Here is a 57,164-nt window from a genome sequence, read left to right on the forward strand (position 1 = left end):
AATTCAGCATTCCACGTTCTTACAAACCATTGCTTGGAGCAGGCATCCTGGTAGGCCTTGGCCTGCTGCTTAGTGCCAGATTTCAGCAACCTGCACCATCCCCTCCCAATGTCGTCTTGTTTTTCATGGATGATCTGGGCTACGGGGATCTGTCATCGACAGGTGCGTTGGAATACACGACCCCGAACCTCGACCGTATGGCCACGGAAGGATCGCGGTTCACCAATTTTTTGGTGGCGCAGGCCATTTGCAGCGCGTCTCGGGCGGCGCTGATGACGGGTTGCTACCCCAACCGGGTTGGGATATCCGGTGCGCTTGGTCCCAATTCACCTATCGGGTTAAACCCCGATGAAGAGACGCTGGCTGAGTTGTTGAAGAGCCGGGGTTATGCGACCGGTATCTTTGGAAAATGGCATTTGGGGGACCGAAAGGAATTTTTGCCCCTCCAGCAAGGCTTCGATGAGTACTACGGCGTCCCGTATTCCCACGATATGTGGCCTCTGCATCCGACCGCCAAATTTCCTCCGCTATATTGGATTGAGGGGAATGAGAAGAAGCAGGAAATCAAGAATCTGGCCGATGCCGGGGAGATCACATCCACAGTTACTGCCAAGGCTATTTCGTTCATTCGGCGCAATAAAAGCAAGCCTTTCTTTTTGTACGTCCCCCACCCATTGCCCCACGTGCCTCTGGCAACTTCGGCTGCGTTTCGGGGCAAAAGCAAGCGGGGTATTTTCGGCGATGTGCTCACCGAATTGGACGCATCCATTGGGCAGGTGATGGATGAACTTAAAAAACAAGGTATTGACAGAAATACGTTGGTGATTTTTATCAGTGACAACGGTCCCTGGTATAACTACGGCGATCACGCCGGATCAACCGGTGGTTTGAGGGAAGGGAAAGCCACTACGTTTGAAGGAGGGAACCGGGTACCTTGCATTATCCGCTGGCCCGGCATGGTGCCTGCTGGCAGGGTTAGCAACAAGCTACTCACCACGATGGACATTTTGCCAACGGTAGCCCGATTGTGCGGAGCCAAGATGCCAAAAAAACGAATTGATGGAATTGAATGGGTGGACTTACTGAAGGGTGACGATACGCTGACACCGCGCGACCATTTCTATTACTATTTTAGAAAAAACAGCCTGGAAGCCATTCGGCAGGGCGACTGGAAACTGGTATTTGCCCATCCGGGTCGAACCTACGAAGGGTTTCTGCCGGGACAGGATGGTAAACCGGGTGCCACCGATGAAAAACATCAATTTCCAATGGCTCTTTACGACCTGCGACGCGATCCCGGCGAACGGTACAACGTAATAGAGCAACAACCCGAACTGGTGGCCGCTTTGAAGAAACTGGCCGATGAAGCCCGGTCTGATTTAGGAGATGACTTACAGAGTCTTACAGGAAAAAACCGTCGCGAACCCGGACGGAGTAACCAATAATTTTTGGATACAAGGCTCAATTGGTTGGACTACCTATCACGAGCAACTGATCGCAGAAGGCTGCAAACGACTTATTATGAACGCCATCAACTATTGGAACCTGCTGCATCTAACAGACAAAATACAGGCTTGCCCAAAGCTGGCAGCGTACGAGGAACTACTTGTGATGATCCTGCGCTCTAACACGCATACCTGGCATCATGTCAATCTACAACAGGGCTGCCTGTGCCACAGAGTACGATTTCTCTGAGGAGAGTCCAATGGCAGTGCTGTTTGATCTGGAATAGGCATCCCAAAGTGAGAAAAGGTCTTGATTTGGAAATTTGTAATCCTTTTCAGAATGTGCTATATGGTTTCCAGCCCGAGTGAATCAGCTACACTTGAGCCGTGACGGTTTCTGTACCTTTTTTTAATTATACCCATTGTTGGGCTAACTAGGAGGATTCTATAAAATCACTTTTCCTGTTCCAATTTCTTTTTTTTTAGGAGATAATAGACTGTGGAAACGATGGAATCATTACTCGAACTCGTCAGCGTGTAGGCTTGCACAAACTCATAGCCCATGGTGCTCATGAAGTTAAGAGCGTCAACAGCGGAATTGAACTGAACTGGCCTGTCGTTCTCATCCCTAACTTCGGTGTCTTTTGTGACCAACGCTTTATCTTCCTGACCAAAATCGATATCGATTGTCACTTTGGGAGACAGCAAAACAGGAGTGACTGCGATTATGGCGTGTTCTGATTTCAAATTTCTAATTGAAACGCCATTTACGCTCTGGGACCGGGCGGACAGATACCCCGTCAGCGCAAGGCATAGGAGGATCAGGGTTTTTCTCATGGACGATGTGGATGGATGATTTTTAGCGGCTCTCCGTTTTCGAGTAACATTCGTCAAAAGGACTTAGGGTGAAAAGTTATTGTAAAATCGTAACTAGCGCCTTCCGGTAGCGCTTCACGCTGGATTGGCTGATGCCAGTCAGGTTGACGATCTCGGCCACCGACAGGCCCTTCTGGGTGGCAGACTTCACCTTCTGGAAATTCTCCTGGTTCACGCCGGCGCGTCGGCCGATGTGTTTGCCCTGGGCCTTGGCCAGCAACTGGCCGGCGCGGGTCTTCTCCAGAATCATTTCGGGCTTCTTTTAGTAAATGGACAAAGAATGGCGCTAAGCACTTTACGATCTCAATGGGCGTAAGCCATTCTCCTCAAATTGATCGACTTTCTGAAAAGTGTAACGGCCTAACCGGTTAATATGTGCAAACCTGGCCGGAGACAGATGCCCAAAATCATTTTCATCCACTGTGTGCCCATCCTCCTGATGCTTTTTGAGGACTTCCTGAGTATACGCCGTGTTCCAAACCACAACCAAATTAGTCAGAACGTTCAAACAGCCGGCAGTCTCTTGCTGGGCATCCTCCTGTTTCCTCCGGAGATGGCCGTCGCCACCAAACCAAAGCCACGCACGAAGCGCGTGCAGCTGCTCCCCCTTGTTAAGCTGGGCATGGATGCGGCGGCGCAACGGTTTGCTTTGCAAATATCGCAGAATGAAGGTTGTTTTAACCAGTTTCCCGTACTCTTGCAAGAGTGCCGTCAAATGGTGTTGCCGCGGGTACCCCTGTAATTTGCTGATTAGCAGTGAGGATGTTACCCACCCGCTTTTTAGTGTGGCCGCAACTCGTAGCAGGTCATCCCATCTGGCACGGACGTATTCTGGTCGGAAGTTTGAAGTGAATTTAAGCGAGGGATACCGTAAGTCCATTCCCTTAATCCGGCAAAGCCGTTGGTTTGCCAGGTCGCGCAGCCTGGGAGAAAAGAGCAGCCCTAACAAATCGAACAAGGCGAAAACAATATCTGTATATCCGCCGGTGTCTGTTGTGTGCTCTACAATTTCAAGATCTGTCTCGTTACCCAGTATTTCATCCAGCACATAAGTCGCATCCCGGATTGTCGACGGTACAGATCTACTACCATACTGGGCATACTGGTCTGAGGTATGGGTAATGAGCGTATACCCCCTGCCGTAACCGTAATAACGCGGAATGGATTGTGCATTACGGATTTTGCCGCTTACCGGAAAGCGCTGCCCGTCAGAAGAAGACAACACCCCGCTGCCCCAATAGGAGGACAACCAAAGTTCATGTTGATAGTTAACCAGCCGGACCGTAGCCCGTTTGAGAGTCTCTTCCCTGATGTAATTGGTCGACACCCACCAAAGTGACTGATAGTCAAGACCTGTACTCTGGGCCATTTCGGCCAGGGGAATATTACATGCTCCCGCAAGAAGTGCTGCATACAACAATGCCTGGTGGTCTTTACTCTTGGATTCATTCTCCAAACCTGTCAGTTCACTGGAAAATCCTGTCCAATTGTCTACTTCGACCAGCAAATCAGTTAGCTCAACCCGCGGCAACAACCTGTCGACAGCTGCCCGAAGCGCTTTTAACGAATCAGGTACGTCATCCGCCTTTAACGGAGTTACTACCAGCTCACCCTCATCATCCAGACGAATATCACCGCCATCGGCCAGTATTCTTTCCATCAGCGGCAAGTGTGATTCCAGTTCCGAAATTTGCTCATCCAACCGGTAGGGTGTTGCATCCCTGTAGCCTAAATAGGTAAGCAATTCGGTACGATGCGCTTTCCAGTTGGCTTCCGGGATCAAATAAGTATCCGGACTCGCATATTTCCGGGAGTGATTCACATAGACATCTCCCGACCGGAGCCGGTCCCGCAGCCGGGCCAGAACACTTAACTCATAAGCGGGTCTGTCAATTTGCCCCTTTACAGGCTCAACGAAGGATTTCCAGGATGGCAGCATGAATTTCATAGGTATTTCATCAGGACTCTTTCGCTTTCTGCTCGTTTGCCAGTCGGCTACCAATTGAAGCGCCTGTTCAAAATCATCCCCTGCAAAGACATGCTCGAAGGTCAGGATATCCAAAAAACTGGCAGAAAAGGATTTAATGGATCGGTAGCGGTTAACAAGAAAGTGGTGAAAAGTCCTTGGCCCTTGTTTGGTCAGCCTTTGCATGATACTGATGGCTTCTACTAACTCGCTTCTGGATACGCTGGCATATATACTAGCTCTCAATTCGGCAGCCGGAATGTTGATCTCATCCACAATAGGTTCGGCAGCCTTTCCCAAAGTAACAAGTGCGCCATCCCTGGACTTGACTTGTTTCAGTTGGTACTCGGTCAGCTCCCGCGCTGATTGGCCACAGATATCCTCCCAGTACTCATCAAAAAGCCTCAGGGTATAATCCGTGATTGTAATGTATGCTTCCAGGCAAAAAGCAACCAGCATGGGGTAACGTTTTGTGCCGGACATTCGCATCACTGCCTGATTGGTCTTACTCCTGGCCAGGACTGCAAGCCGCTTTCGACGGTTGGGATGCAGACTGCTGGTATCCCATTGTTCGATACCGAGCTTGGCAAGATATTGCCGTTTATGCAGCATGAGTTTGATTTGGTTCGCCGTTGGACTAACCGGAGGTTTTGAAAGCCAGTTGTGTGGGGTTATCTTCAAGACTGTGTCAACGGTCAGAAGCTTGTCTAATTCCTCTTTGAAGGAATCGGTCAACAGTGTCGAAAGCCGGCGATAGGTTTCCTGATGCGCTAAATCAGCTAGGGAAACCACCAGCCGCTCCAGTTCGATAATGGCTGGCCTTAAAATTCCTTCTTTCCTTAGCCAGTCACATGCCAGAGATAATAGCACATGTTCGTTATCATGCTCTAAGGCTCGCTCCAAAAGCCAACGCTCCAGGGGTACCGTATCGATTAGGGGTTGCCACCTTCTTCGTTTTAGATACGAAAGGATCATGTATGAATGTTCCGAGATCGTTTTTTCCCGACTTCCATAATTGTTAAGGCATCGCGGATCGTCAATGGCCAGTTGTCCCGCAACATAATTGATCAGATTGTCCGGTACCTTCCGGTACCATTCCTGGGGCAAATGGTTCATCAACCTTATAACCGTCAACTGGAGGGCAAACCCTAGCCTGTTGTGATCACGCCGCATACCGGCTACCAGCAGATGATCTGTTGGGGATAGAAAACAATACCGGATTAAATCCTCCTGCGGTAGATCAGATGGAATGCTTTGATAACGTTCGCGTTCTTGATCAGAAAGAAATTCAGCGGGCATAGTTTTGATCCGGCGGAGTGGTGGCAAAAAAACGTTCGTTTACAGGTACAGCTCCTTACTTCTGGAAAAGAGGCGGAACCTGGTGAAAAAGTTGTATCCAAAACTTATCTACTTTATGAATGTACCGTATATTGCGAATTAATGAGTATCAGATACAAACTACAAAAATCAATGCGGGTAGGATACGCACGGGTCAGCACCCAGGAGCAAACATTAGATTCGCAGACCGATGCTTTACGTCAGGCAGGTTGCGAACGGATTTATGAAGACAGAATATCCGGAACGAAGTCCCGTAAACCGGAATTTGAATTGATGATGGGTTTCTTACGTAAGGGGGATACCATCGTAATCTGGAAGCTGGACCGGCTGGGGAGGTCGACACGTGGGCTTATTGAACTCGTTGAAGAACTTGGCAACAAAGGCATCCATCTGGTGTCTCTCAATGATCCTATCGATACTACTTCACCCGGAGGCTTGCTAGTGTTCCAAATATTCTGTGCGCTTGCTGAACATGAGCGCAATGTCATTGTGCAGCGTACCCGTGCCGGACTCGAGTCGGCTCGTGCCAGAGGGAGAAAAGGTGGTCGACCAAAGGGATTAGCTGTAAAATATCAGAAGATGGCTCCTTCGGTAAGGGATCTTTATGAACTAGGCCAGCAGTCTACAACCCAAATCATGAATTCCTTTCAGATTGGAAGTCGCAGGACATTGTACAAGATACTTCGTCACGCCGGGGTTAGCATCAGGCCGGTTGAGCGCTCAATACGTAAGGATGATTGAAATTCCCGGGCGGCGTTCCGCTTAGCGCTATTCTTTGGTCAGATACTAAAAGAATCCCATTTCGCGGTCGTACTCGGCCAGGGCGGCGAAGATGCCGATCACCAGCTTGCCCGAGGGCGTGGCCGAGTCGATGCCCAGGTCCAGGGCCTTGAAGACGATGCCGCGCTCGGAGAAGTTGCCGATCAGCTGGATCAGGTGGTCGCGGCTGCGGCCCAGGCGGTTGAAGCGGGAGACGACCACCGTGTCGCCGGGGCGGAGCAGGGCGAGCATTTCGTCCAGGGCTGGGCGCTGCACCGAAAGGCCGCTGATTTTTTCCTGGAAGATGCGGTCGCAGCCGAACTTCCCGAGCGCGTCGAGCTGGGTGTCGGTGTTCTGGTCGGCGGTCGAGACACGAGCGTAACCAAAGGTCTGGTTCATGGGACAGTCAGGTGAAAGAGCCATTAAGTCGGGTCCATAAAGGTACTCTTTCTTTTGAGCTGGCCCTACTTTTTGAACCTGGTTTCTGGTCGTGCAGCGATAGCGGCAGGTAGACTCAGCGACCGGTTCAGAAAGGTATGGATTGTTGAACCCCTGTTAGTCCCAAAGCGCCGCTATGCCGACGATGCCCGAAGGCCGTGGAAGTTTGCGTTGTATTGTGGAACTTCTATTTAATTAAATAATTTATTCCAACGACCTAACATGCTTACTACATAATTCGGTTGCAATATATATATGGGTGTACTCAATTCTAAGCCTCCTGGATCCGTAGGTTCTGGGAAAAGGATAAAGAAGCTGTTCATTGCCGAATTTGATTAGTGTCTATTATCATCTGTTTGAGTTAGAGAAGCACCTTGTTAACGCATGCCTATCCTGCGTAGGACACACGCTGACCATTAAGGTAAAGATCGAATCTGCCAGCCGTGGCCTGCTGCCAAGCCATTTTGTACTCGTCCTCGTCAATCTCCGCACATACTTCCCAGAGGGCGTCATACTACGTCTTGTGGCTCAACAGGTCAGATCCATTTCCATAAAATGAATGCCAGGAATGTCAGTGAGAAAAACAATCATTTCGTAACAGGGTGTTCGGTTGTCGTCGGACAGTTTGTAGTAATGCCAGGCATATTCTTTATTGTGGCGTTTGAAATAGTGAATCTTGCTCATGATTGCATTTAAAAGGAAAATAAAAGTAATGATTCTGCCGTAAATTTCAGCCGGGCCCGCCGTAAGCCTGACCAGCATCAAAAATGTATTAAGTGTGTTGTGGGAAACGTTGCACAAGTTTTCATCGCTCCCGTAATACCGTTTGACCCCGTTAAGCCCAGAAGCACTCAAAAAAGCTTCAATAGTCGTGATGCTGTAAAAAGAAGACTGCCAATGAAATTGCCACCATTATTGGCCTAGGGCGCAATGCTAACTGGAAGCAATAGGGCAAAAAAAGGGACTTTTAAGCGGTTATTAGTAAGGTAGGTGAAATCAAATGTTATGTATAAATTCCAATTTACTATATGCAGCAGCGGCTGACTGTCTAAATCGGTAGTTTCAATCTAAGAAGCTAGATAATGATAAATTAGAAATAATTTCCATTATTAAAACGCAATTATAACAGTATAAAATTGTTTCTGTTCAAATTTAATTAATATCTTTGACTTATAAAGCCGTCTAATTTTATGCCCAAACTAGATAGATCCGAATTCAAGCATAACGCCAAAGTATTCGAAAAGACATGCCTCTGGTGTGGGACTGTTTACTTCGCCAGTCGCTCCACGGCTAAATACTGTTCCTCCACCTGCCGAGGATACGCCAATCAGGCGAAAAACGGCGAAGAAACGGTACCCTACGAGGAAACCGATAAAATGATTTCGGCGCTTCTTTCGGAAAACGCCCATTTGAAAGGTTTGCTCCAACGCTATACTATTGAAAATGAAGAACTGCGTAGACTTATTGCTGAGGCACACAACCCTTTGTAGGGCCGCAATACTGCCCTGTTCACTACCCTACTCCTTCGGAAAATACCGGCGTTCGAACTCGCTGTATGAAAACGCCGCCGGGTTCAGATTCTGATTATCCAATAGCGTGATGTTAATATCGTATGCGGTTTTGTAGATTTGATCTGCGGGTACGCGTTGAAGGATGCGGTTAATTTGCAGGCTGGAAAGTTTTAACTTTGCCAGGATCTCTTTGGGTGGCACCTTTCCCGGTACTTCCACTGCCACGATCTGGGCTGCCGATTCACTCTCCGTTTCCGGAAATAGCTGTTGCTGTCCTGAGTCTATGTCGGGAGAAGGTTTTAGTGATGCACTCGTGGCAAAATAGAACCTTATTCCTTCTACTTTTCTGCCTTTCTTAACCAGGTCATAAGTAAAGGCCATATCACTGCTTTTCAATTCTTTCTTAGCAGCGTTGATCACTTTCAATTTGAAATCCTGAAATCTTTCGTATTTCTCCCGTAAATTAAGCATTTCCCGGAGTTCATCAATCTCGATGTAGCGCTGGCCAAAGGCCTGGTGCTGCTTTAGTAGCCAATAGAGCCGATAACTGTAAAAGCTCTTCAATCGGAATAACTGCTTTATCTCCGCCTGAGTGAAGTTACCGGCCAGGTTTAACAGGTAGGGTTTCAGTTTATTGTTAAACTGTGCCGTAATTGTTGCCTCCCCCTCCTGGTATGCAACCATCGCCATGAGCGGTAGCACGATAAACTTCTTTCGCATTCCCCCACTGTTCCCTTCCACCAAGGATTCGATCTGAATTACTTTCTTGCTCAGGCTGACACAGGAATCTTTGATAATTTGGTAAGTTTTACCACCCGAAGCCTTATCCATGAAATCGGTTAAATGGATCTGGCATTCGGAAAATTCGGTGTCGGCTTTGCTTAGACGCCCTAGTAGTGAAATGAAAAGTCTCATTTCGTAAGTTGACATATCAAACTTCGCATTGACCAGATGATTATGCTGAGTGGCCTTTTTGGTGATGTGCTTTTCCATTACGATAAATATTTATTCAATATAGCGACAAAAGAAGTATTTTTTCGTCATATCCTTGCATTAATTTAACCATATTGATATTCTCCGCAGTTTTAAGGCACCCCTCGGTGGACTTTAGTCGTCATATGCCGTTTTTGCCTTCCAACGGTGGACTTTTGTCGCTATATCCGGTTTTTGTCTTCAAGAAGTGGACTTTTATCGTCATATGGTGGACTTTTGTCGTGTCCAAAGTGGACTATCGTCGTTTTTTTGGTGGACTTTTGTCGTCCTGTAAGTGGACTTTTGTCGTGTCCAAAGTGGACTTTTGTCGTTCTTTGTGTTTATAATATGTTATTTATCAGCGATTTACCTTGACTGTAATAGAAAATAAAAAATAAAAAAAAAACGTAAAGGCGTTCTAAGATTAATAGTTAAAAATTAAGAAGGCAAAATAAACAGTCAGTGCGTCTCCTAGTTGAAAATAGAATATTGCTAATCAGGCCGTTATCCAATCTATAAATTTTGTTCAAAAATAATAGTTGAAGCTAGGGGCAGTGGACTTTTGTCGTCATATACGGTCCTTAGGTCTCTTTGAGTCCATAAAATGATACAATTATCAACCTGACGCCATATAGCAAGGATAATACAACGACAAAAGTCCACCAGGACCAGTGGACTTTTGTCGTCAAATGGCCTGTATAAAACAGAAACATGGATTTATTGTTATTTCAATCAACCATCATTATCGGTTGAGCAGCACATATTCAATCAACACGCAAATAATCATATTTATCTATGGTACAGGTATTTCAAAATGCTATCTTAATTGCATTTGGGACATCTGCTTTGACAGTCATTGGATTGCTGGGAAATGATGTCATCAGGTCATTATTCAAGAAACCTTCTTGAAGCCAACCACGACTATGTTCCCGTAAGAACGATTTTCTCAGCTGCAAGGGTTTCATAGGACCTTGCCGAACTTAAATTACCCTGACGGCTGACAGACCGCCAGGGCGTGAACACAAACCTCTTAAAATTTGTCATCACTACTCAAATATAGTGAATCAAGTGCTTTCGATCATTGTATTCAAAGTCCGATAAATAGATATTGAGATCTTTTCTAAATACTACATAATTCATAATCTTTTGACTTTTAGCAAAGTATCATTACCCAGCTGAAATTTTAGATGTCTTCCACCTGCTTTCTCATAAATCTCGATTTCCATCGTCTTGCCATCAGCCAAGGTACAGTTTGGGATAGCAATTACCTTTTCAAGGTTTTGTAATCCGTTCAGATGCGTAATACTCATGGGATAATCCATTAGAACCGAAATCTCATTGTCTTGAGCAGCCATTCTCTTAATATGGTTCTTGTCCCGAACAAAAACCTTGATAAAGTCTATTTGATAGGGCATCAGGCTCTTGTTTTTCATATTCAATTTCAAATACAGGACATTATTCTCATCCAAGAATATCCCTTTCAAAAGCACATTCATGTCGCTTTTACGCGCTCCTAACTGCCGGATAAAATCCTTTCTTACTAATACTTCGAGTGATGAGGCAATGAGCGACTGTTCCAAATAGCCTCCTTCCTCCATCAAGTAAGTGTTTGGAGAATTATTGGAACTCTGTCCAATACCAAGAGAATGGGTTGCTTGGTTGTCGGCAGCTATGTTGTTGGAAATGTTAATGTTGAAAACTTCGGGGTTATCATTATACCGAATCAGGAAGCTGAAAAGCCCACCGTCATCTGTGAACACCGTCATATTTGTTTCACCAGAAAAGCCTTTGGCATCAGATTTCACACGAAGCACATTCAGCAGTTTTTCCGGCACTGTAGCGATCACCACATCACTCCCCGCATCAAAATCCTGTATTTTAGACGGGAAAATGATATGTGTTGTCTTGCTGTATGAAAGCTCGATGGGATAGCTCCCCCGTACAGATGCCTTGGCAATTGGAAGAATAAAAGGATGCGGTTCAATCTCAATCGTTCTCAAATAGGTTGACGACATAGCACTGTTTGAAATAATTGAGTCATTCCCAGCAATCTGTGAAATGCCCCCCTGGCCAAACATTAAAATTGTCCAGAAAAGATTCAACGTCTTCCACATGACTCTGTTTCGCTTCATTCTAATTAGTTTTATTTTCATCATAAACTTCATCTTCGTTTAAATTTATTTCCGACGTTACCGTCCCGGATCGCAATAATATCTGGTAGTTGGGTCTTATTTGGGCTTTCGGTTGTTGGACTTTTTTGGTCAGGATATTCTTTCCGACATTGAGAGCCATTCCAACCCCTTGTGAAGCCAATTGGCCGCCAACCTGCTGTCCAACGGAACCGCCCACGATATAGCCTGGGCTGGCAAGCTGGGTAGAACCCTGGACAACAGAGTTATTTGTGCGCTGCTTCAGATTCATATCTGGGACGTACAATCCTTTACGTCCATCAAGGTCATACGCTTCCATTTTAACGTTATATATATAGTTATCCATCCGGATCGAACTAACGGTAATATATATACGATCACCATTAATCCTTGATATGCCATAAACAAGCGAGTTCTCAGGAAGAATGAGCGGCTCACCCTCAATCCCTATTACTGACTCTTCCTTCATTCTTATCGCCACTGAGGAGCCGTTAGTGATAGTAATCTCATTCCCATCACCGTGGACAACTGCACTAATTGACCTACTTGTTTTCGATGGTCGAGTATTTCTTACCTTTTGACCATTGAGTCCATAAAAGGAGTTGCCACCCTCGCGGCCATTGGTACCGATTATTGCTCCATGGTACGGTTCGACCTTGTGGATTGCGGTTGTCGTAGTAGAATTAGCACGTCAAGAAACAGGTGTTCTATCCTGGGTCACTAACGTGCCTGTACCCGGTTGCCCTTGCTGTTGTATCTGTTTGTCAAGAAGATCAAGAAGTTTTTCATTTGCCTGGATTCTCTGCCTTTCCTCGATACCCATTCTATCTTGTCCCGATTGTTCCTCTTGGCTGAGTAAGGGATTTCGGTATATGGCATCAATTGTAGTATTGACATTTCGATTGAGGCCTCGTTGTTGCGCGTGACTATTTTCCCAAACTCGATTCTTTTTTTGCTGACTACTTAGATTGACTTCATAGGATGCGACAGAGCCTCCTCTCTTTGATTTAGCCCCCATTTCTGCCGTAAGGTTATTTACGGCCTTGTCAGTGTTTGAAGCGATTCCTAAGGAATTGCCCGTCTCTCCATTCAGCATCTTGGAATTGATGTTGGAGTTGTCGTCAAAAGAGATACCCAAGCCATTGACATCGTTCATAGGAGTTTCCACTGAATAATTCCCGTACTTCTTAACTTTTTCCAAATCCTTCACCTTTGCGTCGGGGACTGTCATGGCCAACCCAAGGTCATCCTTCGTCCCTTCTTCGGGCTTTCCAATCCATCCTTGGATATTACCCATGATTCCCACCGCAACCAAGATGGGTACAGGAAGTAATAAAACAAAAAGGTGCTTGGAGGGCTTTGAAAGCTGCTTAGCCTTCTCAGCTTTTATTTGGGTGGTCTTATCCATTTTTTATTCAAATGAATGGAAACAATAAATCAACGAAGTAGTAAAAAGCCACCAGCCAGATGATGGCGAGCAAAAGAGACATGGTACGCACTCCAATCCTATGCTGAAGGGAATTCAGGGCATTACCAGTAGATCGTGTCTTGGCTTTGATCGCCTTCCTAATGCCTGCACCCAATTCATAACCTGAAAGCCTGAATTCGTTTTTTCCTTTTTTCACACGTTGTCTGATAGCTCCCATGGCAATTACCTTATGGTTTCCTCTTTAGCATCGCTACGCTGTGTAATCCGAAAATTCCTGAGCAAAAACCCCTGTGGATTTACTTCAGACCGGGTAACATCCACTAAGGACGCTTCCGAAGCCAATAACCGCGTACTTTTGTTCGTTGCTCGTTCCTGTATTACTTTGAAGACAGTTCGCACCCTATAAGGGTATTTCTTCATATCAAGCTCGACGTCTTCCACCACTATTTTTTGGTTGGTATTGGTTTGAATGAGCCTTTGGTAAAAAGAGTCCTCTTTCAGTCGTTCAAAGGTCATTTTCACGGACTCATCAGCTAAGAAAGAGGCTTTCACATAGTTCGCTTCAATAGAACGGGCATCAGGCGGGTTAGTAAAAAATAGTTCATGGAAACGAGTCACATGAAATATGGCTTCGGCCGGTCTGTTCTCCATAACATTAGCGCTGAATGCTTCAAGAGCAACTCCCCGGTTCACGACAAAAATTCTTTTCGAGGCATCGGCGGAATGCCTGTAGGCCATTATCACTGAAATGATACAAGTGAGCAGACAACCAATCACAACAGTCATGACTAGCACTCTAGCGCGCTGATGGCCTTTTTCCAAATCGAGCAATTCCTTCATTTACTTATTCTAAAAGGGTCTTTTGATTTTTTGTATCGTCGAATACCTGTAACGTTACCCCATGATTGTGGATGTAAGTCACGCTAGTTTTTGCGTTGAATTTCTTATAACACCAAACAACACAACCGATTGTCATCATCAATGAAAGTATCGAAATCACGATTGCCTCCAACTGAATTCTCATAAAGCTCTCGTAAATTGATTTTCTTTCCATTAGTTGCTCTGCTTTGAGTTATTTGAAAAACCACGAGACGGCCCCCTGGCAGCCGAGAAAAATCCCCCGACACGGGAAGGCCCCCCCCCCCACCACCACCCATTCGGTTAATTGCCGTGTCCTTGATTATAGAACCGATTGGGCCCGAAGTACCTAATACGGAAGTAGCCATTGTTCCGCTGGAAATACGCTTGCTTCCAAATCTGCCAGCGGAGTTAGTACTTGAAGCAATTTTGCCAGTTAGCCCCTGAATCATTCCTGATGATCCTCCCACTACCATAATCATGTTTGTGATGGATGGTATCTGCATGTAAAGCACCAGTAGGATGATCAGGACGCCAGTATATACCAGCCCAAACGCAAAAGGATCCTGAGAAGGTAAGGTGGTAGACATATCCCCAGAGGCCATCATCTCGTCCAGAAAACCCATGTTAAGCGTTACTGCGATATTCTGGTAAATGCCTGCAACCATTGGAAGAAGAGCGTAGTTCACGTATTTACCAAACCATTCCAAGACGTTGTTACTCAGACCATCGAAAATAGCGAAGGCAATAGCCAGAGGCGCTACTATTCTGAGTATTATTCGATAAACCGCCGAAATGAGGTATAGAATAATATAGGCAATGTCACCCAAGAGCGACAGCATGGATTGGGTGAAGTCATACAGGGCAGATTTGAAATCATCCGACATTTTGCCGACCGCGATGTTAAATGATTTGGTTACAGCCGCAAACATATCGTCACCCGGTTCACCAAACTCCATGGCGTAGGCATCGTCATTGTCCTCGATTTGCTTCCACTTTTTCTTTACAGCGTCTTCGCGTTTTTTTTGCAGCATGGCCACGCGATTCTTGACTGATTCGTTATCTGCCTGAGCCGCAACGGCTACCTTTTGAAAGGTCGTATCGATGAGTGTGGTAATCTGAGGAACAAGTCCGATCAGAATCATAAGGGCAAAGGGGCGTAACAGCGGAATGAAGTTGATACCTTCGTTTCTGATAATTTGACTGGATATCTTTGAGGCAATGTAAAACAGTCCGGCAATGCCCGCTATAGCCCGGGAAGCGTTCATAAGCTCGACGCCGATTCCACTATTGTACGTGTTCTCAGCAATTTCCTTGGCGTACATTGCATCGATGACCTTCAAAAGGTCGGTACTACCAAAGGCCAGGATGGATAGGATGCTCATTGTGGTTTTGGTTTAGTAGTAGATTGACCCTTGTATTTTTCGGCGATGGTGGCGTTGGCAGCATCCAGCTTTTCATTCATTTCTTTGGTATACTGATTCTTGAGTGGCGTCACCGTTTCCTGGATAATCTTGCTTCTCTGCAAATCAACTCTTTTTTCATAGGCATCCCAGAGAGGACCGCATATCTCCTCCATTTGGTACTCCCAGTCCTTAAGCGCTTTATCGAAGGCATTCTTGCCTTTGTCCTCATAATGGGTGGTGAAAGTCGCCCCACTTGTAGAATCATAGTGCATGGTAGTGGCAAAGAATGTATTCTGTGGTGTAAGCTGAGGAATCATAGGACAAGCACCCTCCCTCATTTTGATATTGAAGAATCCCGTTTTTGTTGTCTTGGGAATCTGTAAGCTGGCTAGGGATTCTGCTTCCAGTTCGGCTATCTGTACCTTTGTGTTGTACTCCTGGTAAAGCTGCTGCTGGATCATGGCGGATTCCTGCGCCATTTTCCGCTCAACATCAAAATCTACTTCCTCGTTGTCATATTCATTGCCATAGGTGTAGCCGGGGAATTCGTCCACACCCGAAAAGATACTTCCACCGTTATGGGTAACGTCAGCGGCAATATTGTACAAGCGAGCGGTAGCCGCTTTGTCTTCCACACCGAAAGACCTCCGTAGTGAGATATAGTTTATCCGTCCCACGTATCTGCGTATTTCACCGTTCAACCGTTTCAATTTGTCTGAAGCTTCATTGATTCCACGCAGTCGGGAACCGTCGTCCATAGTGGAGTTTTTCTGTTGCACAACTTCCGCCAGGTCGGTTGTGATGGCGGCTACCTCCTTGCCGAAAGCCACGAAGTCTTTTGATATGACGCTGTACTCGGTGGATAGAATGTGATTGTCAGCTGCCATGACCCGGCCGTAGTTGTTAATCAATGAAAGCGTGGTGCGGGCTTCTTTGGCAAGATCCATCCCCCTACCCACCTGTCGGACGAACTTGGAGATTTGCACCAGTTTTTTTACGTTTCCCACGAGCTGGCCAAAGGATGGTTCCTGGAAAAACTTGATGATGGTGGTTACGGTAGTGTGTATAGGATCATAGGTCACCATTTGGGCGAAACCTTTGTAAGCTCCTATCCATGAACAAAAGAGTAGAAAAGCGAGGTTTAGGCGGTATGTTTTCACAAAAAATGGGCTTTGAAGTTTGACTATATTCTGGTTTTAAATCCGATCGCCTTCGGGCCAAAGTGACACTGTGTCACTTTTGAAATTTGTCGTAGAGTTAGTCCATCGCAAAATGTTCCGCTCGCTCTCCTCTACTCCACGCCCGGATTGCCTTCTCGGTGTTTCCTTTGTAAGCAGTTTCTGCCAGTTTCTGGATTTGCTCGACCTCGCTTTTCTTGGTGGTGAAAGCCGCGTAGGCGGTCGGGGAAACTTCGATTCCGTACACCTTGGTCAAATCCTTGAGTATGACACAGGCTTCCCGATAGGGCGGTCGCTTGTGGTCGAGGGAGCGATTTACGCTCTGGACAATGGCGGATTGCTTGGGACTTAAGCCTAAAAGGCCCTCGATCTCGGAAAACCGATTTTCGTAATTCTTCTGATCCAGTAGCACCTTTACATCGGAATTATTGATAATGGCGTCTTTCACCACCTCGTTGCCCACCAGGTCGTCAAGTTCCTGGGTCACTACGATCAATGCCCCATCGTGTTTTCGGACTGTCTTGGAAGCCCATCTCAGGAAGTTGGCAAACTTCTCCTTTGCAAGCGCTTTCCATGCTTCCTCTATAATGAGTGCCTTAATCACACCTTTCACCGTGAATAACTTCCTAACGTAGGTGTTCATAATCATAATGGTCGTGACTGGGAACAGCACCGGGTGATCCTTTATGTTATCTAGTTCATAGATGACAAAGGGCAAATCCATGAGGTCTATATTAGCGCGTGAATTCAGGAGAAACCCATATTGCCCATCCCGATAGTAGGGTTTCAGGCAGTAGAGAAAGTTGGTCAAATCAAACTCCCGTCCCTCCCGTCCCCCGTTTGCAGAAAATATATCCGGGTAGGTTTGTTTTGTGAAATCATAAAAAGTGTCAAAACAGGGGAACATTCGGTTTGAGTGGTTCCTATTGTTACGGAGGATATGGTAGTAGTTGTGAACAATATCCCGAATCGTCGTAAGCTCGGCATTTGTCACCGTTTCATTATCCGATTTCCACAGTGACAAAAGGAGCTCGGCCAACGCATCTTCATCCTCTTCCTGAGGGCTTTCGTCTTTAAAGTAAAACGGATTAAAACTGATCGGGTTCTCCTTTTCGTAGGTTACGTACCTTCCGCCCATGACATCGCACAGTCTGCGGTAGCTGTGGCCAACATCCACAATGCTTACATGCATACCCGCTGTAAGTAGGTAATACACCATGTTATTGGTAAAGAAGGATTTCCCGGATCCCGAGGGCCCAACAATGAAAGTGTTTCGATTGGAGATAGATCCTTTTTTCAAGGGCTCATCAAATAGATCGACCATTTTGGGATTGCCAAAACGATCGGTCATTCTGATCCCAGACTTCGAAAAAGGAGCATCATTGTAGTTGGTCTCGATGGCCAGCAGACAGACAGCTTCCTCGATAAAGGAAGTAAGCAGATTGTCTATGCCCAGTTCTCCAATATTACCGGGAGTACAAGACCAGTAAAGCGTCGAAACATCGTGTCTGGCCAATCTGGGGACAATTCCGATATTACTAAGGGCAGACGCCGTGCTGGCGCGAAGAGCCTCCGCCGTTTCTCGATCCCTATCCCAGACCATGATACTGAAATGTGCTTTGACCGCTGTCCTTGCACTTTTTTCCATCTCGAGGAGATATTCGTCCTTGTACCCCATGGAAACCTGATTTCCCTTTTCCCATTCTGAAAATGAGGTGTGCCTTTTTATTTCCGAAACCAGTTTCCTTGAAAGGGCGTCCCGGTCTTCAATCAGGATGACCTGGTTATAGATATGATTGAAAGAAAGTCCCAATCCCAAAAACGCGCCCGTGCTTACCGGGATGCTGTACCGCTCGGATGAATACGGTTCGTAAATGACAGAATTAGTCACGACTGGCGGAAAAACGCCCAACTCAGAGATAACGTAAGTGAAGGCGGTTTTGCCACCGATTTGAATGGATCCGTCCACGGCCGTCTCCACCTCATGCAGACTCCTGTCATCGAAACTTAGACTCGTGTAGTTTTCCAACAAACCCGTTTTGCTGGCATCACCGACAATTTCTTCGATTTCCAATGGCCGTATGCTTGCTTTCCCGGAACCATTCAACAGATACTCGAACTGTTCACAGGAGTCTAAAAAGACTTCCCATGTCTCGGGTAACAGTACTTCTTTCGGCACCAGGTGCCTTTTCAGTAAAGAAGAGTGCTTGGAAGAACGAGATTTAATATCGCTACTTGGCCGGGTAATGAATATATAGGCCCTATGCTTAATGCAAGAGCGTTTGGCAAAATGCAGTTCATTATCAAAGGCTACAAAGTTCCCGTTCCTAATTGTGGGGCTTTTAAGATCTGCTTCGTAGGCCTGGGAAACATACCAATCCTGCTTATGCATGATATAGCCTACGGGCAGCGTTTTTATCGCGCTAACGTAGGCCTCCGTCAGAATGTCTATTTCACCGTCAGACGAGGTGAATATTTCAGGATGCACTACTTCAAAGGCCATTGTAAGATCGCAGTTGACTGAAATCATTATCCCCGTTTCCTTGTCTATTCTGAAAATGGGGTATATCTCCTCAAACCTTTTTACCCGATTGTTCATGATTTTCTCCCCTTTATGGTTATCTCCTGTTTGACTATTGATCTGATCAATCTGTACCGCACGATGTGTTTCGGCTGTAGGCTCCGCACGGGCAGCTTATCAAATCCCCATCGTCCGTGCGATTTATTGTAGCTCGTTGGGATGAGAAAGGAAGCCAACAAGCCCAAGCCTAGAAATACGATGTTTAAAAGAACTGGAACACCCAATATGTGAAGCAGCAGTGTAGTCATGATAAATCCTACCGCACCGCCAGCGGCGTAATAAAAATACCGCCCTCGCAATCCTTTGAACTCAATCTCATTGTCGATGCCTCGATAAATGGAGTACTTCTTCATATCTGACTAAGGTTTCAGCCTAAAATTGAATCGATTATCCAGCCCATCATAAAAAGGAACATCAGTGAGCCAAACCATTTCAACATATATTCGTAAATGTCATTTTCGCCCTTCTGGATTTTGCTGTACACCCTGATCAGGCAGAATAAGGCCATGGCTAGTCCCAGATATAATGCGTCCTGATGAGCTTCTGCCGCATAGCTCAATGCTACGAAATGGGGTGCTGAACCTGAACTCGCCCACGATCCACTATCATTGTAGATGAACGACTCGACGGCATACACCAGAGCAGAAGCCCCAGCTAACCCTATTAGCCATCTTAAGGCCGGTGCTTCGAAATCATCACCTCGTTGCATGCCTTGGTAGATTCTCATTCCTGCGACGAGACCCGATACGGCAATGATCGTCAGAGCAATAATTTTCGAGATTGTCCAGGCGGCGGTCAAATCCATAATTGTAGCCTTCTATTTTTCCATGAAACTCTTGACATTAGCATCGCCTTGCATGGGCTTCTGTGCGGAAGCAAGGCTCTGTAAAGTGTATCCAATGACAAAGAGTGCTATAATAGCCCCCAGCCACCGGAAGGCGTGACGCTTCACGTCGTCGTCACCATTCATGGCCCCAGTGTAAATCCTGAGTCCACCCAGCAACCCCATGATCCCGCAAACCGCAAAAACGAAATTGGAAAAAACGTCCAGATTGTTGGAAATGGGATCAGTGATGTAACGGTCAATGATGGAACCCTCGATGGCACCTTCTCCCCTACCTAAGTAATGCTGCGCCTGGCATAATAAGTTAAAAAATATGGTATTTAGGATCATGCGATAGATGATTTATTTGCTTAAAGGCTCTTCCGATTAGGTAAAAAATACAGCTTGTAATATGGCAGCGATCGACAGTAGGAATAAGACGGCCCCAACCCAACCAATGGCACTTTTCTGAACGTCCTGGTCTCCATTCTGCCATTTGGAATAAATCCTGAATCCCCCAAACAGCCCTACGAGAGCGGCTATGATGTAAATTAGGGTCGTAACGGGTTCAAAGTAAGCCTGAAGGTCGGCGGAAGCTTGCTGAATTGCCTGAGCACCGGCCTGAATACCAGGATTTTGGGCGAGAACCACTCCAAAAGAGAGAAGGATTGCTGGTACCGTAAGGATGTTTTTTTGCAATAGCTTGGTCATAAGATTATTGGTTTTGAATTGGTTGAAGGGGGTTCTTTTAAGCAGCTTGACTGTGTTTTACCATCGGGAATGCGTTGAAAATCACTTTTTCCCGGGTAGTAAGCAGGGTAGAGACAATCTCCTCGACCCTCTTTCCAGTCTCATGAACTAATTCATTGACTCTTTTATTGGCAGCCTTGCATTCTTCCACCAACTCGGGATATAGTTCAGCATCGTTTAGGGTAGTTACCCGGATAGTGGTGAGGTGAACAAGTTCCTCAGCGGTCAGATCGCCAACAATGTCATTACTTAATGTCAATTCAGCGGTTGAATCATCCATTCTGCACTCAATGGCGCTTTTCAGGGTAGGCCATTCATCATCCTCATCACTTTCTTCCTCCTCCGAGGCGGTAAGCGGAGACGCCTCTGGGCTATTTGCCTTATTATCCTTTGGACCAGAAGGTACCTCTGGATCTTCGAATAGCTCATAGTTCGATTCATTGCCGTAAAAAGTTGCCTCGTAATCATAGGTGGATCCACTCTCACCATCTTCATCCCCAGGATTGGTTAGTCGCACGATTGTAATCCTATCTTCCTCCCCGATATTTCGATCACCTTTTCTGAGGGATTCATACCCGGTTACCTCTGGACGGTTTTGCAGGTTCGCCTTCCCTCCGTTCAACATTCCTACGAAAAAAAGGTAAATGAAAGCGTAAGCGATAAAGGCAATGAATGAGAAAAGAATGTACGCGCCGTTACTTATTATCAATAGCATGAAAAACAGCAAGTTTAGTCATTTGAAACTCAATGGTACAAATACCTTTTGGGCGCTTTCTGGCAGTCTGATTGATGGGTCAACTGTATAATTCCTGCCTAGCAGTAGCCTGTCTTTTGCCGGTGCTAATTCTAAAAAAGCCCCTTGATCCTTTTGCACGATTTTGGCCGACTTGATGAGTGGTTCAAGCATTGGTAGATTCGGATAGCGCTCTAACACCAGTTGTGCCCGCTGGTATTCTGCTTTGGTGGTTTCCCTACTGTGGTGCAGTAGTAGGCCGACACCCAGAAGGACTACTGTAGTAAAGGCCCAGGCATGCTTGCCGAAACCGTAGGTAAACGCAACCCAAGGGTTTTCTGTCACGAGGGGTTTGATGGCTCCTTTTACTGCCTTTATCTCACTCATTATTTTGTCGGCTAGTTCTTTTTGACTTTCTATATTATGCTGTCCCTTCGCTTTCACTTCATTCAGTAAGGCAGCAGTCAGCGAGTCCATGGCCAAGCCGTACTTCTCCTGAAAGTGGCCGCTGATGCGGCGCAACTCATCGCTGGTAATTTGTTGTGGCGTTTCCAATGGTTAAATGGTTATGGCTTTCACCAGTTTGTCCATTTTGGTCTTGACGAACCACCCGGCCGCCAGAATTCCCTTACTCCCCTCCCCTCTCTCAATGTTGCTGATGATCTTGCTGGCCAAGTCGGTATTGAGTTCAATGTCTCCGAAATACTCTACCGTTATCCGACACTTTGCTGCCACTGATAAACACTCTTCTCGCTGCTGCGGAAAATTTTGAAAGGTATTGGCGTTAATCCAAACCGTAATTGGAAAGACATTGCCAACGGCCTTATAAATTTTCATGAGATAATCGACGCACGAAGTATAGGCTGTGCCACCCGCAACGACCACATGGAACAGGAATTCCACACCCAGATACTGTTCAAACTGTTTGAGATCGTCCTGATCCAAATCCATCGTCAAAAGGGCAGGAATCTGCTCCGATTCAGGGGCACCAAAATCCAGATAGAATGCTGCATTATTCAGCGACGACAATTGCTGGATGCTGTCGAAGAGTCGGTCACGGGCTATCTTACGGTAGTTATCCAATAGGTCGATCTCCGCCAGGCGTTGTTCCTTTTCAGCCAGGAACCGTAGCTGGGCCGTGCTGGTTTTGGTGGAGCTATCGACATCGATGAAAGTGCGGCCGCAATCCTCCTCGTGCTTGATGGCAATGAGGTAGGTCAAAAATGATTTTCCTACCCCGCCCTTTGCTTGGATTATAAAATTGAATTTCCTTGATCCGACTATCTCTTCCATGCGCCGCTATGAATTGGTTTTATCCGCCCACTTTATCAGCGGAGAAGATTTGCCATGAATTTCTGCAAACACGTCCATTGGTCTGAAATCCTCCATTCCCTTTACATTTGAAAGGTACCCTCCGTCACTTTCCTGGATAAACGGGGGATCGAACGGGGATGAACGCCCTAAACCCTTTCTCTTTGCATTTTCGAATTCGTGGCATTTGATCCTTAATGTCCGCATGGTCTGGATTCCGACTTGTATCCCCAGTTCGGCGGATATAAGCTTTGAAGCCCCCAATAGAGACAGCCCTTTCACTTCATTATGGAACAGCTTGTATAGAAGCTCAAACTTTCCTTTTACCATACTATTTTTAAGCAGGAAAATTAGTCTTTGCCTGGCTTGAACCTTGTCTACCCTGAAGTTCTCTTCTACCATGCGAGCTCAATTATGGCTCAAATATCACTTGATAAATTTAAAATTTTTTTTCTAGTAACACGTTAACAACCCATGACTGACTCAATAGCAGCACGTCGCTAACACGCGATCAGCTCAGCAGAAACTCAGTTCCAACGAACACCCCGTTCTTCTATTCCAATAGTCAGATTACTAAGTGTACAGCCATACTGTGCCTTTTCAATGCATAAAATATTAAATTAATAATAGAGTATATTTGTTCGTCCGTACAGCAAGCTATGTTTTCACCCGGTCGAAATTCCCCGCAGGTGTATTTTACCGGGATGAAAACCGCTTGCCCTCCGGGAGTCAATTCGCCATGTGGCTCATTGTGAACTTATTTGGAAAGAGGTACTGAAAGATGGGGAACACTAAAAAGTCAGGTAGGCCATTCTTAAAAGAGGAAGAGAAGCGGCGTAAAGTAACCTTAATGCTTTCCCCAATTGAGATTGACAGTCTTAAAAAGGAGTATGAAGGACATACAGTCGGATTCTCAGTTTTTTGCCGGGAAAAGCTGCTAAACCGGGAGGCGGCTACCCTGAGAAAACCCTTGGAGCCGGGCATCCAACGACAGCTTACGAATCTCCTCAAACTATCAGGCAGCTTATTGCTGCTCTCAAGAAAGACATCTTCTCAGTTACCGATCTCGGAAGACTTTGAGCAAATGGCGGAGAATGTGAAAGAGGTGGTTCAGCGCACTTTGTACACAGTGAATGAAATAGCCTACAGTCAAAGTCTAATCATGGAATTGAATTCAATTGCATTAGACTTGGAAAAAACCTTACAGGATGTAGCAGATGCTCAGGCTGAGGGGGAGTCCTTGAAAAGTGCGTTGAAAAGAGCTGATGATTTGAAAAAGGCTATGGAGCCATTTCTAAAACTTTACAAATTGAAGAAGATGCGCCATGATCGGTAAAATTGGGAAGTCAGGTCAAGATTTCTTGGGAGTTCTCTCTTACTGCAAATACGATCGTGCTGTCAGTAGTAATAAAGCGGCAAGTGTGCGTGGTGAATTGATCTATCACCAGCATATCAATGTCCTTTTGTTTGGTGATAAAGTACCGCTCGACATCATTGCCGATGAAATGAAAAGCATTTCGGCGTTGAATTCCCGAACGCGTAAACTCGTTTGCCATGTCAGCTTATCGTTTCCGCCCGGGGAGAGGCCTGATCGGCAAACGCTGCGAGACATAGTCATGGACTTTGCTGGGGATTTTGGTTTTAGAGAGAATGGTTTGCTGGCCTTCAGACATACCGATAAAGCACATGAGCATATCCATATCATTGCCAACAAGATCGACGCCAGGGGCGTTAACTCCGCTGTGTCGAGCTACAACTACTTGGAAATGGGGCGCTTTTGTCGGAGAGTGGAAATCAAATATGACCTTCAGCAGGTGAAGCATATGGATGCACTAAAAAGGGACAGTACCCACGCTCCCAAAATGACCTCTCACCATGTGCGGCTAAGGGAAGCAATCGACGAGCTGATTCCTGAATGTAACAATTTACATACGTTGCAGGTCAGATTACTAAAACTGGGCTACAAATCCGTAGTAGAAAAGGGGATAGCCTTTGTCTGTAAAAGGACAGGAACCAAAATCAAAGCTTCGTCGCTCGGATGGCAGTACGCGAAGACAAGTCTTATTGAAAGGATCAATAATAGCTTTAAATTTGAGGAAGGACCAATATTTACTGATAGGAGTGGCCATACCAACGAGGTCAAAAGACCGCAGCTTGAAAAACAGTTTCTTTCTCCAAAGAAAAAGTTGAGATGAAGAATTTCGGGAAGCTTAAAACGGTCCGGAAATGTACTTTGAAAGTGACACGGTGTCACCTTCTTCAATATAGTTAAGAATAATGTTGGATAGAAAAAGCTCTTTATTATATTTGTTTTAAATAAATTAGAGCCAATCATATCTATCCAAATGATCACTCAGGAAAAAATCGTCGATTTTATCCGTTCACGGCCCGGACTTAAAATTCCGCCCTTGGAAAAAGAGGCAGGTATCCCTCCTCAGACGCTTTCTAAGGCCCTATTGGCCAATGCGACCAACATCCCCAAAAAGCATTTGTCGGCGATAGAAACCGTGCTCAGACAGTATGGCTATACCGATACGTTTAATAATGGAGTGAAATCGGCCAAGGTCCTTTCCATCGTCAATCACAAGGGAGGTGTGGGGAAAACCACTACGGTCATAAACCTGGCCAAGGCCTTGAGCTTATATGGATTACGGGTACTTATGATTGATATGGATTCCCAGGGAAATCTGTCCCAATGCTACAACATCCACGAGCCAAATACCCAGATCATCGACAGTTTACTATCTGACGCCGAAATACCCGTACTCCCAATCGCTGATAATCTTTTCCTGGCACCTTCCGACATCCGCATGGCGGCCCGCGAGAGTGATCTGATGAATTCGATAGGTTCTGAAAGGAGATTGACCATCAAACTCAATGCTATCAAGGACCAATATGATTATGTTCTTATTGACTGTCCGCCCAGCCTTGGCATTTGTACGACTTGTTCTTTGGTGGCTTCCAGCGACTGTATTGTCCCCATACAGGCAGAAGCCTCCGCCTATCATGGCGTTGCGAACCTGCTGAATCATATTTCCGATATCCGCACCTTTGCTAATCCAAGCCTTAATATCAAGGGGTTTGTTTTTACAATGATTGACAAACGGCTGAACCTACACGCGGATATGATGGAGCACATTAAAAATTCTTTTCAGGGAATCAACGTGTTCGATACAATCATCAGTCAGTCCAAGGCTGTAAAGGAATCGCAGGTGGCCAAGGAGGATCTTTACACCAGCCACCCTTCCTCGACCCCTTGGAACCAATACAAAGCCCTGGCAACCGAACTCCTAAAACTTCAATAGTATTATGGCTAAGACAAGCCCCCTTGACAAATTGAAAGAAAAAACTGCAGACATGAAAATACCCATGTTTCAGCAGGAGATTTTCATTAAATCAAACCTGATTGTGGTTCCTGAACTGCGGAGTCTCATTCCACCGCTCAAAGTTGACGAGCGGGAGCAATTAGAGGTCAACTTGCTGGCCAATGGCATTAAAGACCCGCTCACCGTCTGGGAAACATCCCCGGTTGTGGTGAAAGGTGGGCTGGATTCAAAAAGTGTCTCCAACCGGTTATTGGATGGACTTACCAATGACACTAAAATATATGTGCTGATTGATGGCCATAATCGCTATGATCTTGCACAAAAGCACGGGCTCGACTTTCGTATCAATATCGAAAGTTTTGCTGACATGCAGATTGTACGGGACTACATGATCAATTACCAGTTGGGTCGACGCAATCTGACGCCCGAACAATCTTCTTATCTGCGGGGGTTGAGGTACAATGAAATGAAAGAAAGTAACAAATCTGGGCGAGAGGTCAACGTAGCCGAAAAACTGGCCGAAGAATATAACGTCAGTGCCCGTACCATTAAAAGGGATTCTGGTTTTGCTAAGGGGTTGGACGAGCTATCGCCTGAATTCAAACAAGAGGTTCTCTCGGGGAAAACCCAATTGCCCAGGGAAGCCGTTAAAGTCCTAAGCAAGAAAAAACCAGCTAAACCAATTGAATCCCTGGATGAGTTAAACGCAGTTTTGGAAAAAATGCCTAAAGCGTTTAAAAGCTTGGATGACTTGAAGGGAAAGCCAGAGAATACCGACCAGAAAGAATCTGGCAAAATAGCCGACTTGATTCAGGGGGTGGTGGCTTCGGAGACTGTTGCAGCGCAGGACCGTGGAAAAGCTAAGAAGGGTTCAGACTCAGAATTGATCAAATTTGTAGAGGAAGATTATCGAGCGGAAGACAGTCAGGCTGCTAAACTTCAAATGAAATTGAAAAGCCTTTTAAATGAAGATCTCTTTGAGAAAGACACTTTGAAATTACTGATCGAGAAAGCCAATGAGCTTTTGAACGTGCTTGAATGAGTTTTGAAAGTGACACCATGTCACTTTCAAAACTTTGGATTACCAATTAAAATGGCCGTTCCAGTACAATATTTCGAGTATGGAATACTTTATAAATTGTAAAAGAAGAATATTCTACCCGCTAAGCCCTATCTATTTATGGTTATCCGATTTAAATATTTGAGTGTTATGATGTTGCTAATGACGGCTTTGTTTTCGTGCAATACCAAAGATAGTTCGGAGCAAGGCGAGGGGAATGGAAACACTGAGTACCTCGGAACATGGAAAAGAATACCCAAGCAAGGCCATCCCGTCCCTCCAGATGCGAAAGTTGTGACATTTACCATTTCTGAAAAAGATGGCGGCTTCTTTATGCAGTACAATAATGGCACAACCTATCCTCTCAAATACGAAGCGGAAGGTAACTATTACTATGCCGTCACGCCAAAGGGTAGCGTTCCGCTACTTTTCGATCAGGGCGTAATTACTATAAACAATGGATTTGAATTCAAATACCAGAAAAGCAGCGGATCCTAGCGTTGCGAAGCTGTAGGTTTTACCGTCGTCACTTCAAATCCTTGGCACTCAACCGACGCTTGTACTCTGTCTGGAATGCTCGCTTGGCGTTCTCATAGTAGGAGGGGTCGGATTGAGTTCTGTATAAATTCTCATTAGCCTCCTCTTCAATCGCTCGCTGCTGTTCTTGTACAGAGATGATTTTCGGAACTGAAAATTGGCTGGGAACAATTGTATTTCCCTCTGTGTGATTCCTGTTCACACTGTCCTGAAGAGGAACATCAGAATAGAGCCAAATCCTCTGTCCATAAGCGTTACGGAAGGCAGATGGAATCTCAAACGCCAAGCGCTGATTTTCCAAACGGCTGGTATTCCCAACCTCAGCTAAGGCACTTCTGTACTGCAATTGCTTTTGGTTCTCCGCATGCCTTCTAGTCCACCCACTTTCATGGCAACTAGTCGTCGCAGCTAGTAATAGTACTGCCCATACAGTATATTTCTTATTAATGAACCCCATACCCTGATTAAAACCAATTAAGTGTTAGTGATGAAATAATTTCCAAAGATTAAAATAAAATTATAGATTTGAAAATTAATAATTTTATTTTAAATGGGCGCTACTAACGCTGAAAAGGAAGGCAGATCAAAAGGGGTGGACTTACTGCTGTCTATCGCGCTGCTATTTATTTTCCTACACCACTATTGGTATAATTTTGACCTGTTCAAAAGCATACCCTCCCTTGGGGCATTAAGTCCCACCGCGCTACTCAATCAGATATTAGTCAGACTCGACGAGCGTTACGACCTGTTCCTTCACCCCCTCGTTACTAAGATCGTCGTCTACTTTTTACTCGTGCTCTATTCGATTGGCTCGCGGGGTAAGATCGATCCCAGCATTAAGGTTAAACAAGTGTATTTGTATGCTTACATGGGGACAATACTGTATTTTCTGAACATCTATTTCTTATACAACCCGTCTCTATTTTCAACCCAAGCCGCCGACGTAATATACCTGCTTTCCAACTGTATCGCCATATTCTGGATTATAAAAGCGGGGCAGAATGCTTCGAGAATTATGTTTTTCAAAAACAACAACGATATCTTCAATAATGAGAATGAGACCTTTCCTCAGAATGAGGAATTCAAGGAGAATGATGACTCCATCCATTTTAAGACCCTCTACTACTACAACAAAAAATGGCGAGATGGCTGGGTGAACATCATCAACCCCTATCGATCGAACATGATATTGGGGACACCGGGCAGCGGTAAATCATTCGCCATCCTGGTGCCGGCGATTTGGCAATCCATTTGGAAGGGCTACACGGCCTATATCTATGATTTCAAATACCCAACGCTTACCCTGGAAGCTTATAATGCCTACCAAAAGACCATTCGAGAAAACCCGGCTGCCTGGGGGCGAAATGCCCGGGGAAAATTTATTGTTCCCAAATTCTACGTGATCAATTTTGACGACATCGAGTATTCCCACCGTTGCAACCCGCTCGTCCCGTCCAGTATGACGGAGATTTTGGATGGCTACCAGAGCGCGGCCACAATCATGCTTAATCTAAACCGGACCTGGGTAAATAAGCAAGGCGATTTTTTCGTGGAATCGGCAATCAACTTCCTTACCTCCGTGATCTGGTACATGAAACTGGTGACGATTAAGTACACGCGGCTCTTCGGAGAGGAGATGAAAAAGCCAGTAGCCCAGCGTGACTCCAAACTGTTGGATTTATACGGACGCTTTCGTAACGTCTGTACCTTTCCCCATATTCTGGAATTCGCCTGTCAGAAGGAGTACAAAGAGATGTTTACTATTATGGCTTCCTATCCACAATTAGAGGCATACGTGCGTCCCTTTGCGAGCGCAGCACAGCACGGAGCGGCCGAGCAGCTAGAAGGGCAGATTGCATCGGTTCGCATTCCGTTGGCCAGGTTGTCTTCACCCACTTTGTATTGGATCATGTCGGGCAATGACTTCACGCTCGACATCAATAATCCTGACGATCCGAAGATTCTTTGCACGGGCAATAATCCCGAACGTGACGAAGTATATGGAGCTGTCTTTTCCCTGTACACCTCTAAAATGACCAAACTGGTCAATAAGCAGGGAAAGCTCAAATCTGCGCTTTTTTGGGATGAGTTGCCTACCATGTTTTTGAAAGGGATTTCTTCCCTCATGGCTACTGCCAGGAGCAATAAGGTGGCCACTTGGCTGGGTTTCCAGGATTTTGAGCAATTGGCGTCCGGGTACGGTGAGCGGGAATCCAAGGTGATAATGAATCTACCCGGTAATGTTTTTTCAGGCCAGGTGGTATTCGAGTCAGCGGAAAAACTATCCCGGCGTTTCGGAAAAACGCAGCAGGAATCGGAAAACATCACCTTTGGGAAAGAGGAAACCTCGGTCACATTATCGACCGCTCTGCATGAGGTGATCCCGGCTTCCAAGATTTCTGGACTGTCCCAGGGCGAGTTTGTGGGTCAGTTCGCCGACAATTTCGGGGAAGAGATTAACCTTAAAACCTTCAAAGGAGTCGTGCGGGTAGATCAAGAGGGTATGAAAAAAACGTATGCTAAACCACCTGTTATTAAAGATATAGCTAAGCTTGTGAGCAACTATTATCCAGACGAAAAATACGAAGCGAAAGAGAAGGAAAGCTGGAAGGCGCGCTTGCTCGACGACAACTATCGATCCATCAAAAGAGAGGTAGCAGAACTGATAAGGCTTGAGTACATGGAGTTTCAAATCAAAAGCGAAAGATGATATTTTATTAAAAAAATTGATATTTGATAATATTTTATTCTAATTTTAAGCCCATTATTCTATATGCACATTAGAGAATGAGAAACGCCTGTAAAGGTGAGACTCAAATTTAGTAAGACTATGACCTCTAACCCTGAAATTCATCGGAAACTCGATGAGATATATACTGAGCAGGAAGCTGTGGCTTTCTTCAACAAACTCGTTTTCTCGCTGTGCTTACAACTGATCGTTGCGGCCAAAAGGGAGAGGGGAGAACTAACCGCCGAAGAAGCGGATCAGCTGTCAAAGAAGCCAAGTGAGAAAATACTATTGGAACCCTATGGCCTCAGTTATATCCAATACCGGGCATTAAAAGACGGCAAGGGTACCGCTGCAAACATTATGGCTTTCAAGCGGGCAGTAGAAAGAAACGGCTACGATTTCGATAAACTTTATTATTCAGAAGAACTCATAGACTTGGCTATGTCGAAACTTGAGGAAATCAAAAAACAGAACCAAACCCTTAGCTCAATCAGTGGTCGCGCAGCCAATAAGTAGCTCTATCACCTAGCATCTACTTCATTCAAAGACGTCCGAAAGGCGTCTTTTCTGTTTATATAATCCTCATATAGAGTCAGATAGGGTAGGGGGGTCTACTGCAGTACCGTTTCTAATGACGGTATAATGCAGATGTATTCCGGTCGCCTTGCCTGAACTCCCCGTTACTCCTAGTACTTCTCCGATCCTCACCTGATCGCCCACCCGGACAAAGATGCTACCAAGATGGCCGTAGCCGGTCGTATAGCCACGAACGTGGTTTACTTCTATAGCAAGTCCCAAGCCGCCACGGTCCCCCGCAAAAGCCACCTGCCCATTCGCAGTAGCATAAACGAACTGAAATCCTCTTCGGCATACCAAATCTAGGCCCAGATGAGGTTTAGGAACCCTGTCGATAGGGTGTAGTCGCATTCCAAAGGCTGAAGAAATCCAAGGCGACTCTCCTGCCTCTAATGGGCTGATACACGGTATATCTTCCAAGAATGTGAAGGCTCTATCCATTGGCTCATTTTGCTGTTGATACCAATCACCGGGTGGCCGTGCTCCCCCATCTTTCCCTGCTCTTATGCTCTTGGTTGCTAATTTCTTTTCAGTAGAGAGACTTTTCGCCGGGAAATCTTGCCCAAAAATCGGCGTGGAGACGGTTAAGACGCAGATTACTCTCAGATAGTTATTCATAGTCTTATTTGATCAACGGTTAATTGATAGTGAAATTAATATTTAATATTTAAAATTATTAATTTTATGTTTAAAATTGTGCAACTAAAGCATGTCGAACCGAAATGATTGACTTATATGAAAGCTGAAAAGTATTTAAAAGATTTAGCGCAAACCTATCAGGGCATCGACCTGTCACAGGCACAGCACGTCCTTTCGAGCAATATAGATGCCCGAACAATTCTCGCGCAAAAGACCGTGCATGAGGAGCTCATGAAAGGTGAAGTGATTCAAGTAAGAAATGTATCGTTAAACGACAAAGGATTGCCTAGGCACTTCTTCGGGTTCAGTCTATTCCATTTAGACCGCCAAGCTGATTCAACAAAACCCGTATTACGCATCAGCTCCATGAGTCCCACGATTAATCCCACTCAAATAGATCAGGCAAAAGCCCTAACCCTAATGGCTAAGCCGGGATATACCGATGAAATCCAGAAGGCTTTGTCAAAAGCAACGGGCTCTATTGCGGCTGATTTCATGGAAGAAATTAAGGAAATAGCCGGGGTAATGAGTCAGCCGATCGCTCCCATAGCCAAAGCGATAGAACTCAAAAGGAGCCTGGCCAATATCGCCGATTGGTACTTCGAGAGCGACGCCCAAAAGCGGAAGGATTTTCTTACTAAAACAGGATCCTTATTCACGATAACCTACCAACAAGGAGTTCGCGTCCAGAACCTACAAGGGGAAAGGGATGGGGTACTTGCCCAGATACACCAAATACCGCTATCTGAGTTTCCTACGAACCATAGAGGGGTACCTATTAACGAAAGGCAAGTGAAAAAGCTTCTCTGTGGCTACAGTATCACCGTAGTACCTGAATCGGGTACCGAGGCCGAGGGAGCGCCAATAGCTCAGGTCAAATTCAATCCAATTGTGGGAAAACTCCTGGAAATAGAGGAGGGGCAGCCTCGGCTGGTGCAGAATGAGCAACTGAAAAAACAACCCGAACCCGAAGGCCCTACTGTAAGGCGTCGAATTTGAGTCCCACCCAAGGAGATTCCACTACCAGCTTTCAATATACTCCTATGAAAATCAAAAATGAGTGTCTACTGACAATAGATTACATTCAGCGTACCTACGGTGAAGACGCCCTGGAACCGTGCTGTATTGTCACGGATGATGAAGATGAGGAGACGATACTGATTCCCAAAATGAGGGAAGTTATGTCCGCTGAGGCGTGGTACGAATTGCCTCAGGAATTCAGGCTCTTCGTGCTCCGAGCTTTTTACGAAAACCTTTGAGGCAGAGACATGGCGATGAATCCATTTACCGATATGAAATCCTCATTACTCCAAACTCGTCTCTCACCATGAACCAGCCCGTCAACTTCGTAGATAATGATAAGGTTGAGCTATTTAATCAGTTGAATGCCAATAACGTGCGCTACCTGGCCTTCGGAAGCTTTTCGATTAATGCTTACGAACAAGCACGGACCGATAGCACCATCAAACTTTGGGTAGATCCTACCCAGGATAACATTAAGCAGCTCAACGCGGCCCTATATGCATTGGGGCGAAATCCAATTACATTAGAGTTTGATCCCGAAGTAAAAAAGCCTCTCAAAACTGAATCGGGCATTGCTACCAGAGACAGTATTGGGGTCGACTTCTACTCCGCCGTCAATGGATTTCAGGTTATAGATTTCACAAAGGTCCACGACCGCAAAGCGACGATCAAAGCGCACGAGTTTGCCAGCAGTGCCACCAATAGAGCTTTGCTGATCGACCATATGTCCTTTCCGGATCTCTACCACAATACCGGGTACACCAATGGCAAAGCCAAGGAGTACAACCTGGATGTCCTCTTCAAAGCTGTGAAGGCATTCGACCTGCCCAGCCAAAACATCGCGGAACCTTCAACCTACCTCAGCATGGAACCTAAAAATAAACCTGAACCAGTCGTGAAATTTTCCAAATCCCAGCAATTCACACCCAATTATCAGAGAAGGGATTTTGCGAAGATCAGAAATGAGCTTGATATGGAATTGGTGCTTAAGCACTACGGCTACGCGATGAGTGCAAAGTCGAAACCTAATGACAAATGGCGGATTTACAAATCAGGAATTGACGGCGACAGTCAGCGCCTGGCGGTCATGAATAATGCTGATAGCGGGTTCAAGGGTTTTGTAGACCTGAACAACAATGCATTCAAGGGAGATGTATTCGCCTTTATCAAATATAGAGAAGGCGATTATAAAAACGCTTTTCGGGTAGTGGATCAAATACTCGGTAATCCAGACTATAAGGAAAAGGCTGCACAGCTCAAACCGATAATTCCTACCTCTTCTAAGCAGTACCTGAATGATGAGAAGTTGCGTCAGTCCGATTTGATCGAGGAGTACAACTTAACGTTCTTGCCGGAAAACCAACCCAATTATTTGACAGAAAAGCGAAGCATCTCACCTGAAACGCTCTTTGCTCCAGAATTCAAAAACCAGGTTTTGGCGTCTAAAAAAGAAGGACATACCAATGTCGCCTTTCCGCTTACATCGAAGAAAGGCAACATTCTGTCGATGGACATGCGGAACGAGGACTTCAAAAATTTTCCACCGGGCTGCAAGGGCGAAGCTATCTGGAAGAGCAACGAACACGCCAAGCTTAAAACGGATAAGGAAATACTGCTTGACGATGAAAAAATTCTTTTGAATCAGGGTACCAAGGGAACCGTGTCTAAGTCGAATGGTAGACTTACTTTTCATTCCACACACCCCGACAAGGGGAATCTAGCTGTCGGAATCGAAAAGGCGGACATTGAAATTACAACCAACCGGATCATGATCTCGGAATCTCCAATCGATTCCATCTCGTACCACCAGCTTTCACCTCCCGTTTCGGGCGAGTACCGACAATACATTTCGGCGGCGGGTAATCCCTCCTTCCAGCAAATCGAACAGATTGGCCACATAGTCCAAGCCAACCCCCAAGCTCAGTTCGTAATTGGAATGGATGGCAATATGGCGGGGAATCGGTTTGCCATCAACATGTTGGCCCTGAAACACCCACGTGCGGGACAATCGCTCCGCGATACTCCCGCACGTGGTATATAACAACCCCACACCGGTAACCGGAGCGGGGGCCGAGGCAACAGATGTAAAAGAAGTGGGGCATAATACACTGACGATCGAAATAAAATACCCGCTGAGTGAGGAAGCGGGATTCCGGGCGGTTTTGGCAGAAAATGCGGGCGTAATCAACCGAGTGATTGATAAGATGAATATGTTTCAACGAAAAGATAAGAAAGCGAACGAACTCCGGCGGGAGAATCTGATTGAAACCGATACAAATGTCCTGCGGACAATAACGGAGATCAAATTTCCGAACGCAGGCAGAATGCTGGAAGCCGCGCTGTATCAATTAGAGGTGGAAATCGAAAGGAGGGACGGAAGAAAACTGACGAACATAGTCAAACCCACGGCAACACAAAATGACTTCAACGATGTTTTAAGAAATCGGAACGGAAAGAGCTTGCCGACTTCCAGCAACCTGGTAATGGGACAATGGTCGCTCTTGTCATTTCTCCAACAGACCAGACATACCCCCATTATACCATCAGAAGCGAAGACCCAGCAATCCTATGACGATTCAAAGGATGAAGGGCCACCCAGAAAGAAAGGGCTGAAATTATGACCATACAAAACTTGCACACTATCAAGGGCTTTCCTCCAAAGGAAAGTCTTTTTTTGTACCAAATGGGAAGAAGGGTTTTCTCTCCAAATTGTGCTTAGCTAAGTTGTAACAATCAAGATAAAGTGGTATCTTTAGATAGTTAAGCAGTTGACAGACTGCCATTTACAAACCTCTTAATTAATTTTTATCATGGTAAATCAAAATCCATCAATCGTCACTACCCTTTCAGATTGGGAGGTAATTCAGTCCAAAATCTCCGCATCATCCCTGGTAGGAAACGTGGAGCTGCAAGGCTACAAAGCCATCCTGAGAAGCGATACTGGAGCCTTGTTAAATGTCTGCAAAAAAGGGTACAACCCCATGTCCAATGCTTCCTTTATCCGAAGCGTTGAGCGGTTCGCCGATGTTACCAACTTTCCAATCGAGGCAATCTATGAGTTAGAAGGTGGAAAAAAAATGCTTGGTTTCCTCAAATGCACGGAGCCATTCGAGGTCGGCGGCTTTGAGTTCAAAGACTATCTGATGATTGGGAACGGCCACGATGGTCAGACCACGTTCTTTGTCGGAAATTCTAATGTGATGATTCGCTGCCGAAACCGATTTGCCCGGCAGTACCGCGCCCTGAAAGTGAAGCACTCACGCGGACTTGAGTTTGGCGTGGAAAGGATTCAGGAGGAATTTTTCAACTACCGGAAAAGCCTCAACGCTTTCTACAGGAGTATGAATGATTTTACCAAAGTGGAAGTGTCGAAAGAGATTCACGACAGCCTGGTAGCCCGTCTGGCAAACCTCAGTAAGGAGGAGCGGCTAGGCCATGCCGAAATCAGTACCCGCAAGCAAAACATTGTTTCGATCATTGAAGCCTGCTTTAGAACAGAAATGGCTGATACCGGATATACTCTTTTTGGCCTGTTCAACGGCTTGACCAACTACACGACGCATGAATTAGGCGTAACTGCTGACAATGGAATGTCCATGTTCAACCGTGCGGAGCGGCTTAATTTGGAGGGCTATCAACACTGTCTCAACATTGCCAAAGGCCACCAACTTTTGAAGTCCTGCGAATTACCCGTTTTCGCCAATCTCATAGCTTAATTCCCTCACTGTTTCCCGTCCGGGATAAACACCCGGACGGGAAACATTCAAAACATCAATACTCAGAATCCAACCTACTCGCAGAAAATGAGCCAGCTCGCCAAAGAGCAAGTAAGCGCTCATATGGTCAGAAATAAGGACTTGTTTGTTTTTGGCAGTAAAGGAGCCTGTTTAAGAATCATAGATTTTTTTCATACACAACACAAATACGCCACCCTGAGCTTTGCCATTGATCCTTGGTATATCCATTATGTGACCGTTTTCGACTATGAGTGAGCGAAAATAGTCGGGTGCAAAGAAGGCCGGTAGCCACAAGCTACCGGCCTTCTTTGCTGAATCGAGGTCCGAAATCCTCGAAACGTAGTGAACGAACTAAATTAATTAGAATAAAAATTCTACATTTGAAATACGCTAATTAATAATTAATATTTTGAATATGGATCATCCCACAACGAATGAGGATCATCAGAGCGGATACTTTGAAAAAAGCATAAAAAACTATCTGATTGAGCACCACCCGGATTTGATTCAGGGAGAAGGCATTCAAATCCATCTGATGGAGTTGACCGAGGATGCGCTCACCCTTTTTCAGGCATATGATCGAGCCGGAATGCTACCATATGAAGCGATGGAACGCGCCCTCACCGAAACTCTGAAAGATATCTCTTCCCCTTACAGTATTCTAAAAGATTTCCTTATTGAAAATGAAACTTTCCTGAACTATACAACTGGCATAGAGGACTTAGACAAACAGGATTTGGTGCTGAAACTTCTAGCTGAAAACGTCGAACAGATTTCCGCCATCCAAATGGCGGCTACCCCAGAAGAAATGACCCAAGCAAATAAGGAACTGCTGCTAGGGGTAGGGAAAACGCTAATCGCTCTCAATAAAAGTTAAAATCCCGCCCCAACCCAGCCATGAACAAGATAGAACAAATGCGGTTGAACCTGACCGCACTACGCCTGGCGTTTGAGATTCATCTCAGTTTTAGAAATGCCAATCCACAGGAGAATATGGTTTTATCACAGTACGCAGGATTTGGTGGACTGAGTGAAATATTAATTGATCCCAAAAATGATACGCTTTGGACCGACTCCAACAAGCGCATGCGCCCTTCGGTAGAGGAGCTGCACGATTTGGTGGAGCTGTATAGACCCAATGATTTCTCCAGGTACCTTCAATCGGCCAGGAATAGTGTCCTCACGGGTTTTTATACACCTGCACCCATCATAGAGGCGCTTTCCTCCTCCCTGAAAGCCGTCGGCATCTCTTTGAACTCCGTTCTAGATCCCTCGGCGGGAAACGGCAGGTTCATTGAGGTGATTCGAGCCGAACATCGCCCAAACGATGTTCTGATGTACGAAAAGGACTTACTGACTGGGCTGTTGCTATCGGCAAGATCAAGTGATACGATCAAAATTGAAGGGTTTGAAAACATCGGTGGACAAAAAGCCAATAGGTTCGATCTTGTGACTAGCAATATTCCGTTCGGTAAAATTTCGATATATGATCCCACTTTTTCCAAGAAAGGGCCAGTCGAAAACCAGTCCACTGCCAAGATTCACAATTACTTTTTCTTGAAAAGTATTGACCTGGCCCGGCCCGGTGGTCTAGTGGCGCTGCTCACGACGGATAGTTTTGCCAATACGGAAAGCAACCGTGTATTTCGTGAGAATCTCTTGCAAAAAGCCCGGCTGATTTCAGCAGTGAGGCTGCCCAGCACTCTTTTCAAAAAAGCAGGAACCGAAGCCGGGTCTGATTTTATCATCGTTCAAAAAAGAGCGAAGCCAGTCACATTGCTTTCCGCGCAAGAAAACTTATTCCTGGAAACGTCCAACCCATTGCCAGACACCGAAGCCGTCAAGTCCAATCGGTACTTTGATAGTGCACCTAACAAAATTATCCACACAAGCCGGGAGGTTGGCACCAACCAGTACGGAAAACTGGCACTCATCTACAATCACTCGGGTGATGTGGAACAAATAGGAAGGGAGATTTTCAGGGTTTTCCAGCAAGATCTGCTGAATTTCTTCGATCACCGACTTTACCAGGCTAAACCCCTCACCAACAGCAAGAGGAAGACGCTACCTTCTGGCCAGCTTGATTTGTTTTCTACATCTTCCGTTGCTCCTCTTGCACAACCAACGGCGATTGAATTTACTGGTGACCGTTACGAGCATCTAACTCACGGGAGCATTTTCCAGCAAGCGGGAACGGTTGGAGCACTTCGGATAGATGACAGCGGAAAAACCGTACTTGAACCCATGCGGCTCTCCACTTCTCAAAAATTACGTTGGGAAATGCTGATTGATATTCGCGACAGCTACTTCAAACTGGTACATCAGGAGCGGGATAATCAAACCGAGAGTCCGCAGCTGCGTGAACAGCTCAACGTAAGCTACGACTTGTTCAAAAGCAGCTTTGGCTCTCTAAAAGATAGGACGAACATTGATACCATTCTGATCGACCCCTCAGGCCGTCAGTTGCTTGCTTTGGAAACCTTCAACGAGCAAGTCAAGACCTACGAAAAGACGGATATTTTTCACCGTCCGGTTCACGTTGCCCACGCTCATGTTTCGACGTTTACGCCGCAGGAATCCCTGGTCGCTTCCCTGAATCGGTTCGGGACAGTCGACTTGGGCTACATGTCCGAAATCTCCGGCGAGACTTCCGATCGCCTTCTAGCGGAATTGAACGAACAGGTATTCTACAATCCCCTCGATGGCGGTTATCAGATCAAAGATGTTCTCGGGTCAGGCAATATTCAGTTAAAAATCGATCGGATCAAGGGTTTGGCACCAACCGATGCGGTTGGTGCTCTGGAAACTGACCGAACACTGCGCTATCTGGAAAGCGTCTGTCCCGAACCTGTCCCGTTTGAGTTGATTGATTTTAACCTGGGGGAGAGGTGGCTCGATACCGCGCTGTACTCCCGGTTTGCGTCGAGTTTCTTTTCCACGGAGGTTGCAGTGAGCTACGCTTCAGCCATCGACGATTTTGGAGTCAAGGGCTTCGATCACCGCTACAACCCTAAATTAACGGAGGAGTACGCCGTCCATTCCAATAGCCGCACCTACACGGGTCTGGATTTGCTCCGTTATGCGCTGCTTGACAACGTACCCGACATCACCAAGAAGATGGAGGATGGTCAAGGCCGAGAAATCACCGTCCGGGACTCGGAAAAGATACGGCTGGCTTCCCAAAAAATTGATACGATCAGGAACGGGTTTGTCGATTGGATGCGGGGATTACCCTTATCCGAGAAAAAAGAGATCGAGGAGACCTACAATCGGCTGTATAATTCGGAAGTGAAGCAGAAGTTCGACGGCTCCCATTTGAAATTTCCCCATCTGCGGTTGCAGAATTTGGGAATAAAGGATTTGTACGGCTCCCAAAAGGACACCGCCTGGATGCTGATACAGAATGCGGGAGGCATCGTGGACCACGAGGTGGGTACCGGAAAGACGCTGACCATGATCGTCACGGCCTACGAAATGAAACGCCTGGGCTTGGTGGCCAAGCCTATGATCGTGGGCATGAAGGCCAATGTCGTGGCTATTGCAGAAACCTTCAAAGCGGCCTATCCCGATGCCCGGATTCTCGCGCCCTCCGAACAGGATTTCTCCCGGCCAAGAAGGGAGAGATTGTTCGATTCCATGGCCAACACCGCCTGGGATTGCATTATTCTCACGCACGACCAATTTGCCAAAATTCCCCAGAGTCTGGATGTCCAAAGGCGCCTGATCAGTAGCGAGGTGGCCAATCTTGATAAAGACCTGAACGAGCTTAGTAGAACTGATTACCGGGTAGGTACCGCGCTACTAAAAGGCTTGGAGAGACGAAAGGTTTCTCTTACGAACAACCTAAATTCGGTACTACACCAAATTGAACAGAAGAAGGATAATATTTTGGATTTCGAGAAAATGGGGATTGATTTCCTGCAAGTGGACGAGAGCCATAAATTCAAGAACCTGCTTTTCACAACCCGTCACGACCGGGTGGCGGGATTGGGTAATCAGGTAGGTTCGCAGCGGGCCCTTAATATGCTGTTCGCTGTCAGGACCATCCAAGAGAAGAGGGGAGGAGACTCCGGTGTGGCTTTCTATTCCGGTACCCCCATTTCTAACTCTCTGACTGAACTGTACTTGCTTTTCAAGTATCTGCGGCCAAAGGAATTGGAACGTCAGAAAATGGAAAATTTCGATTCGTGGTCTTCTTGGCAGTCTATGCCAAGAAGACCACGGATTATGAATACTCCGTTACGAATCAGTTAATCGAGAAATCCCGTTTTCGGCATTTTATCAAGGTACCGGAATTGGCTGCCTGTTACAGTCAGATTACGGATTTCCGTACGGCGGAAATGGTCGGCGTCGACCGGCCCACCGCTGTGCACCAGCTGGTCAACATCAAGCCGACCGAGCAGCAGGCTGCGTTCACCGAAAACCTCATCAAGTTTGCCGCCAGCGGCGATGGTACCCTGCTGGGCCGGGGCCCGCTCTCGGAGACTGAAGAGCGGGCCAGGATGCTGATTGCGACTAACTATTCAAAAAAATCGGCCCTGGATATGCGGTTAATCGACCCTACCTCCGGCGATCATCCGAACAGTAAGGTAAGCCAGGCGGCGGCCGTAATCAGCAGACATTACCAGGAATCAAATCCCTTCAAGGGTACCCAACTGGTGTTCTGTGACTTGGGCACTCCCTCGGGAACCTCCCTGTTCAGTGTGTACGACGCATTAAAGACCAAGTTGATTCAGGAGTACGGTTTGCCCGCTAATGAGATCCGGTTCATCCACGAGGCTAGGAACGATAGTCAGAGCCGTCAAATCATCCGGGACACCAACGAGGGACGAATTCGCGTACTCATGGGATCCACTGAGAAGCTGGGAACGGGCGTCAATGCGCAGAAGCATATCGTGGCCATGCACCATCTGGACGTTCCGTGGAAGCCTTCTGATTTCGAGCAGCGCGTAGGCCGGGGAGTCCGGGCGGGCAATGAAACGGCAAAAGAACATTTCGGCAACCAGGTGCAGAATTACGTCTATGCCGTGGAGCGCACGCTGGACAACTTCATGTTCAATCTCCTTCAAAACAAAGCCTTGTTCATTTCCCAGATCAAAAGCCAAAACCTCTCGGTCCGGCGCATCGACGAGGGAGGCCTGGATGAGACCAACGGCATGAACTACGCCGAGTACGTCGCCCTTCTTTCGGGTAATAAGGACTTACTTGAAAAGGCAAAAACGGAAAAGCAGATTGCGGGCCTGGAATCCGAAAGGTCGATTTTCAAAAAAGACATGGCTTCCCAGCGGCGGTCGTTTTATACGTTGGAAAAAACGTTAGAAAGGGTAGGGGAGGTGTTGGAAAAATTAAAGGCCGATCAAAATCTTCTGTACGGCAACGATCAAGTGAAGCGTCCGCTAGTTGAAGAGGAGAAAATCGAAGGCCTGGGTATCACCATGTTGACCGCCCAACAAAAAAGCATCGTCGGTATTGCTAAAATAGCCTCTTTCAAGGGCTTTGAGCTTTCGGTTGATACCTTCAGATTCGATGGCCACACGCAGCATAAATGGGACGTGCGGTCGCCCAACGGCATCGTTTACCGCCATAACAACGGCTACCTCAATTCAGAAAAAATCAGAACGGTCGGGGAATATGTAAATAAGGCCACTTCCATCGAGCAAATGGCCAAACTGACGAAGCAGCAGCAGGACAGGCTGGAAGAACTTACATGGGATTTAAAAATCGCCTCAGAAGCCCAGAATAAACCCTGGCCGAAAGAGGGCAAGCTGAGGGAGCTTAAAACCAGCCTTTCAGAGATTGAGAAGCGTTTAACCGAGAGTCTGAAGCCCACTAAAGAATCTACTGATCTGAGTCCCGAAAGCGAGCCACAAAATCAATCCGTTAAACAGGAGAACATACGTGAATCAGAGAGAGTTACGGTAGGTGCACCCACTACTATTGTATCAGCGGCCATACGTCCCAGAATTAGAGGGTAAATGTATTATCTAAAGGTATATTTGAAGATTGCCTAGAAAAAATTCAAGGCTTGGGCATGAAATTTTACCTGTTTTTCCTATCCTTCTACACACGGCACTAAACCTCAGATTTACCGGATCATGACCAGGGGTCTAAAACTGAACGCCTGGTCTTTACGCCTATTCAAATAGGTACCTAAAATGGTTGAAGCCACTCATCAAGACAGGGAATTGGCTATTGAAATTTTGGCACAGTCGTTCCAGGATAATCTGAGCGTGAATTATCTAATTCCGCAGGACTCCAAACGCATGCAGCGTATAAGGGAATTGATGGCCTATTCATTTGACCTGTGCACTCTATACGGCAAGGCGGTTCTTTCAGAGAATAAAAAGGCATGTGCGCTGGTGATTTTTCCTGATCTTAAGCGGACATCGGTTCAAAGTTTATTGCTTTCCGGACGTCTGATTTTTAAAGCCATGGGTATAGGGAACATTGGCAAAGCCCTCAGTCGGGAAAATCAGGTAGCCCAAAATCATCCCTCTACGCCGATTTACCATCTTTGGTTCCTTGGTGTCTTGCCCGAAAGTCAGGGCAGGGGGATCGGGGGTAAGCTGCTTGATGAGCTGCTGGCTGACGCCGTAAGAATGAACAGGTCCGTTTATCTGGAAACCTCGACGCTACGAAACATATCCTGGTATGAAGGGCATGGCTTTTCTATTTACGGTAAGATACTGCTGAGCTATACGCTTTATTTGATGAGGAACAACACCTGAATCTGACCCATCATGCGAGTCTTCGGTACGGATATCCACATCGTTACGTTCTGCTTCATCGTCATCGAAGTGGTGTTCTTTTTGTACCAACTTTACTATTACCTGTGCTGGCCGAAAGATCAAAACCGTAAGTATTACCTGATCCTCCTCTTTCTGCTCATCGTCAAAAACCTGGCGATGGGATTGTTCCCAGATCCTCAATACACAAATATCCCGATGGTGATCCAGTACGCATTCACCTATGCGGCAGGATTTATCATGGCCAGCTACTTTCCCTATTATTTCTACCGCTCCTACAATCTGGAAGGATTACGTTTTCATGCTACCTATGGCGTAGTTCTGTTTCTATACCTTCCCTTTACCCTCATTTTCACTACGGAATACCTGGTTACGGGAAATATAGACAACGCTATCGCCCACGGTTTGATTATCCCGGCTGCTTACAGCCTTGTACTGGCCTACGCTATGTTTCGATCCGTTCGGAAAGCCTTTACCAATGCGATTGAGAATCACAGGTATTACGAAGAAATCGGCATGTATTGCTCCGTGGTTCCGTTTGTAGCAATCGCTTTCTTCCCCGGCATCGACCAGGTCACCGAGGCCGTCATCACCAACGCGGGCTTCACAATCCTTACGGTTTTATTCATTCGCCGATCCATCATACAGGCCAGGCTGGACCGGGCAAAACTTCAAGCTTTTGAAGCGAACGAAACGGAAACTCCGTTTAACGGTATTGTCGATGTAATGGAACAGAATATTAAGGTTTTCGAGGCGAATATGAGCTTGTTCAAATTGACCACACGTCAGCGGGAGGTGGTTCGGCTAGTCCGGACGGGAATACCCTATAAGAGCGTCGCCGAGCAACTTTACGTGTCCGAGAAGACTGTGCAAAAGCACATGGAACATATCTACCAAAAAGTCGGGGTCACCAATAAGACCGAATTGATGAATAAATTCATGCAGAATCAATAAAAACGAGCTTTTCGGGCCTAAGTACGTACTTATACGTATGGGTATTTATAGCAAAATCCGGTAAAATACGTATTGCCAAAGTCGACTGTTGCCTTCAAATTTGCCCGGCCCAAAACTCTATCCGTTTTATAGAGTAGCACGGATACAATGGAGCCAGGTGTGTGTATGGTATGTTGAATGGAAAACCTAACCGATGAAAACAACTGAAAAATCAACTTCAACCAAAGAGTCCTTTTCAAATAATCTAAACTGTCCCCGACTGCAACAAATTTTCGACGGCTATGGTCAGGATGCTCTTCAACCCAAATACCTAACTACCCAAACTGAGCAGGGTGACGAGTTGGAGCTGGTACCCAAAATGCGCCTTGATATGACCCATCACGAGTGGTTCACTTTGTGTTTAGATTTCAGGATATTCGTATTGAAGTCTTTTTATGAGATGCTATGAATCGCCAAAACTATTTAGCTATCCTTCAGGTCTGCCTGTTCCAGGGGTATAGTATCCACCTCTGCGATGCGCTCGCAGAGCCGTTTAACTTGCATGGCTGAGTACCGTCCGCCCCGGGGGGCACGGAATCCGTCCTCATTGAGCTGGCGGGCGATCCGGGTAATATTGTATCCTTCCACCAATAAGTGGCGGATCTGAGCCATCGCCTGGCGGCTATTTGTGTTCATGAGGGCTGTCTGCCGTACGGTCTTTGTCCCCAGGCGACTGGCTTCCCCGCTACGGAATGCCGCACTCCCCCTCCGCCACTCTCCGCTCCGCTTCACCTTTTGCACCAGGGCTACTTTGGTGCGGATGCTGGTCAACTCGCGTTCACGGTCAGCGATGGCCATGAAAAGCGTTAAGGTGAACTTGTCCAGGTTTGGGATGTCACAGCTCTCCAGTCGCTCGTCCAGTTCGCGGTAAATCCACAGCGCCTGCTCCGTGTCGCGGCTGAGACGGTCGACCTTCGCAACAACCAGTGTGGCTCCACGTTTTCTGCATAGGGCCAGGGCAGCCTGAAGCTGCTCACGGTTTCGGATATCCTTGCCACTGCGCACGTCGGTGAACTCGGCAATAAGGTTGCGGCCCTGATAGAAGTAATTAATGTAGGTGTGCTGGGCCTCCAGGCCAAGTCCACTGTCGCCCTGCCTATGTGTCGAGACATGGTAATAGGCCACATACTCTTTGTCGTCCTTGATCATAGCTAGATTCAGCTTTGTGAGACAAGCTGGTAGGCGAAAGTATGCGAATCGGAATGGATTGACAAACCTACTACGAGCGTCGTAGGTCTGTTTTTTGTCCAAAACTCCCCTAAATTATAAATTTATAAGCATTTGTTGCTTAAATCTCTGAGAAGATTTCATAAAAGTCTTACCCCGTGCTCAAATGCCTGATACACTCCTTCCTGTGAAAACTTCTTTTGAATTCGCAGTCGAACCGAAGGAGTTCTACATAGTGTGAGAATGAAAGAGTAGTCAGCAGGGATCGGGCAGCCACGCACAGGGGAGCATTTTTTACATTTCCTGGTATCGTCCTAACCAATTTTACAGACGTTGTCCGTAAAATTGGTTAGGAAGCATGGTTGGTAAGAAAATGATCAGCAAACCAGGGACAGATAAAATACAGGTTCATGAAAGTTAAAAGTGGGCGATAGTCACTCCTTTGGTTATCGAAAGTCGCGCGGCAGTTTGCTCCATCAGGCGCTGACCGTAACTAGTCCAATCCTATCCATTGTGTTCAAGCCAAGCGAATTTGAATTGCAATTTGCAGCCCTCCACATCGGTTAATGTGGCTTCAGTCCTACCAGGTAAGTTCTCAAATTACATTCTGGGGTAGACTACCAACTGTATTTCATTCAATGCTCTCAACGGTTTCTAAAAGACGCTGACCGTAGCTGTACGCGATGCTTTCGACCCATCTAGGGCTGACTATGAATAGCCAGAAGGTCAGGGCTACAAGTAAAATGATCAAGTTCACCAAATAGCTTGATGGAAAAAGCACCGGGTTAAAAGTCCCTGTTGCCCGAAAGTAGTAGAAATAGGATCCAATCAGAGAAACTACCACAATTACGATAGCAAATGGTTTCAATGCCCAAAGGTTTCGCCGAAACCCGTAATTCATATTTTCCTTGAAAAGGAGCGGGTATTTCGCCGTGTCGCGCGTTTGGGAAATCAGAAACCTCACCCACGACTCATAAGCCTCATCTGTTTCGGCAGGATTCGTATTTTCAGCAGATTCGCTGACCTCCACGTTCACGGGATGGAGAACCATCAATTTTTCGTGGTACCTTCTTTTTGTCGTTCTGGTGAGGGTATTGTTGCCATACCTTAATAGCTGGGCCGAGGGTGGCCCCCCCACTTGCCCCAAAGCCAGGCTTCCTTCCGCTTCCCTTCGTCCCTCCCTGTTTGTGAGAGGAGGTACGAAAGGGCTCCATACATCACCACTGACAAGAATAAGCGCGTGTAGAGATCCATCTGGAAAGAAATGGACACGGCGGTCGTAGCCAACGGAAGAAGAACAAGAACCATGGGATAGACGCGGGCTTTCAGGGCGTATATGTCATTCATCGATGTGTTCATGAGTGTGTGCAGGCTTTGGGTGAATTAAGGTACGACTTCGTACTTAGTGAAAATGTAGGGGGCGATCTTCCTTTCAGTCACAATAGCCACGACAGTGGGATAGCATAAGGGGTCCAAAGTGGCCCTGATTTCAGAGATTGCTAACTTGTCAATTTCGCTCAGGCGTGTGCCACCGGAAGGGTGCGTGTGCCACTCGCCGACGTAATCCAGCAGGGCACCCGATTTGTCGCGCACTTCGTCGACGGCCTCAGTCAAGCCGTCAGTACCCCGAACAAACCGAGAGGCCGACCTTATACTGTCCGCAGGCGCCATCAATATCCTCGTTACGTACACGGTCTTATGGATCCTGTCCATTCGCCCTATCAGGATCCCACCTGTTTCCGACGGACGGAATTCGACGAGCTCCCGTATCAATTGCTCGTACAAACCTCCCTTGAACCTTACCTGCCAGCCCGGATTGTTCTCCGCCTTTATGACTTCGAAGGGCTTGATTTCCCTAAGGAGGGACTTGAAAAACCAGTCACTGTTTTCATCCAGGTAGCTTATGTGGAGTAGCCCCTGCTCCATTGCTCCACCCGTGATTTTTCCCAGAGTCACACTTGCGGCGGAGGCGTGGAGACTCACCTTGTCATCCGACAGCTCCAGAGTGTCGGAGCTGCAGCCCAGGCCGAGATAGACCTCTTCGCCGAGGGGCGGGCTTTCCCTGCCGTTCCTGCTGTCCCTGAGCCATTCTGAAAGCAAACCATCGCCCAGGGCCAAGTCGTAGGCTTCGGCCATCAGGTCGCCCATCCCTGGGTTCCGGCCACTGCCCTCGACCCTCAAAATGCTCAATCGGCCCCGGTGGGTGATTTCCACCCTGGCATACCTTGCGCAGTTGGGAGTCAACCGCTCATCCAGTAGCTTTTCAACGGCATAGGAAGCCGTGCTGTCCAGCACGAGTGAGTCACGGTCCGCCAAAAGGTCATTTTCCTGGTTCAAGACATCGAGCAGCGTGTGGGGATGACAGCCTATGGTTTCCAAGATAGACGGGTTGCCGGCATAGATGAGCGTGATGGCTCCCATGATTCCGTGAACTTTCAAATGGCCCTGGCCGGTCAGGGCGTTGCGTACATTGTTGTGGGGAAGTAATAGGTCGTGGTCTATGAGGCTGGCCGGAATTGAACCGGCCCGGATTTGGTGCAGGGCCAGTTTGGAACCCAGCGCCCCCAGGCCAACGAAGTGAATCCGATCGCTGCCCCTTCCCGGAAGGGGGCGAGCGGACAATTTCCGGGCCAGCTGAGGAGTGTTCTTTTGAATCAGCGCCATACTCCTCACGCATGAGCCTCCGTCGAAGCCCATACCTCCTTCGACGGGCTGTAGTTCGATGAAGAAAGCCAAGAACTCCATGTCACCTAAGTGGTTGAGTACTTTCCTTGGCCTCCTTATGGCGAAAATAAGCGGCAAAACCAGTTGTTTTTTTCTGATCCTCCCAGAAGTCTTATTCATGAACTCCTCAATGACCAGCCCCCGTTCACCGGCCCATTTGACGAGCGCGTTGACGGTTGTCGGCAGGTTCACGACATACCGGGTATCGACGGTATCCTTATCTGGGAAGAAGACATATCCCTCAATACCTAACTCTTCTGCATCGGTGGGAGGCAAAATCTTTCTCTCCTGGGCAGCGGGTTTGTTATGGAAGTCAAACAGCCATAGCACCGGCATAGGGAGTGACTGGAAATCGGCAGTGAGCCTGGCGTCGGAAGTAGAGAAGGCGCAGGGGATGCGCCCGGCATGCCCGTTCTGGTTTGCCCAGCGGGATTTGATTACTTCCAAAGCGTCAGCTTCCGGAAAAAGGATGATGCCCTCCGGGTTGTCCAGCCGCATGAACTCGAACTCGTCGTCGGGATGGTTGAGGTTGCCACAGGCGGCATCCTCGTACCATCCCCTCAGTCTTTCAATGAAATCAGACAAAGTGTGCTGCGCAAACCAGGAGTCGGAGTCTCCCCGGAAAAGGCAGAGGGAGAAGGGGTGGCCCTGCTTAACGGGGTTGACGTGGGGTGTCCTGTCGGCCGGGAAATCTAATCGGTCCGAATACGCTTTGGGGCACCGGGATGGAAAATCCCGGGGATCGATCGTAATCAGTACAGGCTCCCGGTTGAGGAAATCCCTGTCCCTGTTGGGCCTATTGACGGTGAGCTCGAACGACAGGGCGATAGTGTCGGCCGAGTAGGTGTATGTTTTGAACCGGCCGTCCGCATGTACTTTCCGAAGCAGAGCGAGATTTTTCCGCAGATTTTCCGGCAAGCCCTCCTCACCGAGGCGGGTGAGCTCCTGCAGCTTATCTGAAAACTTCTCCATACGTCTTAGGCCGGTCTGTGACAGGTCCCAGTCCTACCACTGCGATGGAAGGGGCGGGCCTTTCGGATTTCTTAAAACCTGAGGCCGTAGCCATGAACTCCAGGGGTTCCAGCGGCTTTTCCCCCGTGTTTAGGAAATTTACGGGATCCACCTTTTTGCAGTACTCCATTTTGGCGGCGTAGTGGGGCGGGTTATCGTCGTCGTCAACTATTTTCTTGCTGGAAGCCACGACCAAGCCGGAACCACGCTGTCGACCCAGGAACTCAATCGACGATTCCTGAGGCGTGGGGTATTCCACCTTCGGGGTCATGTTGAAGAACGTCCAGGAACAGTGGTGCGGGGCAAGCAGCAGGTCCCATTCTATGCTCTCATCGTCCCTTTCGTCCAATAGCCGCTTGAAGCGGTTGTAATCCGCGTCACCGGCCAGAAAGGCGAGCGACGCCATTTGATCCGCGCCAACGCTGAACCTGAGCTGCATGATGACGCTGGTTTCATTCCGGTCCTGGCTGTCGGGTGTCGGTGTCTTGAACGGGCCGTGTACGAAAATGGAAAAATCAGTTTTTAGGATGCCGTTGATACGTGAGGTTGAACTACCGGGTTCCACGGTTACGGCATGCAAGTCCGGATCATCTACATTTTCCAGAAAATCGATCAGAACCAAACGATTGCCGACTTTTTGGGCCTGCGACGGATTACTGATGTAAAGGTTTTTTCTTCTTTGCGCCTCTTTTTTGAAATTCTTGGCTGCTTCAGAGAGCGGGCAGTCAAACCTGTTGAAGATCGTGTCGCTGAACCATAGCTCGTCAATAATGACGGCCTTCCGTTCGACGGCTTTTGCATCGTACCGGTCCGGATCATCGCAAAAGAAAGTGTCCTTGAAGCCCACGCAGTGGTCCTGGTCGGGGTGGGTGAGGATGAAGGCATCGAGGTGGTGCCTGCCCCGGCCATCCTTGGGAAGGATAGCGAGAAGGTCCTTCTTCACGTCAAACTTGTCCTTGTTTTCTGCAGCGTCGTTGTCGATTTTACAATCGACCATCAAGTACTGATTGCCTGAAAGGGACGCCAGGGCAGTGTCACCGTTTCCTACGGGATAGAATTTTAATTTTTGTTTGTCCATTTTTAAATCTAATTTGGTTTTCAATGAGAATCAAAGACTTTCCGGTTAGCGGGAAAGAGCTTTTAAGTTACTACGGAAACCGTGGTAACGCTTTTGCGTATATAGGCTAAGAACAGACTGAATGGATTTAAGCGAACTGCAGGATGCCGCTACGGCCGAACTCATTGAATATATACAGGGCAGGGACATTTACTTTGAGGCGGCCGAGTGTGCTTTCAAGAATTTCTTTTTCAGGTTCGAGGGAGAGCTTACGAAAAAATGCCGCGTCGTGGTGAGGCACTGGGGGTATGACGAGATGGAGGGGGACGTGCTGTCTGAGCAAACGCTCGAAAAATTCTGGCTGAAACCACAGGGCTTTGATGCTGGAAAATGTAAAGTAAAGGATTTCGACACCTGCGTCCTGCTGTACCTACTCGCGATTGCCCGAAACCTGCTGAATGACCGGCACCGGGAGGCCCTGAGACACCCCGACCCTTATTCCGGCAGTGAGGACATCGTGGTGGACTTCCCAGATCTGGAGGAATCCGAACTGCCGCCAGAAAAGCTTAGAAGTATACGAGCCAAGTATGATCTGATCATAAAGGCCCTGGACAGGCTGTCCTACAAGCACCGCGTCATCTACCTCACTTACAAATCGCATGAGAAGTTGGGAATGAACCTACCCCGCCATGTTCTCAGGAGATTACGGGAGGAGCTTGATCTGGCACAAGGCACGATCCGGGTATACAAGAAAGAGGCGTATGAAACAGTGGAGCAAATATTAGATATCTATGGCAAAAAATAATGTGTTTCCAGACTCCGAAAGCCTGACCGAATGGATGGCCTCCACGGGCTTCCTTTTCCCCCGTAGCGTTGACGAGCTTGACCGCTTCAACAGGCTTCACGGAAAAGCAATCTCGGGAGACGACAGGAGATCCACAGTGTCCCTTGAGAGGATTTGTTCCGGAAAAGCAAGGCCGTTTCCGGTGGAAAGGCGTGCAATGGAAGATGAGGAGAAAAGGGCGATAGAACAGTACCGGATGGCCGCACGCAAGGGAGGGGACTTGCCCGAGCACATATTGAATAAGATGTTGAATAACCAAAAGAGCGGTGAATCCCCACAGGAAGAAAAAAATTAGTGACCTGGCTGATTTCATGTCCTGGGGCTTCTCCCGGGGCGGCGTGACGGACTTGGCCGGGATCGCGGATGACGAGTCGTTGCCGATCCATTTGGACCATTATGAAGACTGCTTCGACGGGATGCTGTTTCACGACGGCTGGGACTATCACATCCACTTGAATATGGACAGGGGGAACACGCTGACTTCCAAAAGGGGCAGGTTCACCCTGGCGCATGAACTGGGCCACTACTTCATAGAGGAACACCGCATTGGCCTCAAGTACGGCCTCCTAACCCCCCACCCGTCCTTCAACGACTACGGACATGTGGAACGGATTGAGCTCGAAGCGGATTACTTTGCCGGCTGCCTGCTCATGCCTTACAATGGTTACCGGACTTTTTGTGCGAAAAAACCGTTTTCCATCGACCTGCTCCACGAGGTTTCCGAACACTTTCAGGTTAGCGTGATGGCTTGCCTGCTACGGTTCATTGAAGCCGGAACCAGGGAAATCCTGGTGGTGGTTTCACAAGACAAAACGGTGAAGAGGTTCTCCAAGTCTACGGATTTCCCCGGTTTCCCCTTTCGTTTCAAACTGGGTGGCAGGCTTCCCTTGAATACCCTGGCCGAGACATATTCGACCAACCTGAGAAACTTGTCAAACTCTGAAATCGAGTTATCCGACCCGCAGGCTTGGTTTCATGTGAATGACGGCAGGAGTTACAACACTATGTACGAGCAGTGCTACTATGCCAAAACAAGTCGCCAGGTCGTCACATTGATCTGGTTTGAATAGTCTCTGTTAAACAGCATTTATCCCGGACTTGTGGAAATTAGTGATCTGCTGGGAGGGGCAGAGGCAAAGAAAGCCTGGGGAATTGAGCGGGACTAGATACAATGGCCTATCTTTGGCTGTTCCATTACAAAGCACCAACGGTAACCTAACCCATGTCCGACTGCCAAAAGGAAAACCCCGAACAACAATTCTGGAACTTCGTCAATATCCAGCGCTGCAAGATTGGGGCCAACGAGCTGCGCGACCATATTCTTGAATCCATATCTAACAAGTACCTCTCGGAGCAGACGCTCCTTTATACTAATGACATTCTGAAAGAGGGCGGCCTCGATTACATAAGGGTCCCTGGAGACCCCGACCGGGTTATTGCAGGCCATTGTCAGAAACTGGGCATTAAGTCCCCATTCTGACATGGAGCAGGAAAGCCAAACCATCGAATGGAAGGAATCCTGGCGTGACGAGTACCTGGGCTGGATCTGTGGCTATGCCAACGCCAAGGGCGGCACGCTGTTCATCGGCAAAGACGACACCGGCCGGGTGGTGGGCGTGGTTAAAGCCAAAAAGTTGCTGGAGGACCTTCCCAACAAGATTCGAGACGTACTGGGAATCATGGCCGACGTGGAACTGCGTTCCGAAAACGGACTGGACTACATCGCCGTGATCGTGGAACCCTACCCGTACCCGGTCAACTACCGGGGCGAGTACCACTACCGCACTGGCAGCACCAAGCAGGTGCTCAAAGGCACCTCCCTCAACAAGTTTTTGCTTAATAAATCGGGTTTGAAGTGGGATACCCTGCCGGTGCCCGGTGTCCCGATAGACGATCTCGATCACGTTGCTTTCAAATTGTTCCGAGACTCCGCCGCCCGCGCGAAGCGGCTGGATGAGAGGGAACTGGCCGTGAGCAACGAGGAACTTTTGGACGCCCTGCACCTCTTCGACAGAGACCAGCTTAAGCGTGCCGCCGTTTTGCTTTTTCATTCCAAACCAGAACGATTCGTGACGGGTGCTTATGTCAAGATTGGCTTTTTTGGAGAATCGGCTACGGATTTGAAGTTTCAGGACGAGGTAAAAGGCTCGCTGCTGCGACAGGTGGAGGGAACGATGGATTTGCTGACGACCAAGTACATGCAGGCGGCCATTCGCTACGAGGGCATCCAGCGGGTGGAGGAGTACCCTTATCCCGTAAAGGCCCTGCGCGAGGCCGTGGTGAACGCCATCGCCCACAAGGATTACAGCAGCGGCAACCCGGTTCAGATTCGCGTCTTTCCAGCCAGACTGGAAATTTACAATCAGGGTCACATACCCGTCGAATGGTCTTTGGAGAAATTTCTGGGCAAGCACCCCTCACAGCCCGCCAATCCCGATATTGCCAATACCTTTTTCCGCGCTGGTTTTATCGAGCAGTGGGGGAGGGGGATTCAGCTGATCCTGACGGAATGCGAAGCGCATGGCATTCCCCGCCCTTCGTTCAACATCCATTTTGACGGGCTGGAAATTCGGTTCAAAGACAAAAGCGAAGTGTCGCCTGGTGTAATTTCCAAGTTGTTTGACATCATCAGCGACCCGGTGAGGGTAAAGAAGTTTTTTGACGAAATGGAAAGATACGCTGTCCATAGAAAGGAGTTTGAAAAAATCGGTGAAGGTGAAATACCCGAATTGACAAGCATGGCCAGAAACCTCGAACCCAAGTCTTTAAAAATCATTACCGTATTAGGCAATGATGTCCCTATGAGACGTAACGAAATCATGGAGGGTGTTGAACTAACTAATCAGACCAAGAACGTTAAGCGCTACCTTGATCCGCTTCTGAACGAGGGGATAGTGGTACCCACCGTTTCTGATCGACCGCAAAGCCGCCTGCAAAAATACATCCTGTCGGATACGGGAAAAAAACTGGCACTGCTATTGACTGAAGCCCTGATTGACATGAATTCCAGACTTGGTCACTGACTTAGTTACTAATTAGTTGGTGAAATGTAAAATCTCTCCATATCAACAGCTTATCTTAGTTACTGACTTAGTTACTGAGTAGTGTCGAACACAAAAAACCAGACCCACATAAAATGAAAGGGGCAAAGTAGAACCCGAGCTTCGCTTACCTGAGATTCAGGAAGACTGAAGAAAAAAGATTAGGTGAATTATTTTCGAATAGTAGGAGGAATGAATCCACACCAACTTATTCGGTTTCTCAGAATAAGGGACTAATCCCAAGAAAAACTTGGATAGGGATATACAAAAAGGTGCAGAATCAGATAATAGCCCAAAGGCAGAGCCAAATGCGATGGTGGCAGGGGCTGCTTGTCCGGATGATCGGGATAACGCAGGTCTTCGGACAGACAAAGTCCTTTTCCAGAACGGCGTCCAGTCTGTGCGACGGTCGTTTAACGCAGGGGGAAGAGTTACCTGAATAGTTCGTTCAAAAAGAGGATGAAAGCCCAATGTTACCTATTTATTAGGCCGCCGTTTGGCATTATAAGAAGTTTTGATGACATTTATCGTAGCATTAACCCGCGTGTAGAGATGAGTACAAAGCTGGAAGAACTGTTAAGAGGAATTTTTCTAAGCTCCCTGGCAGGCATCATGTCCCAAAACCCCACTTCGGCCGAAGCGCCAATTTCCATTGATGAGGACGGGGAGGGACCCTCCACTAACCGGGAGACCCTGTTTCCAGCCAGGAAGTTTTCGGAAAGACCTAAGCTTACCAAGCCATTCATTCTTAAAAGGTTCGATGAGCTGGTGCCTTTGAATCTATCCCACAGGAGTCACCGCTCGCACAGCTCCCACCGCTCGCACTATTCCAGTAGCAGCAGCTCGACCAGCAGCAGCTCTTCGTCCAGATCCAGTCAAGGCTCTTCCAGGTCCACTTCCTCCGGGCCAAGCTCTCCGGTCGGTTCCGGTTCTTCATCGCAGGTGAATTCCTCCGCCCTGAACCAATTGCTACAGCCCCAGCCGCCGGGTTTGACGGCGGCGGCGCCCCGGGTGTTCAGTCTGGGGGACAGGATCCTCAGACTGGGCATGACGGGAATGGATGTGACCGAACTGGTCAATATCCTGCTTCAAAAGGGCTACCTCGAATCCTCCGACGGCCAGTCCTACACGCAGGAGCTCCAGTATTCTACCGTCATACAGCAAGCCGTGCAACAGTTCCAGAAAGACAATGGTCTGGAGCCGGACGGTTCGGTAGGGCCGCAAACCGTTTCCTTGCTGAAGTCAAATCCCTGATTTGATGGAAATAATCGCAAACTCAGGGGAGTTGCTGCAATTCTCTGTTCAGTCCGAGATATACGCTGAAGCGGTACTTTTCAAAAGCCTGTACTGGCTGACTTCCCGGGCCGGGTTCGAAGTGTCCATACCACACACGGAATTATTCCTGGTATCAGTCAAACCCCTGGGTGAAAAATTTTCCAACGAAGAAAGGGAGGACATCCTGGCCAAAATCCGCACCAACCTGGTAGACTTCAAAGTACGCGATATTATCAACCAGGAAACGACGCTGGTCAGGAGTATGATCTTAGCCAAGGCTTTCGCCCATGCGGACCTGCCGGAAGTAAGACAAGAACACCCAGATAGTCATCCCCCAGAGCAGAAGTTGAGTAAACCGCCTTATGACTGATAAGCCTGTTTCAAGGAAATTTCTCGGGGAACCTTATTTTGGCACCCCACTAGGTACAGACTACCACCTTCTTCCCTTCCGTTTTCACGCCATCGGCGATACGCGGGAGGTGCTGGTAAACGAAACGGGCGACCATCTGTTGGTACCCCGCGGAACTGCGGGGAGGATTGTACGTCGGGAGATAGATGAGTCAGAGAGCCTCTACGAGGATCTAACCGCTAATTTCTTTATCAGCGCAACGCCCGTACCGGAACTTCTGGATGTCATTTCAACCCGTTACATTACCAAGAAGGGTTTCCTGGAAAGCGGCACCTCATTACATATTTTCGTCATTACCCTCAGGTGCAACCATTCCTGCCACTATTGTCAGGTTTCCCGGGTGACCCAAAACCAAGATAAATTCGACATTTCCACCGAAGACATAAAAGCGGGGATCGTGCACATGCTGGCCTCTCCTTCGGACGAAATCACCATGGAGTTCCAGGGGGGAGAACCCCTTCTGGCCTTCGAAAAGGTCAGGTACGCGGTGGAAACCACGGTAGAGTTGAACCAGGCAACCCGTAAGCGCATAAGCTTCGTGCTATGCACCAACCTGACGGTACTAAGTGATGAAATCCTGCTTTTTTGCCAGGAGCACGCGATCCTGATTTCTACCTCATTGGACGGCCCCGAGTTCGTTCACAACCCGAACCGGGCCAAATCCGGTGCGGCGAGCTACGACCTGGTGATTGAGGGAATCAACCGTGCCCGTGAGGCGCTGGGACACGACCGGGTTTCTGCCCTGATGACGACCACCGCGCTGAGCCTGCAATACCCCCGAGAAATTATCGATGTGTACGTCGAGCAGGGTTTTCAGGGCATTTTCCTCAGACCCATCAGCCCGTACGGCTTCGCCGTCAAGAATCAAAAGAAGAACGCCTACGAGACGGAGCGCTTCCTAGACTTCTACAAAACAGGACTGCAACACATTTTGAGCCTTAACGCGGGCGGAACCTATTTTAAGGAGGACTATACCTCCCTCATCCTGCAAAAAGTGCTTACCCCCTTCGGCACTCACTATGTCGACTTACAATCTCCGACCGGTCTTGTCAACAGCGTCGTCGTCTTCAACTACGACGGGTTTGTCTATGCATCCGACGAGGCGCGGATGCTGGCGGAAAGGAAAGACTACACCTTTCGGCTGGGCCACGTCAGCCAGCCGTATGCGGAGTTGTTTAGCAGCCAAAAGGCGGTGAACCTCGTGAACAGCGGAATTGCGGAGAGCCTGGCGGGTTGTAGCGATTGTGCCTTCCTGCCTTACTGCGGAGCCGACCCCGTCCTTCACCATGCCACCCAGCAGGACATGGAGGGCAACCGGGCCTTTTCCATTTTTTGCAAGAAAAACATGGAAATGATCCGTCACCTATTTGAATTGTTGGATTCGGGAGACAGTGCCCAGGAAGCGATTCTCAGGACTTGGACGCATCAAAAACCCGTTACGGCATGGTGAGGCTGGTTGTAAAAGGGAAGCCATTGAACCTATCACATGATGTGGTGGGCCGGGTAGTTTTAGGGGAAGATGGACCATCTACCATAAGACTGGTGGGCAGGGCAGGGATGAATGGCGCGCTGGACGCGGTTCACCAGGCATGGCTTACCACGGCTGAAACCCCGGAGACCTTTTTACCCACTGTCCACTCACTGGATTGTATCGGGCATCTCGAAGCGGCAGATATCGTCCTGATCAATCGCAACGGTCTAGTCCGTACTGTTTTTAGAACAGCCTCACCAGACAACACCCTTT

Annotated in this window: 59 protein-coding genes (1 of these 59 cut by a window edge); 30 read left to right on the forward strand and 29 right to left on the reverse strand. The window is 47.4% G+C overall.

From position 1 onward, the window contains the following. Positions 1-1,445 carry the 3' portion of a sulfatase family protein gene (locus GBK04_RS29665; protein ID WP_152766814.1) on the forward strand. 4 nt of this gene lie to the left of the window's left edge, so 1,445 of the gene's 1,449 nt are visible here — the last part of the coding sequence; its start codon lies beyond the left edge, outside the window; the stop codon is at positions 1,443-1,445. 453 nt (positions 1,446-1,898) lie between these two features. Here GBK04_RS29665 and GBK04_RS29675 read toward each other — a convergent pair whose 3' ends face one another. The 3 genes from GBK04_RS29675 to GBK04_RS29685 form a co-directional block, all read right to left on the reverse strand. Next, the gene (locus GBK04_RS29675; protein WP_152766819.1) at positions 1,899-2,282 is read right to left on the reverse strand and encodes a hypothetical protein; all 384 of its coding nucleotides are present in this window, start codon (positions 2,280-2,282) and stop codon (positions 1,899-1,901) included. A gap of 76 nt (positions 2,283-2,358) precedes the next feature. Beyond that, positions 2,359-2,571, reverse strand: a complete 213-nt coding sequence (locus tag GBK04_RS29680) for a hypothetical protein (RefSeq protein WP_373331558.1) — start codon at positions 2,569-2,571, stop codon at positions 2,359-2,361. Between the two features lie 45 nt (positions 2,572-2,616). Then, positions 2,617-5,586, reverse strand: coding sequence for a Tn3 family transposase (locus GBK04_RS29685; RefSeq protein WP_152755870.1), 2,970 nt, complete (start codon positions 5,584-5,586; stop codon positions 2,617-2,619). A gap of 171 nt (positions 5,587-5,757) precedes the next feature. Between GBK04_RS29685 and GBK04_RS29690 the strand changes: the two genes are divergently transcribed. Further along, positions 5,758-6,366 (forward strand): recombinase family protein, encoded by a 609-nt coding sequence (locus GBK04_RS29690; RefSeq protein ID WP_152755868.1) that lies wholly within the window; start codon positions 5,758-5,760, stop codon positions 6,364-6,366. Between the two features lie 45 nt (positions 6,367-6,411). On the opposite strand, the gene GBK04_RS29695 is transcribed toward GBK04_RS29690, so the two are convergent. Next, positions 6,412-6,783, reverse strand: a complete 372-nt coding sequence (locus GBK04_RS29695) for a recombinase family protein (protein ID WP_152766821.1) — start codon at positions 6,781-6,783, stop codon at positions 6,412-6,414. Between the two features lie 567 nt (positions 6,784-7,350). Then, entirely contained in the window at positions 7,351-7,506 is a 156-nt protein-coding gene (locus GBK04_RS31490; protein WP_373331559.1) for a hypothetical protein, read from the reverse strand. Positions 7,507-8,012: 506 nt separating this feature from the next. Between GBK04_RS31490 and GBK04_RS29700 the strand changes: the two genes are divergently transcribed. After that, complete coding sequence (locus GBK04_RS29700) at positions 8,013-8,312, forward strand: hypothetical protein (protein WP_152766823.1); 300 nt, start codon at positions 8,013-8,015, stop codon at positions 8,310-8,312. Positions 8,313-8,339: 27 nt separating this feature from the next. On the opposite strand, the gene GBK04_RS29705 is transcribed toward GBK04_RS29700, so the two are convergent. From GBK04_RS29705 to GBK04_RS29785, 17 genes are all read right to left on the reverse strand, one after another. Further along, entirely contained in the window at positions 8,340-9,326 is a 987-nt protein-coding gene (locus GBK04_RS29705) for a replication initiation protein (RefSeq protein ID WP_152766826.1), read from the reverse strand. A 1,115-nt stretch (positions 9,327-10,441) separates the two neighbouring features. After that, positions 10,442-11,437, reverse strand: coding sequence for a conjugative transposon protein TraN (gene traN, locus GBK04_RS29710; protein ID WP_373331560.1), 996 nt, complete (start codon positions 11,435-11,437; stop codon positions 10,442-10,444). Between the two features lies 1 nt (position 11,438). Further along, complete coding sequence (gene traM, locus GBK04_RS29715; protein ID WP_373331575.1) at positions 11,439-12,119, reverse strand: conjugative transposon protein TraM; 681 nt, start codon at positions 12,117-12,119, stop codon at positions 11,439-11,441. Between the two features lie 27 nt (positions 12,120-12,146). Continuing rightward, a complete protein-coding gene (locus GBK04_RS29720) occupies positions 12,147-12,863 on the reverse strand; it encodes a hypothetical protein (protein ID WP_152766831.1) in 717 nt (238 codons plus the stop codon). Positions 12,864-12,870: 7 nt separating this feature from the next. Continuing rightward, the gene (locus GBK04_RS29725) at positions 12,871-13,101 is read right to left on the reverse strand and encodes a hypothetical protein (RefSeq protein WP_152766833.1); all 231 of its coding nucleotides are present in this window, start codon (positions 13,099-13,101) and stop codon (positions 12,871-12,873) included. 5 nt (positions 13,102-13,106) lie between these two features. Further along, a complete protein-coding gene (traK, locus tag GBK04_RS29730) occupies positions 13,107-13,724 on the reverse strand; it encodes a conjugative transposon protein TraK (RefSeq protein ID WP_152766835.1) in 618 nt (205 codons plus the stop codon). A 104-nt stretch (positions 13,725-13,828) separates the two neighbouring features. After that, positions 13,829-15,127: a TraJ family protein gene (locus GBK04_RS29735; RefSeq protein ID WP_152766837.1), complete on the reverse strand. Its 1,299-nt coding sequence runs from the start codon at positions 15,125-15,127 to the stop codon at positions 13,829-13,831. Further along, entirely contained in the window at positions 15,124-16,308 is a 1,185-nt protein-coding gene (locus GBK04_RS29740; protein WP_152766839.1) for a hypothetical protein, read from the reverse strand. Before GBK04_RS29740 ends, GBK04_RS29735 begins: the two co-directional genes overlap by 4 nt. 97 nt (positions 16,309-16,405) lie before the next feature. Beyond that, positions 16,406-18,925, reverse strand: coding sequence for a TraG family conjugative transposon ATPase (locus GBK04_RS29745; RefSeq protein ID WP_152766841.1), 2,520 nt, complete (start codon positions 18,923-18,925; stop codon positions 16,406-16,408). Beyond that, on the reverse strand, positions 18,922-19,260 hold the full coding sequence (locus GBK04_RS29750; RefSeq protein WP_152766843.1) for a DUF4133 domain-containing protein: 339 nt from the start codon (positions 19,258-19,260) through the stop codon (positions 18,922-18,924). Before GBK04_RS29750 ends, GBK04_RS29745 begins: the two co-directional genes overlap by 4 nt. 14 nt (positions 19,261-19,274) lie before the next feature. Next, the gene (locus GBK04_RS29755; protein ID WP_152766845.1) at positions 19,275-19,712 is read right to left on the reverse strand and encodes a DUF4134 family protein; all 438 of its coding nucleotides are present in this window, start codon (positions 19,710-19,712) and stop codon (positions 19,275-19,277) included. Positions 19,713-19,724: 12 nt separating this feature from the next. Beyond that, on the reverse strand, positions 19,725-20,081 hold the full coding sequence (locus GBK04_RS29760) for a DUF4134 family protein (RefSeq protein WP_152766847.1): 357 nt from the start codon (positions 20,079-20,081) through the stop codon (positions 19,725-19,727). A 36-nt stretch (positions 20,082-20,117) separates the two neighbouring features. Continuing rightward, entirely contained in the window at positions 20,118-20,441 is a 324-nt protein-coding gene (locus tag GBK04_RS29765) for a DUF4134 family protein (protein WP_152766849.1), read from the reverse strand. 37 nt (positions 20,442-20,478) lie between these two features. Further along, on the reverse strand, positions 20,479-21,195 hold the full coding sequence (locus GBK04_RS29770; protein ID WP_152766851.1) for a hypothetical protein: 717 nt from the start codon (positions 21,193-21,195) through the stop codon (positions 20,479-20,481). A gap of 18 nt (positions 21,196-21,213) precedes the next feature. Beyond that, positions 21,214-21,768, reverse strand: a complete 555-nt coding sequence (locus tag GBK04_RS29775; protein WP_152766853.1) for a hypothetical protein — start codon at positions 21,766-21,768, stop codon at positions 21,214-21,216. A 3-nt stretch (positions 21,769-21,771) separates the two neighbouring features. Further along, entirely contained in the window at positions 21,772-22,506 is a 735-nt protein-coding gene (locus GBK04_RS29780) for a P-loop NTPase family protein (protein ID WP_152766855.1), read from the reverse strand. Between the two features lie 6 nt (positions 22,507-22,512). Further along, on the reverse strand, positions 22,513-22,926 hold the full coding sequence (locus GBK04_RS29785) for a hypothetical protein (RefSeq protein ID WP_152766857.1): 414 nt from the start codon (positions 22,924-22,926) through the stop codon (positions 22,513-22,515). Positions 22,927-23,305: 379 nt separating this feature from the next. On the opposite strand from GBK04_RS29785, the gene GBK04_RS29790 reads away from it, so the two are divergent. From GBK04_RS29790 to GBK04_RS29810, 5 genes are all read left to right on the forward strand, one after another. Further along, positions 23,306-23,860 (forward strand): hypothetical protein, encoded by a 555-nt coding sequence (locus tag GBK04_RS29790; RefSeq protein WP_152766859.1) that lies wholly within the window; start codon positions 23,306-23,308, stop codon positions 23,858-23,860. Further along, complete coding sequence (locus tag GBK04_RS29795; RefSeq protein ID WP_152766861.1) at positions 23,850-24,719, forward strand: relaxase/mobilization nuclease domain-containing protein; 870 nt, start codon at positions 23,850-23,852, stop codon at positions 24,717-24,719. Before GBK04_RS29790 ends, GBK04_RS29795 begins: the two co-directional genes overlap by 11 nt. Before the next feature lie 150 nt (positions 24,720-24,869). Then, positions 24,870-25,829 (forward strand): ParA family protein, encoded by a 960-nt coding sequence (locus tag GBK04_RS29800; RefSeq protein WP_152766863.1) that lies wholly within the window; start codon positions 24,870-24,872, stop codon positions 25,827-25,829. 4 nt (positions 25,830-25,833) lie between these two features. Continuing rightward, positions 25,834-26,892 carry a ParB N-terminal domain-containing protein gene (locus GBK04_RS29805; RefSeq protein WP_152766865.1) on the forward strand — a complete coding sequence of 353 codons (1,059 nt, stop codon included), beginning with the start codon at positions 25,834-25,836 and terminating at the stop codon, positions 26,890-26,892. A 138-nt stretch (positions 26,893-27,030) separates the two neighbouring features. Further along, complete coding sequence (locus GBK04_RS29810) at positions 27,031-27,408, forward strand: hypothetical protein (protein ID WP_152766867.1); 378 nt, start codon at positions 27,031-27,033, stop codon at positions 27,406-27,408. Between the two features lie 28 nt (positions 27,409-27,436). Here the strand turns inward: GBK04_RS29810 and GBK04_RS29815 are convergent, their stop codons facing one another. Further along, positions 27,437-27,793 (reverse strand): hypothetical protein, encoded by a 357-nt coding sequence (locus tag GBK04_RS29815; protein ID WP_373331561.1) that lies wholly within the window; start codon positions 27,791-27,793, stop codon positions 27,437-27,439. Positions 27,794-27,997: 204 nt separating this feature from the next. Here GBK04_RS29815 and GBK04_RS29820 point away from each other — a divergent pair, with 204 nt between their 5' ends. Then, entirely contained in the window at positions 27,998-30,157 is a 2,160-nt protein-coding gene (locus GBK04_RS29820; protein ID WP_152766871.1) for a YWFCY domain-containing protein, read from the forward strand. Between the two features lie 120 nt (positions 30,158-30,277). Beyond that, positions 30,278-30,694 carry a hypothetical protein gene (locus GBK04_RS29825; RefSeq protein ID WP_152766873.1) on the forward strand — a complete coding sequence of 139 codons (417 nt, stop codon included), beginning with the start codon at positions 30,278-30,280 and terminating at the stop codon, positions 30,692-30,694. 66 nt (positions 30,695-30,760) lie between these two features. Here the strand turns inward: GBK04_RS29825 and GBK04_RS29830 are convergent, their stop codons facing one another. Then, on the reverse strand, positions 30,761-31,372 hold the full coding sequence (locus GBK04_RS29830) for a M23 family metallopeptidase (protein ID WP_152766875.1): 612 nt from the start codon (positions 31,370-31,372) through the stop codon (positions 30,761-30,763). Between the two features lie 117 nt (positions 31,373-31,489). Here GBK04_RS29830 and GBK04_RS29835 point away from each other — a divergent pair, with 117 nt between their 5' ends. From GBK04_RS29835 to GBK04_RS29890, 12 genes are all read left to right on the forward strand, one after another. Then, positions 31,490-32,392: a hypothetical protein gene (locus GBK04_RS29835; RefSeq protein WP_152766877.1), complete on the forward strand. Its 903-nt coding sequence runs from the start codon at positions 31,490-31,492 to the stop codon at positions 32,390-32,392. Between the two features lie 44 nt (positions 32,393-32,436). Then, the gene (locus tag GBK04_RS29840; protein WP_152766879.1) at positions 32,437-32,652 is read left to right on the forward strand and encodes a hypothetical protein; all 216 of its coding nucleotides are present in this window, start codon (positions 32,437-32,439) and stop codon (positions 32,650-32,652) included. 68 nt (positions 32,653-32,720) lie between these two features. Beyond that, positions 32,721-34,457, forward strand: a complete 1,737-nt coding sequence (locus GBK04_RS29845; protein ID WP_152766881.1) for a DUF3991 domain-containing protein — start codon at positions 32,721-32,723, stop codon at positions 34,455-34,457. Then, on the forward strand, positions 34,414-35,037 hold the full coding sequence (locus GBK04_RS29850) for a hypothetical protein (protein WP_373331562.1): 624 nt from the start codon (positions 34,414-34,416) through the stop codon (positions 35,035-35,037). Before GBK04_RS29845 ends, GBK04_RS29850 begins: the two co-directional genes overlap by 44 nt. 189 nt (positions 35,038-35,226) lie before the next feature. Continuing rightward, complete coding sequence (locus tag GBK04_RS29855) at positions 35,227-36,132, forward strand: DUF932 domain-containing protein (protein ID WP_152766885.1); 906 nt, start codon at positions 35,227-35,229, stop codon at positions 36,130-36,132. An 87-nt stretch (positions 36,133-36,219) separates the two neighbouring features. Continuing rightward, a complete protein-coding gene (locus tag GBK04_RS29860) occupies positions 36,220-36,408 on the forward strand; it encodes a hypothetical protein (protein ID WP_152766887.1) in 189 nt (62 codons plus the stop codon). 160 nt (positions 36,409-36,568) lie between these two features. Beyond that, positions 36,569-37,030: a hypothetical protein gene (locus GBK04_RS29865; RefSeq protein ID WP_152766889.1), complete on the forward strand. Its 462-nt coding sequence runs from the start codon at positions 36,569-36,571 to the stop codon at positions 37,028-37,030. A 20-nt stretch (positions 37,031-37,050) separates the two neighbouring features. Further along, positions 37,051-40,407, forward strand: coding sequence for a helicase-like domain-containing protein (locus GBK04_RS29870; RefSeq protein ID WP_152766891.1), 3,357 nt, complete (start codon positions 37,051-37,053; stop codon positions 40,405-40,407). Continuing rightward, the gene (locus GBK04_RS29875) at positions 40,341-42,128 is read left to right on the forward strand and encodes a helicase-like domain-containing protein (protein WP_152766893.1); all 1,788 of its coding nucleotides are present in this window, start codon (positions 40,341-40,343) and stop codon (positions 42,126-42,128) included. Before GBK04_RS29870 ends, GBK04_RS29875 begins: the two co-directional genes overlap by 67 nt. Before the next feature lie 180 nt (positions 42,129-42,308). Then, positions 42,309-42,881 carry a GNAT family N-acetyltransferase gene (locus GBK04_RS29880; protein WP_152766895.1) on the forward strand — a complete coding sequence of 191 codons (573 nt, stop codon included), beginning with the start codon at positions 42,309-42,311 and terminating at the stop codon, positions 42,879-42,881. Between the two features lie 12 nt (positions 42,882-42,893). After that, positions 42,894-43,853, forward strand: a complete 960-nt coding sequence (locus GBK04_RS29885; protein ID WP_152766897.1) for a helix-turn-helix transcriptional regulator — start codon at positions 42,894-42,896, stop codon at positions 43,851-43,853. A gap of 193 nt (positions 43,854-44,046) precedes the next feature. Beyond that, on the forward strand, positions 44,047-44,301 hold the full coding sequence (locus GBK04_RS29890; protein WP_152766899.1) for a hypothetical protein: 255 nt from the start codon (positions 44,047-44,049) through the stop codon (positions 44,299-44,301). 14 nt (positions 44,302-44,315) lie between these two features. Here the strand turns inward: GBK04_RS29890 and GBK04_RS29895 are convergent, their stop codons facing one another. The 5 genes from GBK04_RS29895 to mblB all read right to left on the reverse strand — a co-directional run bounded on the left by GBK04_RS29895 (position 44,316) and on the right by mblB (position 49,872). After that, positions 44,316-45,041 carry a recombinase family protein gene (locus GBK04_RS29895; protein ID WP_152766901.1) on the reverse strand — a complete coding sequence of 242 codons (726 nt, stop codon included), beginning with the start codon at positions 45,039-45,041 and terminating at the stop codon, positions 44,316-44,318. Positions 45,042-45,690: 649 nt separating this feature from the next. Then, positions 45,691-46,110, reverse strand: a complete 420-nt coding sequence (locus GBK04_RS29900; protein ID WP_152766903.1) for a hypothetical protein — start codon at positions 46,108-46,110, stop codon at positions 45,691-45,693. A gap of 56 nt (positions 46,111-46,166) precedes the next feature. Continuing rightward, a complete protein-coding gene (locus tag GBK04_RS29905; RefSeq protein ID WP_152766905.1) occupies positions 46,167-46,418 on the reverse strand; it encodes a hypothetical protein in 252 nt (83 codons plus the stop codon). Positions 46,419-46,442: 24 nt separating this feature from the next. Beyond that, positions 46,443-48,755, reverse strand: a complete 2,313-nt coding sequence (gene cap2-3 / locus GBK04_RS29910) for an anti-phage 6A-MBL system cap2_3 protein (RefSeq protein WP_152766907.1) — start codon at positions 48,753-48,755, stop codon at positions 46,443-46,445. Beyond that, positions 48,736-49,872, reverse strand: coding sequence for an anti-phage 6A-MBL system MBL-fold protein (mblB, locus tag GBK04_RS29915; protein WP_152766909.1), 1,137 nt, complete (start codon positions 49,870-49,872; stop codon positions 48,736-48,738). Before mblB ends, cap2-3 begins: the two co-directional genes overlap by 20 nt. Positions 49,873-49,993: 121 nt before the next feature. Between mblB and GBK04_RS29920 the strand changes: the two genes are divergently transcribed. The 8 genes from GBK04_RS29920 to hxsB all read left to right on the forward strand — a co-directional run bounded on the left by GBK04_RS29920 (position 49,994) and on the right by hxsB (position 56,870). Further along, positions 49,994-50,656, forward strand: coding sequence for an RNA polymerase sigma factor (locus GBK04_RS29920; protein WP_152766911.1), 663 nt, complete (start codon positions 49,994-49,996; stop codon positions 50,654-50,656). Continuing rightward, positions 50,643-50,990: a hypothetical protein gene (locus tag GBK04_RS29925; RefSeq protein ID WP_152766913.1), complete on the forward strand. Its 348-nt coding sequence runs from the start codon at positions 50,643-50,645 to the stop codon at positions 50,988-50,990. Before GBK04_RS29920 ends, GBK04_RS29925 begins: the two co-directional genes overlap by 14 nt. Beyond that, on the forward strand, positions 50,962-51,765 hold the full coding sequence (locus GBK04_RS29930) for an ImmA/IrrE family metallo-endopeptidase (RefSeq protein ID WP_152766915.1): 804 nt from the start codon (positions 50,962-50,964) through the stop codon (positions 51,763-51,765). Before GBK04_RS29925 ends, GBK04_RS29930 begins: the two co-directional genes overlap by 29 nt. A 152-nt stretch (positions 51,766-51,917) precedes the next feature. Next, on the forward strand, positions 51,918-52,175 hold the full coding sequence (locus tag GBK04_RS29935; RefSeq protein ID WP_152766917.1) for a hypothetical protein: 258 nt from the start codon (positions 51,918-51,920) through the stop codon (positions 52,173-52,175). Between the two features lies 1 nt (position 52,176). After that, positions 52,177-53,718, forward strand: a complete 1,542-nt coding sequence (locus tag GBK04_RS29940) for an ATP-binding protein (protein WP_152766919.1) — start codon at positions 52,177-52,179, stop codon at positions 53,716-53,718. A gap of 570 nt (positions 53,719-54,288) precedes the next feature. Next, complete coding sequence (locus tag GBK04_RS29945; protein ID WP_152766921.1) at positions 54,289-54,990, forward strand: peptidoglycan-binding protein; 702 nt, start codon at positions 54,289-54,291, stop codon at positions 54,988-54,990. A 4-nt stretch (positions 54,991-54,994) separates the two neighbouring features. Beyond that, complete coding sequence (gene hxsD / locus GBK04_RS29950; protein ID WP_152766923.1) at positions 54,995-55,381, forward strand: His-Xaa-Ser system protein HxsD; 387 nt, start codon at positions 54,995-54,997, stop codon at positions 55,379-55,381. Further along, entirely contained in the window at positions 55,374-56,870 is a 1,497-nt protein-coding gene (gene hxsB / locus GBK04_RS29955; RefSeq protein ID WP_152766925.1) for a His-Xaa-Ser system radical SAM maturase HxsB, read from the forward strand. Before hxsD ends, hxsB begins: the two co-directional genes overlap by 8 nt. Positions 56,871-57,164 lie beyond the last annotated feature (294 nt).

The organism is Salmonirosea aquatica (genome assembly GCF_009296315.1).
Lineage (GTDB): Bacteria > Bacteroidota > Bacteroidia > Cytophagales > Spirosomataceae > Salmonirosea > Salmonirosea aquatica.

What these genes read in the sequence shown, in the direction of transcription:
- GBK04_RS29675 (WP_152766819.1), bottom strand. Translation starts at nt 2,282, where the DNA reads ATGAGAAAAACCCTGATCCTCCTATGCCTTGCGCTGACGGGGTATCTG.
- GBK04_RS29680 (WP_373331558.1), bottom strand. Translation starts at nt 2,571, where the DNA reads ATGATTCTGGAGAAGACCCGCGCCGGCCAGTTGCTGGCCAAGGCCCAG.
- GBK04_RS29685 (WP_152755870.1), bottom strand. Translation starts at nt 5,586, where the DNA reads ATGCCCGCTGAATTTCTTTCTGATCAAGAACGCGAACGTTATCAAAGC.
- GBK04_RS29690 (WP_152755868.1), top strand. Translation starts at nt 5,758, where the DNA reads ATGCGGGTAGGATACGCACGGGTCAGCACCCAGGAGCAAACATTAGAT.
- GBK04_RS29695 (WP_152766821.1), bottom strand. Translation starts at nt 6,783, where the DNA reads ATGAACCAGACCTTTGGTTACGCTCGTGTCTCGACCGCCGACCAGAAC.
- GBK04_RS31490 (WP_373331559.1), bottom strand. Translation starts at nt 7,506, where the DNA reads ATGAGCAAGATTCACTATTTCAAACGCCACAATAAAGAATATGCCTGG.
- GBK04_RS29700 (WP_152766823.1), top strand. Translation starts at nt 8,013, where the DNA reads ATGCCCAAACTAGATAGATCCGAATTCAAGCATAACGCCAAAGTATTC.
- GBK04_RS29705 (WP_152766826.1), bottom strand. Translation starts at nt 9,326, where the DNA reads ATGGAAAAGCACATCACCAAAAAGGCCACTCAGCATAATCATCTGGTC.
- traN (WP_373331560.1), bottom strand. Translation starts at nt 11,437, where the DNA reads ATGAAGCGAAACAGAGTCATGTGGAAGACGTTGAATCTTTTCTGGACA.
- GBK04_RS29720 (WP_152766831.1), bottom strand. Translation starts at nt 12,863, where the DNA reads ATGGATAAGACCACCCAAATAAAAGCTGAGAAGGCTAAGCAGCTTTCA.
- GBK04_RS29725 (WP_152766833.1), bottom strand. Translation starts at nt 13,101, where the DNA reads ATGGGAGCTATCAGACAACGTGTGAAAAAAGGAAAAAACGAATTCAGG.
- traK (WP_152766835.1), bottom strand. Translation starts at nt 13,724, where the DNA reads ATGAAGGAATTGCTCGATTTGGAAAAAGGCCATCAGCGCGCTAGAGTG.
- GBK04_RS29735 (WP_152766837.1), bottom strand. Translation starts at nt 15,127, where the DNA reads ATGAGCATCCTATCCATCCTGGCCTTTGGTAGTACCGACCTTTTGAAG.
- GBK04_RS29745 (WP_152766841.1), bottom strand. Translation starts at nt 18,925, where the DNA reads ATGAACAATCGGGTAAAAAGGTTTGAGGAGATATACCCCATTTTCAGA.
- GBK04_RS29750 (WP_152766843.1), bottom strand. Translation starts at nt 19,260, where the DNA reads ATGAAGAAGTACTCCATTTATCGAGGCATCGACAATGAGATTGAGTTC.
- GBK04_RS29755 (WP_152766845.1), bottom strand. Translation starts at nt 19,712, where the DNA reads ATGGATTTGACCGCCGCCTGGACAATCTCGAAAATTATTGCTCTGACG.
- GBK04_RS29760 (WP_152766847.1), bottom strand. Translation starts at nt 20,081, where the DNA reads ATGATCCTAAATACCATATTTTTTAACTTATTATGCCAGGCGCAGCAT.
- GBK04_RS29765 (WP_152766849.1), bottom strand. Translation starts at nt 20,441, where the DNA reads ATGACCAAGCTATTGCAAAAAAACATCCTTACGGTACCAGCAATCCTT.
- GBK04_RS29770 (WP_152766851.1), bottom strand. Translation starts at nt 21,195, where the DNA reads ATGCTATTGATAATAAGTAACGGCGCGTACATTCTTTTCTCATTCATT.
- GBK04_RS29780 (WP_152766855.1), bottom strand. Translation starts at nt 22,506, where the DNA reads ATGGAAGAGATAGTCGGATCAAGGAAATTCAATTTTATAATCCAAGCA.
- GBK04_RS29785 (WP_152766857.1), bottom strand. Translation starts at nt 22,926, where the DNA reads ATGGTAGAAGAGAACTTCAGGGTAGACAAGGTTCAAGCCAGGCAAAGA.
- GBK04_RS29790 (WP_152766859.1), top strand. Translation starts at nt 23,306, where the DNA reads ATGGGGAACACTAAAAAGTCAGGTAGGCCATTCTTAAAAGAGGAAGAG.
- GBK04_RS29795 (WP_152766861.1), top strand. Translation starts at nt 23,850, where the DNA reads ATGATCGGTAAAATTGGGAAGTCAGGTCAAGATTTCTTGGGAGTTCTC.
- GBK04_RS29800 (WP_152766863.1), top strand. Translation starts at nt 24,870, where the DNA reads ATGATCACTCAGGAAAAAATCGTCGATTTTATCCGTTCACGGCCCGGA.
- GBK04_RS29805 (WP_152766865.1), top strand. Translation starts at nt 25,834, where the DNA reads ATGGCTAAGACAAGCCCCCTTGACAAATTGAAAGAAAAAACTGCAGAC.
- GBK04_RS29810 (WP_152766867.1), top strand. Translation starts at nt 27,031, where the DNA reads ATGGTTATCCGATTTAAATATTTGAGTGTTATGATGTTGCTAATGACG.
- GBK04_RS29820 (WP_152766871.1), top strand. Translation starts at nt 27,998, where the DNA reads ATGGGCGCTACTAACGCTGAAAAGGAAGGCAGATCAAAAGGGGTGGAC.
- GBK04_RS29825 (WP_152766873.1), top strand. Translation starts at nt 30,278, where the DNA reads ATGACCTCTAACCCTGAAATTCATCGGAAACTCGATGAGATATATACT.
- GBK04_RS29830 (WP_152766875.1), bottom strand. Translation starts at nt 31,372, where the DNA reads ATGAATAACTATCTGAGAGTAATCTGCGTCTTAACCGTCTCCACGCCG.
- GBK04_RS29835 (WP_152766877.1), top strand. Translation starts at nt 31,490, where the DNA reads ATGAAAGCTGAAAAGTATTTAAAAGATTTAGCGCAAACCTATCAGGGC.
- GBK04_RS29840 (WP_152766879.1), top strand. Translation starts at nt 32,437, where the DNA reads ATGAAAATCAAAAATGAGTGTCTACTGACAATAGATTACATTCAGCGT.
- GBK04_RS29845 (WP_152766881.1), top strand. Translation starts at nt 32,721, where the DNA reads ATGAACCAGCCCGTCAACTTCGTAGATAATGATAAGGTTGAGCTATTT.
- GBK04_RS29855 (WP_152766885.1), top strand. Translation starts at nt 35,227, where the DNA reads ATGGTAAATCAAAATCCATCAATCGTCACTACCCTTTCAGATTGGGAG.
- GBK04_RS29860 (WP_152766887.1), top strand. Translation starts at nt 36,220, where the DNA reads ATGAGCCAGCTCGCCAAAGAGCAAGTAAGCGCTCATATGGTCAGAAAT.
- GBK04_RS29865 (WP_152766889.1), top strand. Translation starts at nt 36,569, where the DNA reads ATGGATCATCCCACAACGAATGAGGATCATCAGAGCGGATACTTTGAA.
- GBK04_RS29870 (WP_152766891.1), top strand. Translation starts at nt 37,051, where the DNA reads ATGAACAAGATAGAACAAATGCGGTTGAACCTGACCGCACTACGCCTG.
- GBK04_RS29880 (WP_152766895.1), top strand. Translation starts at nt 42,309, where the DNA reads ATGGTTGAAGCCACTCATCAAGACAGGGAATTGGCTATTGAAATTTTG.
- GBK04_RS29885 (WP_152766897.1), top strand. Translation starts at nt 42,894, where the DNA reads ATGCGAGTCTTCGGTACGGATATCCACATCGTTACGTTCTGCTTCATC.
- GBK04_RS29890 (WP_152766899.1), top strand. Translation starts at nt 44,047, where the DNA reads ATGAAAACAACTGAAAAATCAACTTCAACCAAAGAGTCCTTTTCAAAT.
- GBK04_RS29895 (WP_152766901.1), bottom strand. Translation starts at nt 45,041, where the DNA reads ATGATCAAGGACGACAAAGAGTATGTGGCCTATTACCATGTCTCGACA.
- GBK04_RS29900 (WP_152766903.1), bottom strand. Translation starts at nt 46,110, where the DNA reads ATGGTTCTCCATCCCGTGAACGTGGAGGTCAGCGAATCTGCTGAAAAT.
- GBK04_RS29905 (WP_152766905.1), bottom strand. Translation starts at nt 46,418, where the DNA reads ATGAACACATCGATGAATGACATATACGCCCTGAAAGCCCGCGTCTAT.
- cap2-3 (WP_152766907.1), bottom strand. Translation starts at nt 48,755, where the DNA reads ATGGAGAAGTTTTCAGATAAGCTGCAGGAGCTCACCCGCCTCGGTGAG.
- mblB (WP_152766909.1), bottom strand. Translation starts at nt 49,872, where the DNA reads ATGGACAAACAAAAATTAAAATTCTATCCCGTAGGAAACGGTGACACT.
- GBK04_RS29920 (WP_152766911.1), top strand. Translation starts at nt 49,994, where the DNA reads ATGGATTTAAGCGAACTGCAGGATGCCGCTACGGCCGAACTCATTGAA.
- GBK04_RS29925 (WP_152766913.1), top strand. Translation starts at nt 50,643, where the DNA reads ATGGCAAAAAATAATGTGTTTCCAGACTCCGAAAGCCTGACCGAATGG.
- GBK04_RS29935 (WP_152766917.1), top strand. Translation starts at nt 51,918, where the DNA reads ATGTCCGACTGCCAAAAGGAAAACCCCGAACAACAATTCTGGAACTTC.
- GBK04_RS29940 (WP_152766919.1), top strand. Translation starts at nt 52,177, where the DNA reads ATGGAGCAGGAAAGCCAAACCATCGAATGGAAGGAATCCTGGCGTGAC.
- GBK04_RS29945 (WP_152766921.1), top strand. Translation starts at nt 54,289, where the DNA reads ATGAGTACAAAGCTGGAAGAACTGTTAAGAGGAATTTTTCTAAGCTCC.
- hxsD (WP_152766923.1), top strand. Translation starts at nt 54,995, where the DNA reads ATGGAAATAATCGCAAACTCAGGGGAGTTGCTGCAATTCTCTGTTCAG.
- hxsB (WP_152766925.1), top strand. Translation starts at nt 55,374, where the DNA reads ATGACTGATAAGCCTGTTTCAAGGAAATTTCTCGGGGAACCTTATTTT.